Below are 56146 nucleotides of genomic sequence, written 5' to 3'. Positions count from 1 at the left end.
GGGCGGCCTCGCCGCGCTGGTGGCGTCCTCGCGGGAGGCGATGCTGCCGATGGTCGGCCAGCAGCTCGCGCCCGAGGCCTGGCGCGCGCACGTGCTGCACGTGCTCGCGAACGGGCTCGCCCCGCGCGCCGGCCCGCGCGGCTGAGCGTCCGCCGCCCGTCCGCGCGCCCGGCATGCCGTCCCGGCGGGGGCACGCGAGCCTTTCCGGCGCGCCGGGGCGGGCGTAGGCTCGCGCACCATGAAGACGGACGTGGTGGTGGTGGGCGCCGGGCTGCAAGGCGCCTCGGTGGCGCTGCGCCTCGCGCAGGCCGGCAAGCAGGTGGTGGTGCTGGAGCGGGCGGTGCCGGGCGCCGAGGCGTCCTACGCGGCCGGCGGCATCCTCTCGCCCGGCGTGGAGGCGCTCGAGCCGGGCCCGTTCTACGCGCTCTGCGCCGCGTCGCTGGCGCGCTACCCGGGGTTCGCGCGCGAGGTCGAGGCTGCGAGCGGCATGTGGGTCGGCCTCCGCGGCGGCGGGACGCTCGAGATCGCGGTGGACGATCCGGAGGCCCGGCTCCTCGCCGGGCGCGCCGAGAAGCTCCACAAGGCCGGGCTGCCGGTGGAGGTGCTGGACGACGCCGAGGTGCGCCGGCTCGAGCCGGGCGTGTCGCCGGAGACGCGCGGCGCGCTGTACTTCGCCGACGAGGCCTCGGTGGACCCGCGGCTGCTGGGGCGGGCCGTGTACGTGGCGGCGGCGCGCGCCGGGGCCCGCTTCGTCACCGGCAAGGTGGAGCGGATCGTCCACGCGGGCGGGCGGGCGGTGGGCGTGGACCACGACGCCGGGCGCATCGAGGCGGACGCGGTGGTGCTCGCCGCCGGGAGCTGGAGCATGCAGGTGGAGGGGAACGGGCTCCCGCCCGGCGCGGTGCGCCCGGTGCGCGGGCAGATCGCGCTCCTCGACACCCGGCCGCCGCTCCTCTCGCGCGTGGTGTTCTCGGCCAACGGCTACGTGGTGCCGCGCGCCGACGGTCGGATCCTGTGCGGCTCCACCATGGAGGAGGTCGGGCACGAGAAGGCGGTGACCGCGGGCGGGCTGCGGCGCGTCCTCGACATCGCGCTCGAGATCGCGCCCGCGCTGGCGGCCGCGCCGGTGGTCGAGACCTGGTCCAACTTCCGCCCCGCCAGCCCGGACGGCTCGCCCATCCTCGGCGCCGGGACCGTGCCCGGCCTGTACTACGCCACCGGCCACACGCGGAACGGCATCCTGCTCGCGCCGGTCACCGCCGACGCGGTGGCCGCGGCCGTGCTCGGGACGCCGCCGCCGGTGGACCTCGCGCCGTTCTCCCCGGCGCGCCTCGGGGCGGGCCGGCCGCAGGCGGCGGGCCGGAAGTAGGCGCGGGCTCCCCCGGCTTGCCCGCGACCGCGCCGGGCCGCAGGTTTTCACCGGCCCATGCGCGGCGCGCCGGACATCCGGGAGGTGCAGGACCACCTCTTCGACCGGCTCGCGCGGGGCCAGCTCCTCCTGCTGGTGGGCGCGGGCGCCTCGCGCTGGGCCGGGCTGCCGTCCTGGCGCGAGGCCGTCGCGGCGCTGGCGCGCGACCTCGTGCCGGTGCTCCGCGAGCGGCTGCCGGACGCGCCGGCGCGCTTCTCGCCGCCGGGGCCGGACGACCCGGTGGCGCTGGAGACGCTGCTCCGCGTCCCCGAGGCGCACCGCGCGCTCTGCGGCGAGGCGCGGCTGGTGGAGCGGCTCGCGGCGCTGTTCGACACCTCGCGCATCGATCCGGCGGCCCTGCCGCTGCACCGGCTGCTGGTCCGGCTCGCCGCGTTCGTGCCCGCGCTCTACACCACCAACTTCGACGACCTGCTGGAGCGGACCTTCGCCTGGGCGGGCCGCGCCTGCCAGGTGGTGGCGGCGGCGGACGACCTGCAGCGCTGGCGGCTCGACCGCGCCGGCGGCCGCTTCGTCTCGCGGTTCCCCGTCTACAAGCTGCACGGCACGCTCGACCGGCCCGCCACGCTGGTGGTGAGCGAGACCGACTTCCAGCGGCGCGCCAGCCTGGCCGCGAACGCGATCGACCTGCGCTTCTGCTCCGACGCGGTCGGCCGCGAGCTGCTGCTCGTCGGCTACGGCTTCAACGACCCGAACCTGCGCTGGATCTGGACCAAGCTGCGCGACCTGGAGGTGCTCCCGGTGGCCTGGTTCCTGGAGCTCGGGACCTCCACCGACCTCGACCTCGCCACCTTCGAGCTCGACCGCATCGCCCGGGTGGACCTGCGGGCCTCGGACCCGGTCCACCCGCCGGAGCTGCTCGCGTTCCTGGGCGCGCTCGCCGACCGGTGCGAGGCGGCGCTGGGCCCGTTCCCGCGATGAGCGCACGCCCCCATCCCCTCCCGTCGCCGCCGCGGCGGCGGGGATCGGCTCGCGCGCCCTGACGCCCCCCGGAGCGGGGAGCGCGGTGCCCGGCAGGCGCCGCCGGGGCGCCGCCTGCGCCCTCCGCCCGCGGCCGGCCGCACGGGCGCTCGGGCTCGGGGGACCCCGGCTGGCGCGCCCCCGAGGGCTGTGGCAAGCTCGCGGCGATGTCTCTGCCGTTCCGCCGTGCGGCGGTCCTCCTGCTCGCTGCGGCCTGCACCCCCTCCACCGCTCCTGCGCCCGCTCCGGCGGCGCCGCAGGCGAACCATGCCGCGCGCGGGACGATCACCCCGGCCCGCTACGTCCCGCCGCCCGCCCGCGGGTCGCGCGCTCGCCCCGAGGCGTGCCTGCCCGGCGAGCCGTTCGCGGCGCCGAGCGCGCTCGCCGAGGAGGCGGTCGCGGCGCTGGACGCGGGCGCCCGGGAGCGCGCGCTCGCCTGCGCCGACGAGGCGCTGCGGCTCGCGCCGCGGATGGTGCCGGCGCTCACCGCGCGCGGCGCCGCCCTCGCCGCGCTCGACCGGCTCGACGAGGCGCGGCTCGCGTTCGCGCGCGCGCTGGCGGTGGATCCGGACGAGCCCGAGGCGCTGCTCGGCGCGGCCGAGCTGCACGTCCGCCGGCTGGGCGCGGCCCGCGACGCGCTGGAGGCCGGCCTCGAGTACGCGGTGCGCGGCGCGCGCAGCGCCACCCGCCCGCCGCGCAAGGACAAGGACCTCGCCGCGCGGCTCGAGCTGGTGGCCGGGATGGCCGAGAACGACCTGGGGCGCAGCCACCTGGCGCTCGCGCACCTCGAGCGCGCGCTGGCGGCCCGCCCCAGGGACCCGGACGCGCTCTACGAGCGCGGCGTGGCGCTGTTCGAGCTGTGCCGCTTCGGCGAGGCGCGCCGCGCCTTCGAGCGCGCGCTGGCGATCGCGCCGGACGACGCGTGGGCCATCCACCAGCTCGGCCTGGTCGCCGAGCGCAGCGGGGACGGCCGGCGCGCCGCGGCGCTCCTGGCGCGGGCGCGCACGCTCGCGCCGGACGACTTCCGGGACGAGCTGGCGGTGGACGCGGGCGCGTTCCGGGCCGAGGTGGAGGCCGCGGTGGCGGCGCTCCCCGCGGCCGAGCGCGAGGCGCTGAAGCTCGCGCCGGTGGAGATCCAGGACCTGCCCGACACCGAGGACCTCACCGCGGTGGAGCCGCCGCTCTCGCCGTCGATCCTCGGGCTGTACCGCGGTCCGCCCGCCGACGAGGCCTGCACCGAGGCGGACGGGCCCCGCTGCCGGAGCATCGTGTTCTACCGCAAGAACCTGCTCCGCTTCGCGCGCGACCGGGCCGAGCTCACCGAGCAGGTGCGCGTGACGCTCCTGCACGAGCTCGGGCACCTGCACGGCGAGTCGGACGACGAGCTGCGCGACCGCGGCCTCGAGTAGGTCGCGGCGCAGGCCGCGTCAGTGCCGCGTCCGCGGCGCGCCGGGCCCGGCCTCCTCGTCGTCGCCGGCCTCGCCGCCTTCGCCCTCCTCCTCCTCCTCGCCCGCGGCGCCGCGGCGGACGTGCACCGCCCCCACCTCCGGCGGCTCGGGCGGCTCGGGCTCGGACATGTTGGCGAGGTCGTCCTCCGAGCCGGGCAGGTCGCCCCCGGAGTCGGCGCCGAGCGCGGTGGGGGCCGCACCGCCCACGTTGCTCGCGGGCACGAGCTTCTCGTCCTCTTCCTCCAGCAGCTCGCGCGGCAGCCGGTCGGTCGGGCGGGCGGTCGGCTCGGGGTCGTCGTGGGGTGCGGTGGCCATGACCGCACCCTGCGCACCGCGCGGGTCGCGGGGAAGGGGCGGCCGGTCAGGGCGCGAGCGTCCGGTAGAGCGCCTCGTACCTCGCCGCGCTGCGCTCCCAGCTGTTGTCCTCGGCCATGCCGCGCTCCACCAGCCCGCGCCAGGCGCGCCGGTCGCGGAACACGTCCAGCGCGCGGCGCGTGGCGGTGAGGAGCGCCTGCGGCGTGTACTCGGAGAAGCGGAAGCCGGTGCCGCGGGCGACGCCGTCGAAGTCCTCGACCGTGTCGGCGAGGCCGCCCACCGCCCGCACCACCGGGACGGTGCCGTAGCGCAGCGAGTACATCTGGTTCAGGCCGCACGGCTCGAACCGCGAGGGCATGAGGAACAGGTCGGCGCCCGCCTCGATCCGGTGCGCCAGCCCCTCGTCGAACCCGATGCGCGCGGCCACGCGGTCGGGGTGCTCGCGCGCGGCCCGCGCGAACGTCTCCTGGTAGGCCGGGTCGCCGCTCCCCAGCAGCACCACCTGCACGTCGCGGGCGAGCAGCGCCGGCAGGGCCGCCGCCACGAGGTCGATCCCCTTCTGCTCGGCGAGCCGCGTCACCAGCCCCGCCACCGGCACCTCGGGCCGCACCGGCAGGCCCACCTCGCGCTGGAGCGCGGCCTTGCACGCCGCCTTGCCGGCGAGGTCGCCGGCGGTGAAGTGCGCGGGCAGGTGCGGATCGCGGGCCGGGTCCCAGGCGTGCACGTCGATGCCGTTCAGGATGCCGTGCAGGTCCCGCGCGCGGTGCCGGAGGAGCGCGTCGAGGCTGGCCCCGCCCTCCGGCGTGAGGATCTCGCGCGCGTAGGTGGGCGAGACGGTGGTGAGCGCGTCGGCGAACGCCAGCCCGGCCTTCATGAACGAGAGCTGGTCGAAGAACTCCATCGCCTCCCAGCGGAACACCTCCCACGGGAGGCCCAGCGCGGGCAGCACCTGCTTCGGGAACAGCCCCTGGTAGGCGAGGTTGTGGATGGTGAACACCGTCCGGGCGCCGGCGAGCGCCGGGTCGCGCGCGTGCTCGTGGCGCAGCAGCCAGGGCCCGAGGCCGCACTGCCAGTCGTTGAGGTGCAGGATGCGGGGGCGGAGGCCGAGCGCGCCGGGCAGGGCCAGCGCGGCCCGGGTCAGGAACGCGAAGCGCTCGGCGTTGTCGCCGTGGTCGCGCCCGCCCTCGCCGTACAGGCCGCGGCGGTTGCCGAACAGGTGCGGGTGCTCCACGAAGTAGACCGGCGCCGGCCCCCGCTTCACCCAGAGCGACACCGGCTCGCCCCGCACCTGGAGCGCCGTCCGCACCGGCTGGAGCCCGGCCGCGCGCGGGTCGATCGACCCGTGGCGCGGCGTCACCACCGCCACCTCGTTGCCCCGCTCGGCGAGCGCCTGCGGCAACGCGCCGGCCACGTCCCCGAGCCCGCCCGTCTTCGACCAGGGGCCGACCTCCGAGGCGACGAACAGGATCTGCATCGACGTCAGTATGGACCTTCCGGCGCCGCTAGCCGGGCATCTTGCGCAGGAACTCCGCCGCTTCCTCGGGCGGGACCGGGTTGATGTGGAACCCGGAGCCCCACTCGAACCCGGCCACCTGCGTGAGCGCCGGCATCACCTCGATGTGCCAGTGGTAGCTCGGGCTCTGCGCGTCGCGGAGCGGGTTGGAGTGGACCATGAAGTTGTAGGCGGGCTTGCCGAGCGCCCCGCCCAGGCGCCGCAGCGTGCTGCCCAGCGCCTCGGCGCACAGCGCCAGCCGCTCCTTGGGCTCGGCCTCGTAGTTCGACTGGTGGCGCTTCGGCATGATCCAGGTCTCGAACGGGCTCCGCGGGGCCCAGGGGGCGAACACCACGAACTCGTCGTTCTCGAGGACCAGCCGCGCCCGCTCCTTCCGCTCCTGCCCGACGATGTCGCAGAAGATGCAGCGCTCCTTCAGGTCGAAGTGCCGGCGGGCGCCCTCGATCTCCTCGATCACCTGCCGCGGCACCACCGGCAGCGCGATGAGCTGCGAGTGCGCGTGCTCGAGCGAGGCGCCGGCCAGGTGGCCGTGGTTCTTGAACAGCAGGATGTACTTGAAGCGGAGGTCGTTGCGCAGGTCGAGGATGCGCGCCTTGAACGCGAACAGCACCTCGGTGAGCTCGGCCGGGGTGAGGTCCTCCATGGCCCGGTCGTGGTCCGGGGTCTCGACGATCACCTCGTGGGCGCCGATCCCGTTCATCCGGTCGTAGATGCCCTCCGCCTGCCGGTCCAGCTCGCCCTCGATCTTGAGCGCCGGGAACCGGTTCGGCACCACCCGCACCTTCCAGCCCGGCGCGTTGGGCGGCGCGGACGGCGGCCGCCCGGCCACGTACACCTCGCGCGGCGTCATCCCCTCGTTGCCGGGGTCGAACGGGCACAGGCCGCCCTGCGGGGCGGGGGCCGTGCGCTGCATGTCGGAGGGACGGCGGGCGCGCTCGGTGGCGATGATCACCCAGCGGCCGACGATGGGATCGCGGCGGAGATCCGGCATGCGGCGCTACCCCTCCTCGGCCGGCGCGGCGCCCGGCTCGACCGGCTCGTGGCGCGGCGGGCGCCGGAGCGTCGAGCCCACCGCGGCGCCGGCGAGCATGAGCGCCGCGCCCCCGAGGTAGGGCGCCGCGAACCAGAGCTGGCTGTAGGCGTGGGTGGCGGAGATGGGGCCGGCGATGCGCCCGAGCGCGGCGGCGGACTGGCCGATGCCGAGCGTGCCGCCCTGGTCCTCGGCGCGCGCCGAGCGCGAGATGAGCGAGGTGAGGGACGGGGTGGTCAGGCTCGACCCGAACGCGAGCGGCACGGTGGCGACGAGCAGGCCCGCCACCGAGCCGGCGTAGGGCAGCGCCGCGAGCGCGACCGCCTGCAGCAGCAGCCCGGCCACGAGCAGCGCCCGCTCGCCGAAGCGGCGGCTCAGCGGGCCGATGAGGCCGCCCTGGACCACCGTCGCGACCACGCCGATGAGCGCGAACACGTAGCTCACCTGCCGCTGGTCGAGCCCGTAGCGGTGGACCGCGAGCAGCGCGAACGTCGCCTCCATCCCGCTGAACGCGAGGATGGCGATGAAGTAGATGAGGATGAGCCGGCGGATCCCGGGCCGGCTCACGCCCCCGAGCAGCGCCTCGAGGTGCGGCCGGCGCTCGGCCTGCACGTGCGCGGCCGGCTCGGGCAGCACGAAGAACGCCGCCACGCCGTTCGCCGCCGCGAGCGCCGCCGCCGCGTAGCCGGGCGCGGAGAGCGAGATGGCCGAGAGCAGGCCGCCGATGGCCGGCCCGAGCACGAAGCCGAGCCCGAACGCCGCGCCGATGAGCCCCATGCCGCGCGCGCGCCCCTCCGGCGGCGTGACGTCGGCGATGTACGCCTGCGCGATGGCGATGTTGGCGGTGGCGGCGCCGGCGAACAGGCGCGAGACGAGCAGCCACGCGAAGCTCGGGGCGAGCGCGTAGCCGAGGAACCCGACCGCCGTCATCACGATCGAGAGGAGCAGGAGCGGCCGGCGGCCGTGGCGATCCGAGAGCCGGCCCCAGATCGGCGTGAAGACGAACTGCATCGCCGAGTAGCCGGTCATCAGCCACCCGATCTGCGCGTCCGGCGCGCCGAGCCGCTCGGCGTACAGCGCCATCACCGGGATGACCATCCCGAAGCCGAGCAGGTCGATGAAGACGATGACGAAGAGGATCGCGAGGGCGGAGCGGTTCTTCACGCGGGCGCGAGGATAACCCGGCCAGGGACGGGGCGCAGGCTTTCCTGCCGGGCCGAGCGCGCGGCGCCGGGCGCGTTCGGGTGAGGGCGGGGAATCGCGGGGCGGCGCACCCGGGCGCGCCGCCGGCCCATCAGAACTCCACGCGGTCGCGGCCGGCGTGCTTGGCGCGGTAGAGCTGGGCGTCCGCCCGCGCGAACAGGTCGGCGCCCTCGGCGTCCTCGGGCGCGAGCTCGGCGCAGCCGAGCGAGACGGTCACGCGGATCGCCTGCCCGCCCGCCTGCACCGGCTCCTTGCCCACCGCGCAGCGGACGCGCTCGGCCACCTCGGCGGCGGCCGCCACGTCCGCGCCGGGCAGGATGGCGGCGAGCTCCTCGCCGCCGATGCGCGCCAGGAGGTCCCCGGCCCGCAGCGCCGCCGCGGCCCGGCGCGCCACCTCGGCGAGCGCGACGTCGCCCGCCGCGTGGCCGTGCCGGTCGTTCACGTCCTTGAAGCGGTCCACGTCGAGCACCGCCACCGCCAGGCGGTCGCCGCCGCGCCGCGCCCGCGCCACCTCGCGGCGGAGCGACTCCTCGAAGGCGCGGCGGTTGGGTAGGCCGGTGAGCGGATCGCGCAGCGCCAGGTCGGCCAGCGCGGCGAGCTCCGACTCCTCGGCATCGCCGGCCCGCAGGTAGCGCGCCACGAACGCGCCCACCTGCACCCGGTCGCCCGGGGCGAGCCGGTGCACCGCCACCTCGCGGCCGTTCACCCAGGTGCCGTTGGTGGAGCCGAGGTCGAGCACCAGGTGGCCGTCGCCGTCCGGCACCACCCGGGCGTGCCGGCGCGAGACGTCGGACGCGGGCAGCGCCACCGCGCAGGACGGATCGCGCCCGAGCACCACCTCGCCGTCGAGCGGCACGCGCAGGCCGAGCGCGCCGTCCCCGGCCACGAACACGAGGCAGTGGCCGGCCGCGGCGGCGGCGCGCTCCTCCGGGGTCCGGACGCGGGTGGGGTCGTCGCCCATGCGACCGCGAGTCTACACCGGGCCCCCGCGCGCCGGGCGCGCCGCGCGCTACACCCGCCAGTGGATGCGCTCGAAGTCCTGGTCGGGCACGGTGAGCGTGAGGTAGCCGTAGCGCGGGAGCCGCTCCACCTCGACCTCGCCCCGGAGCGCGTGGACGGCGAGGTCGACCCGGTCGCCCGGCGCGAGGCCCAGCGCGGCGAACGGCAGCTCCAGCTCCGCGACCTGCGCGAACGCGAGCCGGCCGAGCGCCTTGCCGCGCCACGCGCCGGGGCGGGGCGCGCCGTCCGGCTCGAGCGGGAAGTCCACCCAGCGCTGCCCGTCCCGGGAGCGCACCGACACGCGCACGTGCGTCGCGACCTCGGCGGCGCGCGCCGCGGACTCGGCCGGATCGAGCCGCAGGTAGAGCGCGGCGAGGTCGAAGCCGAAGCGGAGCACGTGGAACGCCTGCGCGCCGCCGTACATCGAGCCGCGGTGCTGGCCGGGCCGGTACAGCCCGGCGCCCTGCCACTCGAAGTAGGTCGTCTCGCGGCCGTCCAGCGTCGGGGTGAGCAGCATCACCGGCTCGCGGAGCGGCTTCGCCTCGAGCGCGCCCGGGGCCGGCGCGCCGGCGCGCTTGATGGGCGCCTGCGTCTCCGGCGGCGGGTCCACGCCGCAGAGCAGCGCCGCCCGGTTCACGTGCGCGCGGAACAGCGCGTCGAACTCCGCCGCCTGCTCGGTGGTGAAGTCCTCGCCGTACCACCAGTACCAGTCCGACGCCTCGGCGGCGTACAGGTGCTGGCGCGCGAGGGCGAGCCGCTCGGCCGGGACCTCCCCGCGCTCCTCCGCCTGCGCGAGCGCGTCGCGGACCCGGCCCAGCGCCGCCCACGCCTCGCGGTCCTCGCGGTGGCCGATCCAGATCCGGAAGGAGGCCTCGATCCACGAGCCGGTGTGGACGCGCGCGATGGGCGGGCCCTCGGCGGCGGCGGTCGCCTCGGACAGCGTCACCGTCTGCACGCGGTCGGAGCGCTCCAGCGCGTCGTAGAGCCGGTCGAGGAACTCGTGGCCCGAGCTCGGGTAGTGCTCCCAGGCGTTCTCGCCGTCGAGGAACACGCCCAGCGTCGGCGCGCCGGGCTGCCCGTCGCGCGCCCACGCGTCGGCCACCGCCCGCACGTGCGCGGTGAAGTCCGCCACCGCGTCGCGCGCCGGGACCTTCGCGTAGGTGAAGCCGATGACGTCGGAGAGCGCGCGGTCGCGGAACAGCATCCGGACCTCGCGCCCGGCCCCGGCCGCGACGCGCCAGGGCCGGTACACCGAGCGCAGGCGCGGCGCCGCGGCCGGCAGGGACTGCAGCAGCACGCCCTCGTCGCTGGCGGCCCAGCCCACGCCCTCGGAGGCCAGGATCTCGAGCGCCTCCGGCGAGACCGAGCCCTCGGCCGGCCACATGCCGGCGGGCGGCCGCCCGAAGCGGCGCGCGTGCGAGGCGATCGCCTCGCGCACGTGCCAGCGCGCGTCCTCGGGGTGGGCGAAGCGCGGGGGCAGCGGGATGCCGGGCAGCGCGCGGTGCGCGGCGTCGGTGTCGCAGAGCAGCGGGAGGATGGGGTGGTAGTACGGGGTCGTGGAGAGCTCCACCTGCCCGCGGTCCTGCAGCGCGCGCCAGCGCGGCACGACGCCCGCCGCGATGCGCCGCTGCACCTCGAGCAGCGCGTCCACGTCGGCGCGGGTGTAGCCCCGCCCCTTCTCCCGCAGCGCCCGCACCGCCGGCTCGTCGGCCTGCGCCGCGAAGCCCATCCAGGCGAGGTTGAACAGCGCCTGGAGGTCCTGCAGCTCCTGGTCGCCGAACGACTGCGCCAGCCGGGCCAGGTCCACCCCGCGCAGCTCCCGCCCGCGCTTCTGGAGCAGCTCCCAGTAGCGCGGCAACGGCTTCACGTTCGTCTCCCACCCGACCATGAAGAACGAGCGCAGGATCTGCTGGCGGTCCTCGGCGCCGAGGTCGGCGGGCGGGCGCGCGCTCAGCTCGAGCAGGCGGTCCTGCGCGGTCCCCTGCGCGTAGTCCTCGAGCTGCTCGAGCAGCACCGGGGTGAAGTTCACGGTGCAGCGCACGCCCGGATGGCGCTCCAGCATCCAGGCCATGTCGTGGTAGGCGCGGGTGGCGTGCAGCCGGACCCACGGCATGAGGTACGCGCCCGTCTCCGGCTCTCGGTACGGGGGCTGGTGCATGTGCCAGAGGAACGCGAGGCGGACGGGCGTCATCTGGCGGGACGGTAGAACGCGGGCGCGCCGCGCGCAAATTGCGCCGGCGGCTGACCGCGCGCCCCCAGGCGCGCCCGCGGGGACCTCGCGCGCGCCCGCGCAGGCGGGCGCGCGAGGTCACGGGCCCCGCGCAGCAGGAGTGGGGCCCCGACGGCTCCGCCGGCGGGGCGAGGGCGCAGCCCTCGTTGCAACCATCCGCGCGAGGTCACGGGCCCCGACGGCTCGGCCGGCGGGGCGGGGCGGCACGCGCCGTCATGATCGCCTTCCGCGCCGCGCCGGGCCCGCGCCGGCCCGCGCCGGCGCCGGCGGCGCGCCCGACGCGGTGAAGGCGGGGCCGCCCTCGCCGACGGCCTTCCACTCCTCCCACAGGTTCAGGAGCAGGGCCACGTCGGCCACCGGCACGCGGTCGCGCAGGTGCGGGAACTCGCCGGCGAAGGCGCGGTAGAACTCGTGGTAGCGGAGCGGGGTGAAGTAGCGGAGCAGGGTCTCGCGCCCGGCCGCGTCCACGTCGAGGAACTCGACGCCGAAGCCGCCCTCCAGCTCCGGGTGATCGCCCGGGACGGTGTGCGCCACCCGGGCGCGGATCGCGAGCGGCCCGCCCGGCAGCCCCAGCTCCACGAACAGCTCCAGCCCCTCGCGAAGCAGGAAGGACGAGGAGAGGAACACGCCGCCCAGGCCGAGGTTGCGCGAGGTGCAGTGGGCCTCGAACTTGAGGCCGCGCTCGCCCGGCACGTACAGCCGGCAGGGAAGCTCGACGTCGATGCGCTCGTAGCGGCGTGGCTCGGTCACGGTGCGATACCCCTAGCGGAAGATCTTGCCGAAGCCGCGCGCCTTCAGCTCGCCCATCTCCTTGGCGAGCCGGCCCAGCCGCTCGGTCTTGTCGGCCACCTCGCGCTGCAGCCGCGCGATCTTCTGGTCGCGCTCGGCGACCTGCGCGGCGATCGCGTCCTTCTCCTGCGCGACGCGCTTCAGCGCCTCGCCCGCCGCGACCGCCGGGATGGGCGCCGGCGCGGCCCGGGCCGCCTCGGCGGCGGCCTCCGCGTCCGCGGCGCGGCGGAGCGCCTCCGCCAGGCGCTCCTCCAGCTCTGCGGCGTGGGCGGCGGCCCGGCGGACCGCCTCGGCCTCCTCGGCGGGCGCGGGCGCGGCGAGCGGGCGTGCCGTCAGCTCGGCCACCTGCGCCTCGAGGCGCTGGATCTCCTTGCGCAGCAGCGCGCCGTCGCCCGCGCGCGCGGCGAGCTCGTCCCGCAGCCGGCTCACCTCGCCGGCGCCGCCCAGCGCGCCCGAGGCGGTGAGCGACTGCAGCCGCTGCTCGATCTCGTCCTTCTCCCACCGCACCGCCTGCAGCTCGGCCTCGAGCTCCGCCGCCTGCGCGCCGGCCACGTCGGCGGCGCTGCGCGCCGCGGCGAGCTCGGCCTCCAGCCCCGCGTCCGGCGCCGGCGCCGCCGGCCGCGCCTCGGCCGCGGCGGCGCGGGCCTCCGCCTCGCGCGCGGCCGCCTCCGCCGCCTCGGCGCGCGCGGTGACCGCCCGGACCGCCGCGGCCTGCTCGGCCTCGCGCGCCGCGCCGGCCTCCTCCAGGCTCTCGAGGCGCGCCAGCGCCTCGGCCGCGCGCGCCTCCACCAGGCGGGCGCGCTCCGCCTCGCTCTCCAGGCGTGCCTCCAGCTCGGCCACGCGGGCCTCGAGCGCCTCGCGCAGCGCGGCGGCCTCCCCGGCCGCGGCCGACGCCCCGGCCAGCTCGGCGGTGAGCTTCTCCACCTCGCCGGCGCGCGCGGCGAGCGCCTCGGCCCGCGCCTCGGCCGCCTCGCGCTGCTCGGCGTCGCGGGCGGCGTCGGCGCCCTCGAGCTCGGCCGCCCGGGCCCGCGCGGCCTCCGCCTCGCCGGCGAGCCGCTCGGCGCGCGCGCGGGCCGCGTCGGCCTCGGCGCGCAGCGTCTCCGCCTCCGCGGCGACCTGGGCGCGGGCGGCATCCAGCGTGCGGAGCTCGGCGGCCCGCCGGGCCGCCTCCTCGCGCGCCGCCTCGGCGTCCACCAGCGCCCGGTCGGCCTCGGCCCGGGCCGAGCCGGCGTCGAGGCGCGCCACCTCCTCCGCCGCGCGGGCCTCGGCCAGCGTCTCGCGCCCGCGCTCCGCCTCGGCCTCCAGCGCCGCGATCCGGTCGCGCGCCTCGCGCAGCGCCGCCTGCGCCTCCGCCGCCTCGTGCGCGCGCGCCTCGACCGCCTCCTCCAGCTCCGGCAGCCGGGCCTCGCCCACCGAGGCGCGCTCCAGCGCCGCCTCCAGCGCGGCCTTGGCCGCCTGCGCCTCCGAGCGCGCCGCCTGCAGCGCGGCCACCGCCTCGGCGGCCGCCTCGCGCCGCTCGGCCAGCGCGGCGTCGGCGCGCGCGCGGGCCTCGTCCGCCTGCGCCACCGCCGCGGCCTGCGTCGCGAGCGCGGCCCGCGCCTCGGCGAGCTCGTGGGTGCGCTCCGCGATCACCACCTCCGCCCGCTCCAGCTCGGCCCGCGCGTCCGCCGCGCCGCCGCGCTCGGCGTCGAGCGTCGCCTCCAGCTCCCGCGCCCGCGCGGCCGAGAGCTCGGCCCCGGCGCGGAGGCGATCCACCTCGGCCTCCACCGCCTGGCGCGAGCGGCGCAGGTCGTCCACGCCGGCCCGGAGCGCCTCCAGCTCGCGCGCCAGCCCGTCGCGCGCGGCGAGCGCCTCGTCCCGGGCCTCGGCGGCGGCCGCGGCCGCCTGCTCGGCGCACGCGGCGCGGTCGCGATCGGCGGCGGCGTCGGCGAGCACGCGGTCGCGGGCGCGCGCGGCGTCGAGCGCGTCCGCCGCGGCCGCGTCCCGCTCGGCGCGGAACTGCTCCCGCGCCTCGGCGGCCGCGTCCCGCTCGCCCAGCGCGAGGTCGCGCGCCGCGAGCGCCTCGGCCCGCTCGCGCAGCGCGTCCGCGGCGAGCCCCCGGGCCGCGGCCGACGCCGCGCCGGCCGCGCCCTCCTCGAGCAGCGGCCCCGCCGGCAGCGCCACCAGCGTGAAGCCCGACAGGCCGCACGGCGCGTCGCCGCACACCGCCACGTACGCGGCGGTCTCGGCGGTCCCGGCGAGCGAGCCGTCCATCGCCAGCTCCGGCTCGGCGTCGCCTCCGCCGCCCATGCCGAACACCCAGCCCAGCGTGGCCGACTGCGCCGCCACCTCCACCTGCGGGAAGCGGCCCAGCAGCGCGCCCACGAACGCCTCGTACGCCGGCGGCGCCGCCCGGCGCGGCTCGCCGGCGAGCTCGGCCAGGCCCGGCCCGCCCGCGTCCACCGCGGTGACGAGCCGGCCGCCCGGCGCGAGCAGGCGCGCCAGGGCCGCCGCGCGCGCCGGTTCGGCGGCGAGCGCCGCGCCGTCGGCGAGCAGCACCACGTCGAACGCGCCGGCGGGCAGGTCCTCGGGGCGCGCGGCGCGGAACTGCACGTACGGCTCGTGCGGGCCGCGCACCGCGGCGGCGAGCGCGGCCCCGTCCTCCTCGATCGACAGGACCTCCGCCGCGCCGCGCTCGGCCAGGAACGCGGCGGTCGCGCCCTCGGTGGCGGCCGCCGCGCCGATCTCCAGGATCCGTCGCCCCTCGAGGAGGGGCTCGACGAACGCGTAGCGCGCGAGGAGCTCGCCGGTGCCGTTCCGGGCGTGAAAGGAGGCCATGGCGCCGGATGGTACACCGGCGGAGGGCCGGTCCGCGCGCGGCGCCCGGGCCCTGCCCGCCGACGCGGCGCCGGAGGTGCGCGGCCGCCCTACCGCCCGTCGCCGGGCGGGGGCGGCTGCCCGGCCGGTGCGGCGGGCGCGGCGGACGGCTGCGCGGCCGGCGCCTGGCCCGGTTCCGGGGCGGCGGCGGGGGCCGGCTCGCCCGCGGCGGGCGGGGGCCCGGCGCCCTTCTCCGCGGCGGCCGGCTCGGACCGGGCGGCGGTGCGGATCGCGCCGAGCGTGGCGTCCACCGCCGGCTCGAGCTGCTTCAGGAGCAGCTGCGCGTCCATGGCCCGGGACGATCGGGAGCCGGCGGTCACCCGCAGCTTCTCGGCGGCGTCGCGCAGCTCGGCGGCGGCGCGCTCCAGCAGCCGCCGCGCCTCGTGGTAGCCGGACTCGGCGCGGATGGCGCCGAGCTCGTCGCGCTGCGCGGACGAGATCCCGGCCAGCCGCTCGGCGCGCCCGAGGTAGCCGAGGCCGCGCTCGAGCCGGGCGGGATCGCCGGTGGCGACCTCCTCGCGCGCCCAGCCGGCGAGCAGGTCGAACAGCCCCTGGTCGAGCAGGCTGCGCTCCTCGAAGGCGCGCTCGGCCGGGAGCGGCTTGCCCGGCGGCGGCACGAGCGGCGCGTAGGCCGCGGCGAGCGCCGGGTCGTCGGTCGAGAAGGCCTGCCGCCCCATGGGCAGCATGAGCCCCTTCATCACCACCAGGCGCCCCTCGTCCGGCACCAGGTACCAGGTGCGCGCGTTCCGCTCGGAGGCGAGCCACGCCACCACGCCGGCGAGGCCCAGGATGGCCACCCAGGCGAGCAGCGCCTTCGCGCCGGATCCGGCGCGCGCGCGCGTGGTCTCGTCCGCCATGTCGAATGTCCTCCGGTCGCAGGGAGAGAGGGGCTGCGCGTCGGCGCGACGGCGCCGCGCCCGCGGCTCAGGTCCGCGGCACCCCGATGAACGGCAGGTTCCGCATCTTGCCGTCCCAGTCGAGCCCGTAGCCGACCACGAACTCGTCGCCGATGACGAAGCCGCGGTAGTCGATGGGGATCTTCACCTGCGCGCGCGCGGGCTTCTCGAGCAGCGCGGCGATGCGCACGCTGGCCGGCTTGCGGGTCGAGAGGTTCTCGAGCAGGTACCGCATGGTGAGGCCGGTGTCGATGATGTCCTCGACGAGCAGCACGTCCTTGCCGTCGATGGGCCGGGTGAGGTCGCTCGTGATCTGGACCACGCCGGTGGTGCGGGTGCCCTGGTACGAGCTGATGCCGATGAAGTCCACCGACAGCGGCAGGTCGACCGCGCGCACCAGGTCGGCGAGGAAGATGAAGCTGCCCTTCAGCACCCCGATGACGACGAGGTTCTTCCCCGCGTAGTCGCGGGTGATGTCGGCGCCCATCTGCGCGACGCGGGCCCGGAGGTCCGCCTCGGAGATGAGCACGTCGAGGCCGGCGCGGCTGCTAGACATAGGCGTTGTTCATGATCTCCCCGAAGCCGCCGCCCCCGGGGACGATGTACTGGTGGTCGTCGAGCCCGCGCTCCTCGTCCCAGCGCGTGCCGGGGACGGTGGCGAGGACGTCGGGCGGGGAGAGGCCGCGGTCGAGCCGGATCGCGTAGATCCGCACGTCGGGGTGGGCCTTCGTCATGTTGCGCAGGTACTCGGGGGTGACGATGAGGTGGATGTTCACGATCCGCCGCGCCTTCCCCGGCACCTTCTTCTTGTAGGTCTCGATGGCGGTCGCGAGCGAGGAGCCGGTCGCGCCCATCGGGTCCGGGAAGAGCAGGAACGCGTCGTCCACGTCCCCGCCGATCTTCATCCCGCCGATGCCGGCGCCGACGACCTCCTCGTTCTCGCCCAGCATCCGGCTCATGATGATGTGGTCCTGGCGGACCAGCGACGGCTCGAGCGTCTCGTTGAGCAGGTCGTAGACGAGCTGCGACGGGACCGCGCCGGCGCGGGCGATGTTCACCGTCACCGCGCGCACCTGCCGATCGACCACCTCGCCCTCGAAGATCGCCTGCGGCGAGCTGTCGATCATGCGGGTGGGGACCGCCACCCGGCGCCGCGGGAACTCGTGGTTCATCACGGTGCGGATGAGGTCCTCGTACAGCAGCCGGACCAGCCGGTTGATGGCCGGCTGGCGGGTCTCCTTCGAGCACAGCGTGGCGAGCGCGCCCAGCAGGAAGGGGTTCGCGACGATGTGGACGTTCTCGCCGTACCGGTGCTCGATCTCGCTCATCCGGTAGGGGACGTGGTCGTAGCTCAGGTCTCGCACGGGCCGGGAGCATAATGCGGCTCGGCCCGGAAGCCTCCTGCCAAATTTGCGCGCGCCCCGGGCGCGGGGAGCCGGCGGGGGACGCGCGCCGCTCACCTCACGTCGATGACGCCCTGGAACATCTTCATGCCGCAGGAGAAGCGGAGCTCGCCCGTCTTCTGCGGCACGACCCGCACCATCACCGTCTCGTTGAGCGGCAGCGGGACGTTCATCCCGAGGTCCGGGATCACGATCTCGGTGGCGCAGGTCTGGTCGGTGACGCGGGTCATGACGAGCGTGAGCGGCCGGCCCGCCTTGGCCTCGATGCGCCAGGGCTCGTAGCCGTTCTTCGTCACGGTGATCTTCACCACCTGCTCCTTCGCGTCGTCGCCCTTGCAGGCAGGGGCGAGCGCGAGGACGGCGGCGAGGGCGGCGAGCGGCAGGATCGCGGTGCGGGACATGGCGGGGCGCCTCCGGGCGTCGCGCCGCGGCGGAGGCCGCGGGGCGCAGGCATCCTAGCGCGGCCCGGCCCCTCCCGCCGCGGAGCGCGCGGGGCCCGGAACGTCGCGGGCGCGGAGGCGAGGCCGCCCCCGCGCCCGTGGCGCTCGGGTCGCTCCCGTCGCTACGGCGCGGCCGCGCCGGTCGGCGCCGACGCCGGCGCGCTGGCCGCGGCGGTGGCGGAGACCGCCGCCTGCGGCACGTAGCCGGACTTGCCGTCGGCGGTGCGCACGCGCAGGAAGCCGCGGATGGGCTTGTCGGACGCGGTCACCGTCGTGCCGGCCGCGACGGTCCCGAGCACCTTGGCGAGCCCGTCCGGACCGGAGCGGAGCTCGGCGGCCTGGACGACGGTGGCGGGGTGCTCGGCGGCGGGCGCCGAGGAGAGCTTGAGCACGGGCTCGGGAGCGAAGGCGCTGCGGCAACCGGCCGCGGCGAGCAGCGCGGCACAGGCGGCCGCGCGGACGAACGTCGGGTTCATTTCGGTGTTCCTCCGAGAAGAGGCGCGCCGGCCGCGCATGGCGGTCCGAGCCCTCGGGGACAAGGAGTAAGCGCGCGCACCTCCGTGACACGTGCATCCGCGCGCAGGCCCGGCGCACCGGCGCGCGCGACCGTGGTAGAGGCCTCTCCGTGCGCCTCGTCACGCTCGCCCCGGCCAAGGTGAACCTCGTGCTGCGCGTGGGCCCTGTCCGCGCGGACGGGTACCACGACCTCCGCACGCTGATGGTCCCGCTCGACCTCGGCGATCGCGTGGACGTCCGCGTCTCCGCGCGCCCCGGGCCGGTCCGCTGCACGGTGCCGGGCCGGCCGGAGCTGGACGGCCCGGAGAACCTGGCGGCGCGCGCCGCCGAGGCGTTCCGCCGGCGCTTCGGCGTCGATCGCGCGGTGTCGATCCGGATCGAGAAGCGCACGCCGGTGACCGCCGGGCTGGGCGGGGGCTCCTCCGACGCGGCGGCGGTGCTCCGCTGCCTCGCCCGCGCGCTGCGGGTGCGCGACGGCGCGGCGCTCGCCGCGCTCGCGCTCGAGATCGGCTCGGACGTTCCGTTCTTCCTCGGCCCCGGGCCGGCGTGGGCGGCGGGGCGCGGCGAGCGGCTCTCCCGCGCCGAGGTGCCGCCGCTCGACCTCGTGCTCGTGTATCCGGCCGATCCTTCGCTCGCGATCCGGGCCGGCGACGCCTACCGCTGGCTGGACGAGGCGCGCGCCAGCGGGTCGCAGGCCCCCCGGCGTCTGGGCCGTCCGGGGCGGTGGCGTCCGACCCTGCTGGGGAACGATCTCCAGGCGCCCTGCGTCGCGCGAAAGCCCGCGCTCCAGGCGCTGCTTGGGCTGCTTGTGGGGGCGGGGGCGACGGCCGCTATAATGTCCGGCAGCGGGCCGACCGTCTTCGGAATCTTCCCGGGCCGAGGCGCGGCGCGCGGGGCGGCGTTAGCGATCCAGGGCAGGGCGAAGGGGGGCGCGGCTGGCGTGCAGGTCCTCCTTGCGCGGACGGTGCGACGGCATCCGAGGGTATCGCCATGGAGATCACCGAGGTCCGCGTCTTCCCGGTCAACGAGGAGAAGCTCAAGGCCTACGTGACGATCACGCTGGATCATTGCTTCGTGATCCGCGACCTGAAGGTGATCCACGGCAACACCGGCCTGTTCATCGCGATGCCGGCCAAGCGCCGCAAGGACGGCACGTTCAAGGACATCGCCCACCCGCTCAACTCGGACACGCGCGAGAAGATGGAGCGCACCATCCTCGCCGAGTACGACCGCGAGCTGAAGAAGGGCGGGGCGGCGCCGGCCCGCGCCACGGGCACGGATCCCCACGAGGACTGACCGCGGTTGCGGTTCACGCAGCGCCCGGTCGACGGCGTGGGACCCATCCGGTATAAGGGCGCCCTTTCGACGACCCGACGTCCGGCGAGAGCCTCCGGGCGTGCGCGTCGCCTTCCATCTTCGCGGGATTGAAGGGAGCACGGCGCCATGGCGAGCAACGGTCACTATCCGGACTACCGGGTCTTCTGCGGCAACGCGAACCGGCCGCTGGCCGAGGCGATCGCGAAGGAGCTCGGGCGCCCGCTGGCGCGCGCCACCGTGGGACGCTTCTCCGACGGCGAGATCCAGGTCGAGATCGGCGAGAACGTCCGCGGCCTCGACACGTTCATCATCCAGTCCACCTCGCCGGACGCGAACACCAACCTGATGGAGCTGCTCATCATGATCGACGCGCTGAAGCGCGCGTCGGCCGGCTCGATCAACGCGGTGCTGCCCTACTACGGCTACGCGCGCCAGGACCGGAAGGTCGCGCCGCGCGTGCCCATCACCGCGAAGCTGATCGCCGACCTCATCGAGGCCGCCGGGGCGACGCGCGTGGTCTCGATGGACATGCACGCCGGGCAGATCCAGGGCTTCTTCAACGTGCCCTTCGACCACCTCTACGCCGCGCCGGTGCTGCTCGAGCACATGCGCAAGCGCTTCGACGGCAGCGCGCACGACCTCGTCATCGTCTCGCCGGACGCGGGCGGCGTCGAGCGGGCGCGCGCCTACTCGAAGCGGCTCGGCGCCGGCCTCGGCATCGTGGACAAGCGGCGCACCAAGCCGAACGTCGCCGAGATCATGAACGTGATCGGCGACGTGAACGGCAAGGTGGCGGTGCTGCTCGACGACATGATCGACACCGCCGGCACGCTCACCCAGGCGGCGAACGCGCTCGTGGACAAGGGCGCGACGCGGGTGTTCGCGTACGCGACGCACGCGGTGCTGTCCGGCCCGGCGGTGGACCGGATCATGAAGAGCCCGATCGAGGAGGTGGTGGTGACCGACTCGATCCAGCTCGCCCCGCCCGCCGCGGCCTGCCCGAAGATCCGCACGCTCTCGGTCGCCGGCCTGCTCGCCGAGGCCATCCGGCGGATCCACTCGGCCGATTCGCTGTCGTCGCTGTTCGTCTGAACGAGGGCTGCGCGCTCGCCCCGCCGAGCGGAGCTCGTCGGGGCCCCTCCCTGCGGCCGATCGCGACCGGCGCCGCGGGGATCGCGCCGGGCGCGATCCAGAACCCTTGACCTCGCGGGGGTTTTCGGCTAATTCCCCGCGTTCCCGACGGCCCCTCGACGAGCGAGTGGCCTCCGACAACCACCCAGGGCCCATGCGCTTTTCCGCGACGGCCCCCCGCGCGCTCCGGAGCGAGGCGCGAGCCCATTGGGAGGAAGAGATGGCAGAGAACGTCCTCAGCGCCCAGAAGCGCACCGAGCAGGGCAAAGGTCCCGCCCGCCGGCTTCGCCAGCAGGGCCTCATCCCCGCGGTCGTCTACGGCGGCAAGCGGGAGCCCACCCACGTCGCGCTCGACCCGGCCACGCTGCTGAAGGCCATCGAGACGCCCCACAAGTTCAACACGCTGCTCGAGCTCCAGGTGGACGGCGCCTCGAAGCACGTGCTGTTCAAGGACTACACGGTCGATCCGGTCACCCGGAAGCTGCTGCACGCGGACTTCCTCGAGGTGAGCCTCGACCAGCCGGTGCGCGTCGAGGTGCCGGTCGCCACCGTGGGCCGCGCCGCCGGCGTCGCCGAGGGCGGCATCCTCTCGGTCGCCACCCACGAGGTGGTGGTCGAGGCGCTGCCGAACAAGATCCCGGTGCGGATCGAGGTGGACGTCACCGAGCTGAAGATCGGCCGGTCGCTCCACGTCTCGGAGCTGAAGCCGCCCGAGGGCTGCAAGTTCAAGTTCCAGACGGACTACGTGGTCGTGTTCGTCGCGGTGCCCGAGAAGGAGGAGGTCGCGGCGCCGGTCGCTGCGGCGGTCCCGGGCGCGGCTCCCGCCGAGGGCGCGGCTCCGGCCGCGGGCGCTGCGGCTCCGGCCGGCGGCGCGGCCCCGGCCGCGGGCGCTGCCCCTGCCAAGGGCGGCGAGGCCAAGGGCGGCGACAAGGCCAAGAAGTAAGGGCGTCGCTTGAAGCTCGTGGTCGGCCTCGGCAACCCCGGCGAGGAATACGCCCGCACCCGCCACAACGTCGGCTTCGTGGTGGCGGATCGGCTGGCGCAGCTCGCGGGGGCGAGCTTCTCCGCGAAGAAGTTCGCGGCGGAGCTCGCCGAGGCCCGCCTCGGGCCGGAGCGGGTCTGGATCATGAAGCCCCAGACCTACATGAACCACTCCGGCGAGGCGGTCGGCGCGGCCCTGCGGTTCTGGAAGCTGGGGCTCGACGACCTCGTGGTGGTGCACGACGACCTGGAGCTGGATCCGTATCGCGTCCAGCTCAAGGTCGGCGGCGGCCACGGCGGGCACAACGGCGTGAAGAGCGTGAACGCCCACGTGGGCAGCCCCGAGTACGCGCGCGTGCGCGTGGGCGTGGGCCGCCCGCCGCCGCGGATGGACCCGGCCGACTACGTGCTGGGGAAGTTCGCGAAGGGCGAGGATGCCGAGCTCGACCTGTGCGTCGAGCAGGCGGTCGAGGCGACGCGGCTCGCGGTCGAGCTGGGCGCCGCCAGGGCGATGAACCAGGTGAACCGCCGCTCCCGCGCGGCGGAGTGAAGCACGGCAGCACCGGACGCGCCGGCATGGGGCCGGCGGGCCGGGATTGGCGGGAACGACTCCTCGCGGCGGGCGAACCGCCGCTACCGAACCCGAGGGGAGCGACATGGCAGAGACGAAGCAGCTCGTGCGCGAGTACGAGACCATCTACCTGCTCAAGGCCGAGACGCCGGACGAGCAGGTGGACGAGATCAAGGAGCGCCTGCGCGGGGTGGTGAGCCGCCAGGGCGGGAAGGTGATCCGGTTCACCAACCAGGGCAAGCGCAAGACCGCCTTCCCGGTCGCGAAGAACGCGAAGGCCCTGTACATGCACTGCCTGTACGTCGGCAAGCCCGGGCTCGTGACCGAGCTCGAGCGCAACCTCAAGATGATCGACGTGGTCACGAAGTTCCAGTCGGTGAAGCTGGCCGACGGCGTGGACTTCGACGCCCGCCAGGTCGAGGCCGACGTGAAGGTCCAGGCCGTCGAGGACGAGCAGAAGCCTCGCGAGGAGCGCCCCGAGGGCGGCGAGGAGCCGTTCGAGGCCGAGGCGCCGGAAGGGCAGGAGGAGTAGCCATGGCGCGTCCTGACATGGGTGGTCCGAAGACGGGTGGTTTCGGCGGTCCTCGCAGCGGCGGCTTCGGCGGCGGCGGCGGCGGCGGTGGCGGCTTCGGCGGTGGCGGGTTCGGCGGCGGCCGCGGCGGTGATCGCGGCGACCGCGGGGACCGCGACGACCGCGGCGGCGACGAGGGCGGCGGGCGGCGCGGCTTCGGCCGGCGCAAGGTCTGCCGCTTCTGCGCCGACAAGGCGCTGAAGGTCGACTACAAGGACCAGGGCCAGATGAAGTACTTCCTCACCGAGCGCGGCAAGATCATCCCCCGCCGCATCAGCGGGAACTGCGCGAAGCACCAGCGCGAGGTGGCCACCGCCATCAAGCGCGGCCGCATGCTCGCGATCCTGCCCTACACCGTGGGGCAGATGTAAAGGAGCGCCGCCATGAAGCTCATCCTCCGTGAAGACGTCGAGAATCTCGGAAAGGGCGGCGATCTGGTGGACGTGAAGCCCGGCTACGGGCGGAACTTCCTCCTGCCGCGCGGGCTCGCGGTCACCGCGAACCCGAAGAACGTGAAGGAGCTCGAGCACCAGAAGGCGGTCGCCGCCGCCAAGGCCGCGAAGCTGAAGGCCTCGGCCCAGGCGGTCGCCAAGCGGCTCAGCGAGACCCCGGTCACGCTGAAGCGCAAGGTGGGCGAGCAGGACAAGCTCTACGGGTCGGTCACCGCGCTGGACGTGGCCGAGGCGCTCGCCGCGCGCGGCGTGCAGCTCGACCGCCGCTCCATCGTCCTCGACGAGCCCATCAAGACCGTGGGCGAGTTCGAGGTGCCGGTGAAGCTGCACTCCGAGGTGGCCGGCAAGGTCAAGGTCACCGTGGAGGCCGAGGCGGAGTAGCCGCCCGGCGCCATCCCGAAGCTCCGAAGGGCCGGCTCCTGCCGGCCCTTCTCATTTCCGGGGCTCGTCGCCCTCGCCCGCGGCGCCGCCCGGCGCGAGCGGGGCGAGCTCCACCTCGAGCGCGTACGGCGCCTCCGGCCGCGCCGCCGGCGCGGCGCCCGCCGCGTGCCGCTCGCGCACCGAGAGCCAGTACGTGCCCGGGTCCACCTCGGCCGAGAGCGCCTCGGCCGCGCCCGGGCCGCCCTCGCCCGCCGCGGCCACCAGCGGCGCGCGCTCGGCGCCGGCCGGCGCCCGGTTGAGCGAGAGCGTCACCGCGAGCCCCGCGATGCCCTGGTCCGGCGCCGCACCGGCGGCGTGCCAGCGCGCCCGCAGCACGCGGCGGCCCGCGCCGTCCGGCACCACCAGCCGGTAGACGTCGAGGTCGCCCTCGTCCGGCCGGCGCGGCGCGCCGATGGCGCCGCGGACCTCCCCGGCGGGCACGCCGTCCGCCCGGGGGAGCAGCGGGAGCGGCGTCGCCTCCCCCGCGCCGTCGTTCGGCTCGCGCTCCACCCAGGCGGCCGCGTCCGGGCGGAGCGCCGCCGGCACCTGCGCCGCGATCGCGGGCGCGGCGGCCGCGAGCGCCGCGTACAGGTCGTCCCAGCGCCAGGCCGCGCCGGCGGCGAGCGCGGCGGCGATGGCCAGCGCGGCGCGGGCCGGGGTGACGAGCCGCGGCGGCCGCAGCACGCCCACCTGCCGCTCCAGCGCGCCCTGCTCGAGGCCGTCGCGGAAGTCCTCCCGGCTCGCCAGCTCCAGCTCGCCCGCGGCCGGGGCCGGCGCAGGGCGGCGGGCCGGCCGCGCGGGACGGCCCGGGCCGGAGAGCGCCGCGCGCATCGCGTCCGCGCTCGGGAACCGCTCGGCGGGATCCTTGCGGAGCGCGCGGTGGACCACCTCGGCGAGCCGGCGCGAGACGCCCGGCGCCACCTGCTGGAGCGGGGGCGGCGGGTCGTGGAGGTGCGCGGTGATCACCGCCACCGGGCTCGCCGCGGTGAACGGCGGCCGCCCGGAGACGAGCTCGTAGAGCAGGCAGCCCATGGCGTAGAGGTCGGCGCGCGCGTCCACCGGGCCGCCGCGGGCCTGCTCCGGCGCGAGGCAGCTCGGCGTGCCCACCACCGCGCCCGCGCCGGTGGTGGCGCCGCCGCCGGCCTCGTCGCGCAGCTTGGCGATGCCGAAGTCGAGCACCTTCGCGAAGTCCTCGCCGGGCCGCGCCTGCATCAGCATCACGTTGGCGGGCTTCATGTCCCGGTGGACCACCCCCGCCTCGTGCGCCTCGGCGAGCGAGCCGAGCACCTGCTGGGCGATGCCGACGGCGCGGGCCTCGGAGAAGGCGCCGCCGTCGCGCAGCGCCCGCGCCAGGTCCTGCCCCGGCACGTACTCCATGGCGAGGTAGAAGCCGCGCTCCGGCAGCTCGCCGAAGTCGAACACCGCGATGGTGTGCGGGTGCGAGAGCCGCGAGACGATGCGCGCCTCGGCGCGGAAGCGCTCGCCGGCGGACGGGTCGCGGGCGAAGTCGCCGCGCAGCACCTTCACGGCGAGCGCCTTGCCCATCTGCACGTGCTCGGCCCGGTACACCGCGCCCATCCCGCCCTCGCCGAGCAGGGAGACGAGCCGGTAGCGATCCGCGATCACGCGGCCGACCAGCGGGTCCGGCGGCGGCGCGCGGCGCGCGGTGGCCCGGAGGTCGAGGCCGCAGCGCGGGCAGAAGTTGGCCGGCCCCGCGCCGCCCGGCTCGGCGAGGTGTCCGCAGCCCGGGCACGGGGCGCGGAGGTCGGGGATCGCCAGGGGGCCGGGCATGCGCTCGCGCGAGAGTATCCCGGCGTCGCCGGACCCGGAAAGTCCCGGCGGGCGCGGGATCGCGCGCGGGCCCGACGTGGTAGAAAGTCCGCCCCATGCTCACCGCCGCGCTCGTCGCGCTCGCCCTCGCATCGGTCCCCCGCCCCTTCACCGTCGACGACCTGCTCGCGCTCGAGCGCGCGGGCGACGCGAGCCTCTCGCCGGACGGCGCCAGCGTCGCGTACACGGTCGCCACCTCGTCGCCGGGCGGCGAGAAGCTGGTGTCGGCGCTGCACCTCGTGCCCGCCGCCGGCGGCGCCGCGCGCCGGCTCACCTTCGCGGAGGAGCGGGTGACCGCCCCGGCGTTCTCGCCGGACGGGCGCCGGCTCGCGTTCCTCTCCAACCGCAAGGGCGGCACGCAGGCCTGGGTGCTCGACCTCCAGGGCGGCGAGGCGCGGCGGGTGACCGACCTCCCCGGCGGCGTCTCCGAGCTCCGCTTCACGCCGGACGGCGCCGCGCTGCTCGTCGCGAGCGACGTGGACCCGGCCTGCGGCGCCGACGCCGCCTGCAACCGGAAGGCGGACGCGGCCGCCGAGGTCCGCCCGCACCTCGCCGACCGGCTCCTGTTCCGGCACTGGAACGAGTGGCGCGAGCGCGTGCGCACGCACCTGCTCCGGGTGCCGCTCGACGGCGGCCCGGCGGTGGACCTCACCCCGGGCGACCGCGACGCTCCGCCGGTGCAGCGCGGCTCGGGCGACGACCTGGCCTTCTCGCCGGACGGGAAGACGCTCTACTACGTGGCGGTCTCGGATCCGGTGGAGGCCACCTCGACGAACGGGGACGTGTACGCGGTCCCGCTCGCCGGCGGGACGCCCCGCCGCGTCACCACCGCGCCGGGCTGGGACGGCTCGCCCCGCCCGTCGCCGGACGGCAAGCGGCTGGCGTGGCTGGCGCAGCCGCGCGCGGGCTACGAGGCCGACCGCTTCCACGTGATGGTGGCGGCGGCGGACGGGTCGGGCGCGCGCGACCTCACCGCCGGCTTCGATCGCTCCGCGGCCGATCTCGAGTGGGCCCGCGGCGGCAAGGCGCTCCGCTTCACCGCCGAGAGCGAGGGCGTCCACGCGGTCTACGAGGTGGACCTCGCCGGCAAGGTGACCGAGCTGTACCGCGGCCGGAACCTCGCCCGCGTGAGCTGGTCGCGCGACGGCGCGCGGCTCGCCGCGCTGGTGGACGGGCTGGCGGCGCCGCCGGAGGTGGCGGTGCTCGAGCCGGGCGCGCGCGGGGCGCAGCCGCGCCTGCTCACCGGCTTCGGCGCGAAGGGGCTCGCCGGGGTCGCGCTCGGCGAGGTCCGCCCCCTCGCCGCCACCGGCAAGGACGGGCAGGCGCTGCACGGGTGGATGGTGCTGCCGCCGGGCCACCGCGACGGCGAGCGGCACCCCGCGGTGGTGCTCGTCCACGGCGGCCCGCAGGGCGCCTGGAACGACGCCTGGAGCTTCCGCTGGAACCCCATGCTGTACGCCGCCCGGGGCTGGACGGTGGTGCTGCCCAACCCGCGCGGCTCGACCGGCTTCGGCCAGGCCTACACCGACGCCGTCCGGGGGAACTGGGGCGGCACCCCGTACGACGACATCATGCGGCTCACCGACGCGGCCGTCGCCACCGGCGCCGCCGACGGGGGCCGGATGTGCGCCGCCGGCGCGAGCTACGGCGGGTACATGGTGAACTGGATCAACGGCCAGACCGACCGGTTCCGCTGCCTGGTGGCGCACGCGGGCAACTTCGACCTGCGCATGGCGTACTACGACACCGAGGAGCTCTGGTTCCCCGAATGGGAGCTGGGGCGCCCGTGGGAGGCGCCGGAGGCGTTCGAGCGCTGGTCGCCGAGCGCGTTCGTGGAGCGGTGGCGGACGCCGACGCTGATCTCGCACGGCGAGAAGGACTTCCGCGTCACCGTGACGCAGGGCTTCGCCGCGTTCACCGCGCTCCAGCGGCGCGGGGTGCCCTCGCGGCTGATGGTGTTCCCGGACGAGGGGCACTGGGTGCTGAAGCCGCGCAACGCGAAGGTGTTCCACGACGAGGTGCTCGGCTGGATCGGCCGGTGGCTGGAATCGCCTGCCCCGCAGGCGAGCGCGCCGCGGTGAAGGCCGGGACCTTGTCGCCCCCGAACCCCCTGCTATAGTCCGGACCCGCCGTGCTCGACTGGCTTCACAACATGATGTCCCGCGATCTCGCGATCGACCTCGGGACCGCCAACACCCTCATCTACATCCGCGGCATGGGCATCGTGTCGAACGAGCCCAGCGTGGTGGCGGTCCAGCAGGAGTCGCGGAGCGGCCGCAAGGTGCTCGCGGTCGGCAAGGAGGCGAAGGAGATGCTCGGGCGCACGCCCGGGAACATCGTCGCCATCCGGCCGATGAAGGACGGCGTCATCGCCGACTTCGAGGTCACCGCGGCGATGCTGAAGTACTTCATCCAGGCGGCGCACAACCGGAAGAGCTTCGTGAAGCCCCGGATCATCATCGGGATCCCGTCGGGCATCACCGAGGTCGAGAAGCGCGCCGTCCGCGAGGCCGCCGAGTCCGCCGGCGCCCGCGAGGTCTACCTCATCGAGCAGCCCATGGCCGCCGCCATCGGCGCCGGGCTCCCCATCACCGAGCCCTCCGGCAACATGATCGTGGACATCGGCGGCGGCACCTCCGACGTCGCGGTCATCTCCCTCGGCGGCATCGTCTACTCGCGCTCGGTCCGCGTCGCCGGCGACAAGATGGACGAGGCGATCATCCAGCACGTCAAGCGCAAGTACAACCTCCTCATCGGCGAGCGCACCGCCGAGCTCATCAAGATGGGCATCGGCACCGCCTATCCCACCGAGGAGGAGCTGACGATGGACATCAAGGGCCGCGACCTCGTGGCCGGTGTCCCCCGCACCCTCACCGTCACCTCCTCCGAGATCCGCGAGGCGCTCGCCGAGCCCATCAACGGCGTCGTCGAGGCGGTGAAGGTCACCCTCGAGCGCACGCCCCCCGAGCTCGCCGGCGACATCGCCGACCGCGGCATCGTCCTCGCCGGCGGCGGCGCCCTCCTCAAGAACCTCGACGTCCTCCTCCGCGAGGAGACCGGCCTCCCCGTCTTCCTCGCCGAGGACCCCCTCTCCGCCGTCGTCATCGGCGCGGGCAAGGCGCTCGAGGAGCTCGACATCCTCCGCCAGGTCACCGCCCAGGGCTGATCTCCTCCGACCGGGCGGGCGCCTTCACGTCCGGTGAGGCGTTTCCCGCGATCGGGGGTGGGCGAATCCGCGATCCGCGCGCAACTCGCAGAAAGGGTTTGGCCGCGGACCGTGTTGTAGTAGGCAACCACCGTGCTGAACTTCGTCCACAACATCCTGTCGCGCGATCTCGCGATCGATCTCGGGACCGCCAACACCCTCATCTACATCCGCGGCATGGGCATCGTGTCGAACGAGCCCAGCGTCGTGGCCGTCCAGGCGGACGGCCGCGGCAGCCGCCGCGTGCTCGCCGTCGGGAAGGAGGCGAAGGAGATGCTCGGGCGCACGCCCGGGAACATCGTCGCCATCCGGCCGATGAAGGACGGCGTCATCGCCGACTTCGAGGTCACCGCGGCGATGCTGAAGCACTTCATCCAGACGGCGCACAACCGGAAGAGCTTCGTGAAGCCCCGGATCATCATCGGGATCCCGTCGGGCATCACCGAGGTCGAGAAGCGCGCCGTCCGCGAGGCCGCCGAGTCCGCCGGCGCCCGCGAGGTCTACCTCATCGAGCAGCCCATGGCCGCCGCCATCGGCGCCGGGCTCCCCATCACCGAGCCCTCCGGCAACATGATCGTCGACATCGGCGGCGGCACCTCCGACGTCGCGGTCATCTCCCTCGGTGGCATCGTCTACTCGCGCTCGGTCCGCGTCGCCGGCGACAAGATGGACGAGGCGATCATCCAGCACGTCAAGCGCAAGTACAACCTCCTCATCGGCGAGCGCACCGCCGAGCTCATCAAGATGGGCATCGGCACCGCCTATCCCACCGAGGAGGAGCTGACGATGGACATCAAGGGCCGCGACCTCGTGGCCGGCGTCCCCCGCACCCTCACCGTCACCTCCTCCGAGATCCGCGAGGCGCTCGCCGAGCCCATCAACGGCGTCGTCGAGGCGGTGAAGGTCACCCTCGAGCGCACGCCCCCCGAGCTCGCCGGCGACATCGCCGACCGCGGCATCGTCCTCGCCGGCGGCGGCGCCCTCCTCAAGAACCTCGACGTCCTCCTCCGCGAGGAGACCGGCCTCCCCGTCTTCCTCGCCGAGGACCCCCTCTCCGCCGTCGTCATCGGCGCGGGCAAGGCGCTCGAGGAGCTCGACATCCTCCGCCAGGTCACTGCGCAGGGCTGAGCGCCGTGACGGCGCAGGGCCGGGCGCCGTCCCCGGCGCCCCATCACGCGAGGTGGATCGCGGGCCGGTGGGGCGCTTAGGATCTGCGCCCACCATGCTCGCGCCCATCCTCGCCCCGCTCCTCGCGCTGCAGCTCTCCGCCGGCCCCGACCTCACCACCACCGCCGAGAGGACCGGCTTCCGGGAGACCGGCCGCTACGACGAGGCGGTCCGGCTCTGCCGCGGGCTGGCCGCCGCGTACCCGGCGCGCGCCCGCTGCCTCACCTTCGGCGAGACGCCGGAGGGCCGGCCGCTGGTGGCGCTCGTGGCGAGCGCGGGCGGGGGGCTCGACGCCCGCGCGGCGCGGGCGGCGCGGCGTCCGGTGGTGCTCCTGCAGGGCGGCATCCACGCCGCCGAGATCGACGGGAAGGACGCCGGGTTCCTGGTGCTCCGCGAGCTGCTCGCCTCGCGGGACGGCGGCCCGCTCGCGAAGGTCACCGCGGTGTTCGTGCCGGTGCTGAACGCGGACGGGCACGAGCGCTTCGGGCCGAACCACCGGCCCAACCAGCGCGGGCCGGAGGCCTCCGGCTGGCGCACGACGGCGCAGAACCTGAACCTGAACCGCGACTACGTCGCGGCGCAGGCGCCGGAGACGCAGGCGGTGCTCCGGCTCATGGACGCCTGGGACCCCATCGCCCTCGGCGATCTCCACGTCACCGACGGCGCGCAGTTCCAGCACGACCTCGCGGTGATGGTCGAGCCGCGCCAGGGCTACTCGCCGGCCATGCGCGAGGAGGGCGCGGCGCTCTCGGCCGCGCTGGTCGAGCGGCTCGCCGCGGCCGGCCACCTGCCGCTCGACTTCTACCCGTCGCTCCGCGAGTACGGCGATCCCGCCTCCGGCTTCGCCCCCTACCCCGCGCCCATCCGCTTCGGCCACGGCTACTGGGCCGCGCGGAACCGCTTCGGCATCCTGCTCGAGACCCATTCCTGGCGGCCGTATCCGCACCGGGTGAAGGCGACCGCCCACTTCGTGCGCGCGCTGCTCGACCTCGCCGCCGAGCGGGGCGGCCGCTGGCGCGCCGCCGCCGACCGCGCGGACCGCGAGGGCGCGGCGGCGCGGGGGCGGGAGGTGGAGCTCGGCTGGGCGCCCGGATCGCGCACGCGGCCGCTCGCGTTCCAGGGCTACGCCTACGTCCGCGAGGACTCGCCGGTGCTCGGGAAGAAGGTCCCGCGTTACGACGAGACGCGGCCGGAGGTGTGGAACGTCCCGGTGGTGGACGAGCGGGTGGTCACCGCGCGGGCGCGCGTCCCGATGGGCGGCTGGATCGTCCCGGCCGCGCACGCGGGGTGGGTGGCCGGGAAGCTCCGGCTGCACGGCATCGCCTTCGAGCGGATGGCGTCCCGCCGAGCCGCCGCCCAGGTGGAGGCGTTCCGCGCCACCGCCGTCGAGGTGAAGGCGCAGTCGTTCGAGGGCCGGCACCAGACCGCGCTCACCGGCGCCTGGGCGCCGGAGGCGCGCGACCTCGCCGCCGGGTGGCTGTGGATCCCCTCGGCGCAGCCGCTCGCGCCGCTCGCCGCCATGCTGCTCGATCCGGCCGGGCCCGACGCGTTCGTGGCCTGGGGCGCGTTCGCCACCGCGTTCGAGAAGAAGGAGTACATCGAGGACTACGTGCTCGAGCCCTGGGCGCGCGCGCTGCTGGCGCGGGATCCCGCGGTGAAGGCGGAGTTCGAGCGCCGGCTCGCCGATCCGGCGTTCGCGAAGGACCCGGCCGCGCGGCTCGACTTCTTCTGGCGGCGCCACCCGGCCCACGACGAGGCCTACCGGCTCTACCCGGTGCTGCGCGCCGACCGCCGGCCCTGAGAGCACGTGAAACCATCCCCTCCCGTCGCCGCCCGCGCCGGTCCACGTCCCGCGGGCCCGGCAGCGGGTCGGGACTTCCCGACACGGTCGCGGCCAACCCCGCGAGATCGCGTGGCGCGCGGTTGGCCGCGCTCCTGCAAATGCGGAGAGGCGACGGCGGCGCGCCACGGTGGCGGCCCCGAGACCTCGAACCCGCAGCGACTCCAGGAGAACGCCATGGCCCAGAACAAGCTCCCCTCCCTCATCGGCGCCGGCATCGGCCTCGCGCTGTTCCTCGCCGTCGCGCTCCTCCCGGCGCTGCTCTATGGCGGCTACGCCGGCCTGCTGCTCGCCGGCGGCATCGTCGGCACGCCGGTGCAGCCCACCCTGATCGTCCGCGGCCTGATCGTCTTCGGCATGGGCCTCGGCGTGGTGGGCGTCGCCTCGCTGTTCGCGGTCGCCGGCGCGGCGGCGGGCGCGGCGGTGGGCGCCATCCTCTCGATCGCCGGGCGCCGGCCGGTCGCCGAGGAGCAGGCGAGCCGCTGATCTTCCGCGGGCGGGGACCCGGGGCCCGGCCGCGAGGCCGGGCCCGCCTCGTTCCCCTGCACAGGGGAATCCCGTCGTGTGCGGACGGGCGCGCGCGCCAACGCGCAGATCCGTTCCGCCGCACCCCCGCACCGCGCAAACCCTGCGTCATTCCGTCCCTTGACCTCACGCAAACCAGAGTCGTTTCCGCTGGTTGAGTCTTCGACCCGGCACAGGACCGGGGCACATCGGTTGCACACGCGGACCACGCCTATGCGAGCCACCCTCCTTGCGATTGCGCTTCTCCTCTCGACCGCTGCCCGCGCCGAGGAGGCGAAGCCCGCCCCGGCGCTGCCGGCCGACGCCGAGTCCTGCCTCATGTGCCACGACAAGGGCGGCGGCGCGCCCGAGGTCGACTTCAAGGCCTTCCCCGGCTCGGTCCACGGCCAGAACGAGGTGGGCTGCACCGACTGCCACGCCGGCTACAAGGAGGGCCCGCACGAGGGCGAGCTGCCCGCGCTCTCCGCCGCCGAGCAGGCGACCGTGGCGCGCCTGGCGAAGGGCGCCTGGGGCGAGGGCGAGGCGAAGCACGGCGTGACCGCGCCGCGCGCCTACCTCGCCTGCCAGAACTGCCACACCACCGAGGCCGAGGCGTTCGCGAAGTCGGTCCACGGCAAGTGGCTCGCCGGGGACACGAAGGCGCCGGGCGCGACCTGCGCCTCCTGCCACGGCTCGCCGCACGCCATCCCGGCGAAGCTCGCCGAGTACGCGCCGAAGGACGGCAAGCGCGTGCCGGTGCCGGCCGACCGCCGCGAGATGACGAAGCGCTGCGAGGCCTGCCACGGGAACGAGGCGTTCGCCGAGGCCGCCGGGCTCGACCCCGAGGCGGTGATCACCTACCACGACTCGATCCACGGCCGCCTGACGCGGGTCGGCAACGCGGCCGCGCCGACGTGCGTGAGCTGCCACGCGGCCGCGAAGGACGCGGGCGGCACGCACGCGATCCTGGCGAAGACCGACCCGGCCTCGACGGTGAGCGCGGCGAACAAGAAGCAGGCGTGCGCGCGCTGCCACGCCGGCGCGACCGACACGTTCGCCGGCCTGGTGGCCCACAAGCCGCTGCACGAGACCGGCGGGAGCGTCATCCCGCACATCGTCCACGTGGCGTTCTCCTGGCTCACCACGCTCACGCTGCTGTTCTTCGCGTTCCACGTGCTGGTGGACTTCATCTACGAGCTGCGCAGCCGGCTCGCGAAGAAGGCCGGCCACGGCCCGAGCGCGGACGCGGTCCGCTCGGTGATCCGCTTCGACCTCCACCAGCGCATCCAGCACTGGTTCATGCTCTCGGGCGTCATCCTGCTCGGGATCACCGGCTGGCCGCTGCGCGGCGCCGGCGACGCGGAGGCGGCCACCTACTCGCGCGCGTTCATGAAGGTGTTCGGCGGCGCCGAGGGCGCGGCCACCTGGCACCGGGTGGGCGCGGTCCTCATCATCATCTCGGCCGCCTACCACCTGTTCTACCTGACGTTCCTCGCCTCCAAGAAGCGGCTCCCGCTGTCGATGCTCCCCGTCCCGAAGGACGCGCTCGACATGCGCGACAACATCCTCTTCATGATGGGCGTGAAGAAGGAGCGGCCGAAGTTCGACCGGTACATGTACCTGGAGAAGTTCGACTACTGGGCCGTGTTCTGGGGCATCGTGATGATGGTCGGCACCGGGTTCATCTTCTGGTTCCCGGTCTGGTTCGCGAGCTGGGCGCCGGGCTGGCTCATCACCGCCGCGCAGATCATCCACGGCGAGGAGGCGACGCTCGCCATCCTGTTCCTCTTCACGGTCCACTTCTACAACGTGCACCTGAAGCCCTCGATCTTCCCGATGAACTGGGCCTGGCTGAACGGGCGCATCTCGATCGAGGCGATGAAGCACGAGCATCCGCTGGAGTACGACCGGCTCAAGGACGAGCAGAACGGCTAGCCGGCCGCTCGCCGGCTCGAGCTGACGGGGGGGCCGCACGGGATGCCGTGCGGCCCCTTCCGTTTCCGGCGCCAGGCTCCGGGAAACGGCGGAACGGGCTAGAATCGCGGGATCGCATGCGCCTCTCGAGGAACGCGAAGACGATCCTGGCAGGGCTCGCCGCGCTGGCGCTCGTCGGGCTCGTGGCGGGGTTCCTCCGCTTCAAGGAGTTCGTGGACGAGGACCCGCGCCTGTGCGCCACCTGCCACCGCGCCAGCCCCGAGTTCGCGCTGTGGATGGGCGGGACGCACCGGAGCGTCTCCTGCCAGCGCTGCCACCACTCCACCCCGGAGCAGGGCCTCGCCATGCTGCGCGCGTTCCTCGCCGGCCAGAAGCCGAAGGGGAAGCACGCCGAGGTGGAGGTGGGCGCCTGCGCCCAGTGCCACTTCTCCCATGACCCGCGCTGGCCTCAGGTGGGCAACTCGCGCGGCCACCGCATCCACTACCAGGAGCGCGGCATCGCCTGCGTGCGCTGCCACGCCGCCTCGATGCACGGCTTCGAGCCGGTGGCGAAGAAGTGCGAGGAGTGCCACCCGAAGCACGCGGTGGGGGTGGAGAAGATGGCCGCCCTGCACTGCTTCGCCTGCCACGAGTTCCTGGGCAGCGAGCAGGGCCTGCGCCCCACCCGCCGCGACTGCATGCGCTGCCACACGGCCCAGGGCATCCACGCGCCCATGAACGAGCACGGGGCGCCGCACGGCGCGCCCATGGAGATGAGCTGCAGCGCCTGCCACCGGCCGCACCGGCCCGCGGGCCAGACGCTGGCGGCGTGCGCCGAGTGCCACGGCTCCGACGCGATGGCGCGCGGCGGCCTGCACGCGAACCGGGGCCACCGCACCTGCCTCGAGTGCCACAAGCCGCACACCTGGACCGCCGAGCAGGCCGACTGCCTGCGCTGCCACCCGTCCGGCAAGGCCCACGCCGAGGGCACCGCCTGCACCACCTGCCACGCGTTCGTGGGCGCCCCGCTGCCCACCTTCCCGACCGAGGAGGGGGGCGCGCGATGACGCTGCGGCTGAAGCTGTTCGTGCTCATCGCCGGCGTCATCATCTTCGCCATGTCCGGCGTGACCGCGGTGGCGCTCTGGCGCGAGCTGGTGCGCGGCCAGGAGCTCCTGCTCCGCGAGGGCGTGGCGCTCGCCTCCACCACCGCCACCGGCGCCTCGCACTGGGTGCGCGAGGGCGGGCTCGACCCGGGCGGCCCGGAGGCGCTGCCGGCGCTGCTCGAGCGGCTGGTCTCCTCGGCCCCGCTCGACCGCGCCTGGATCGTGGACTCCGCCGGCAAGGTGCTGGCGTGCGTGTCGCGGACCGGCGAGCCCTGCCCCGAGGGCGTGCCGCCGAGCGAGTTCCAGGCGCCGGACTGGCCGCTCCAGACGCTCTCGCGCCTGGTGCGGCCGGAGGGGATCGTCGCGTCCGCGCCCATCGTGCGCGCCGGCGCGGTGGTGGGCGCGGTGCGGGTGGACTTCACGCACGAGGAGGTGGTGGGCGCCGCCCGCGACCTCGCCTGGGGCGCCGCCGCGGTGGCGGCGTTCTGGATCGTGCTCGGGCACCTGCTCGCCGCCATCTTCATCCGCCAGGTGACCCAGCCGCTCGTCTCGCTCGCCAGCGCGGCCGAGTCGCTCGCCGAGGAGCGCGGGGTGCGGCTGGAGGAGCCGGAGGACCGCGAGCTCGTCGACCTGGTCCGGGCCTTCAACCACATGTCCGCCCGGCTCGACGAGCGGCGCGCCGAGAACCAGCGGCTCATCGCCGAGCTGGAGGAGCGCGTGGCGCAGAAGACCCGCGAGGTGCTGCGCGCCGACCGCCTGGCCACGCTGGGCGGCATCGCGGCCGGGTTCGCGCACGAGCTCGGCAACTCGCTCAACGTCATCCGCGGCTACGCCGCCGTCACCTCGCGCGAGCTGCCCGACGACTCTCCGCATCGCTCCGACGTGGAGGCGATCCGGCGCGAGGTGACCCGGGCCGCCGCGCTCATCGAGCGCTTCCTGGTGTTCGCGCGGGCGCGCACGGTCCACCCGCTGGTGCAGCCGGTCGAGCCCATCCTGCGCGAGGCGGTGGAGGTGCTCGGCCCGGCCGCGGCACACGCGAAGGTGGAGCGCGCGGTGGAGGTGCAGCCCGACCTGCCCGAGCTGCTCGCCGACGCGGAGCTGCTGCGCCAGGCGTTCCTCAACCTGGGCGTCAACGCGGTGCAGGCCATGCAGGACCGCGGCGGCGGGAAGCTCACCGTCCGGGCGCTGCGCGAGCCGGGCGGCCTGGTGGTCGAGTTCCAGGACACCGGCCCGGGCATCGACGCCGAGGCGGCCGCGCACGTCTTCGAGCCGTTCTTCACCACCAAGGCGACCGGGACGGGCCTCGGCCTCGCCATCGTGCGCCAGGCCGCCGAGGCGCACGGCGGCACGGTGGAGGTGGCCGGCGTGCCCGGCGCCGGCGCCACCTTCCGGGTCCACCTGCCGGCCGCCGAGGCCGGCGCCGCCGCGGACGCCGCGGCGGGAGGCGCGGGGTAGCCATGGCGAGCGCGAAGAAGCCGAGCCTGATGGTCATCGACGACCTGGACAGCGCGCGCCAGATGATGAAGCGCACGCTGGCCCGCTCCTACGACGTCTACGACTTCGCCTCGGTCGCCGACGCCGTGCCGGCGGTGGAGCGCGCCGACTTCGACTGCATCGTCACCGACCTGCGCATGCCCGGCATCGACGGCATCGAGGGGCTGCGCCGCTTCCAGGCGAAGGTGCCGGAGATCCCGGTCATCCTCGTCACCGCGTTCGCCACCGTGGAGACCGCGGTGGAGGCGATGAAGGCGGGCGCGTTCGACTACCTGAAGAAGCCGTTCGAGCCGGAGGAGCTCGAGCTGGTGGTGGCGCGCGCGGTGGAGCACGCGCGGGTCAAGAAGGAGAACGCCCGGCTCCGCTCGGCGCTCGCCGGCCAGTTCAGCGTGCACGGCATCGTCGGCAAGTCGCAGGCCATGAAGGACCTGGTCTCGATGCTGGAGCGCATCGCGCCCTCCGACGTGCCCATCCTCATCGAGGGCGAGTCCGGCACCGGCAAGGACCTGCTCGCCCGCGCCGCCCACGCGCTCTCCTCGCGCGCGCAGGGGCCGTACGTGGCGCTCAACATGAGCGCCATCCCGGAGAACCTGGCCGAGTCGGAGCTGTTCGGCCACGAGAAGGGCGCGTTCACCGGCGCCGACCAGCCGCGGGCCGGGTTCTTCGCCGAGGCGGAGGGCGGCACGCTGTTCCTGGACGAGCTCGGCCTGCTGCCCCCGGCGCTCCAGCCGAAGCTGCTGCGCGTGCTGCAGGACGGCGAGTTCATCCCGGTCGGCAGCCGCAAGCCGCGCAAGGCGAACGTGCGGGTGGTGGCGGCCACCAACGAGGACCTGCAGCGGCGCGTGAAGGAGGGGAAGTTCCGCGAGGACCTCTGGTTCCGGCTCCGGGTGGTGCCGCTCCGCCTGCCGCCGCTCCGGGAGCGGCGCGAGGACATCCCGCTGCTCGTCGAGCACCTGGTGCAGAAGCACGCGCTGCGGCTCTCGCGCCCGCCGCTCCAGCCGGACGCGGAGGCCATGCGGGCGCTGCTCGACCACCCCTGGCCCGGCAACATCCGCGAGCTGGAGCACGCGATCGAGCGCGGGCTCCTGCTCGCGCGCGGCGACGCCATCACGCTCGCCGACCTGCCGCCGGAGCTCACGCCGCCCGCCGAGGCGGCCGGCGGCGCCGACGAGGGGCGCTACCGGCGCGCCCGCGACGCCTGGGAGCGGCGCTTCCTCGAGGACGTGCTCCGCGAGGCGGGCGGGCAGGTGGCGCGCGCCGCCGAGCTGTCCGGGCTGCACCGGTCCACCTTCTACGAGAAGCTCGCGCGCCACGGGCTCGCCGACAAGGACGCGAAGCCCTGATGCGCGGCCGCCGCCCCGGCGCGTTCCGGGTCCGCGCGGCGCGGGGCGCCGACGCCGCCGCGGTCGCGCGGGTGATGCGCGCCGCGGTGCGCGGGGTCGCCGCCGGCGCGCTGGCGCCCTCGCTGCGCGCGGCCTGGGCCTCGCTCCCGCCGCTCTATCACCTGTGGGCCATGAGCGCGGGCGGCGAGCGGTACCTCGTGGCCGAGCGCGGCGGCCGGCTGGCCGGGTACGCCGCCTGGCGCGGGGCGGAGCTGACCGCGGTGTTCGTCCGGCCCTCCGCGGGGGGCCGCGGGGTGGGCGCGGCGCTCGTCGCCGCGGTGGAGCGGCAAGCCGGGAAGGCCGGCGTCCGGTCGCTGCGCGTGCTCGCGGCCGCGCCCGCGATCGGCTTCTACGCCCGGCTCGGCTTCCGCCCCGGCCGCGCCGCGCGCGCGCCGCTCCCGGGCGGCCTCGCCCTGCCCGCCCGCTGGATGCGCAAGCCCGTCGCGCGCGGCTAGAGCCGCCCGCAGGGACGGCGGAACGGGCAGCGGCGGCAGGCGACCCGGTCGTCGGGCCGGGGGAACGCGTCCTCCACCGCCACGTTCCGGGCCGGGTCGGCGAGCGCCGCGCGCATCGAGGCGATCGAGCCGCGCATCGCGTCCTGGCAGGCCGAGAGCGCGGCCGGGTCCACCGCCACCGACACGCGCCCGGCGCCGCCGTCCTCGGGCGCGGCCAGGTAGACGAGCCCGCCCACCACCGCGTCCGGCGCGGCGCCCCACTTCCGCTGCGCGTAGAGCGAGTAGATGCCGAGCTGGGTGTGGTCCACCGTCCGCTCGCGGCCGGTCTTCCAGTCGAGGATCTGCACCCGGCCCTCGGCGTCGCGGTAGGCGAAGTCCACCGCCACCCAGATCTTCGTGCCCTCGAAGTCCCAGGCGTCGAGCTCGTCCACCGAGAGCCAGCGGTCGCGCGGCGTGGCGCGGATCGCCTCGAACGCCTCGCTCGCGTAGAAGCCGCGCAGCCCGCCGTCCACCACCTGGTCGAACAGCCGCTTCCAGTCCGCGTCCGACACCGGCTCGCCGTACTCGTGCTCGACCAGGCCGGTGATGCGCGAGGCCTCGCGCCAGTACGACTTGTCGCGCGACGAGGCCCACTCCGCGCGCGCCTTGCGGCGGGTGCGGTCGAGCAGCTTCTCCGCCGGCCAGAACGTCCCGCTCACCCGCGCCGCCGAGAGCATCTGCTTCAGCGCGCCGTGCACCACCGACCCCGCCCACTGCCAGCGGGAGGAGAGCTTCTTCAGGACGTAGAGCTCGCGCACCGGGGTGCCGTGCGCGGCCTCCCAGCCGCCCCAGCTCCCGTAGTAGGCGTAGAAGTACGCGCGCCGGCACTCGGCGAACTTCTCGTGGCGCGACTTCGACCAGGAGAACTCGTTCTGCAGATCGGCCATGGGCAGGGCCCGGCGGTCGGGGGGACCGCCGGGCGCCCGAGTGTAGCCGAGGGGGCCGACAGGCGGGCGACTAGGGCGCCGGCGAGGAGGCGCGCGGCCGCTGCGTGCGCACCCGCGGGCTCCGCGGCGGCGCGCGGACCGGCGCGGCGCCGGGCACCGGGCGGACCTCGACCTTGCCGATGGCGAGCCCCTCGAGCTGCGGCCGCACCGCGGCCGGCGTGCCCACCAGCACGAGCGTGGCGCGCGCCGGGTCGAGGTAGCGCTCGGCGATGCGCTGCACGTCCGCCGGCGCGACGTGGCGGACCGCGTCGGCGTAGCCGTTCCAGTAGTCGTCGGGGAGGCCGTGGATCACCAGCTCGGCCACGCGCCCGGCGATGCCGCCCACGGTGGCGAAGTCGGCCGGCAGCGAGCGGACGAGCGCGTTCCGCGCGTCGGCCAGCTCCGCGTCGCCGACCGGCTGCTCGCGCAGCTTGCGGATCTCGCCGAGCAGGTCGCCCAGCGCGGCGCCGGTCACCTCCGCCTTCACGTTGCCGTGCACGATGCTGACGCCGCCGAGGCGGCGCGCGTCGGCGCCGGCGCCCATGCCGTAGGTGTAGCCCTTCTCCTCGCGGAGCGTCCGGAACAGCCGCGAGGACATCCCGCCGCCCAGCACCTGGAACGCCACCGTGGCCGCGACGTAGTCCGGCGACGCGCGCGCCAGCCCGGGCATGCCCAGCATCACGAGGGTCTGCGGCGCGTCCGGCTTGTCGAGCAGGAGCGTGACGTGCGGCGCCGCGGGCGCGGGGGCCCGGGGCGCGGCGGCGGCGGTGCCGGCCGGCCACTTCCCCAGCGTCCGCTCGAGGAGCGGGCGCAGCTCGCCCTCCGAGACGTCGCCCACCACCACCAGCTCGGCGTTGGCGGGCCGCCAGAAGCGCGCGTGGAACGCGGCCAGGTCGGCCGGGCGCGTGGCCGCCACCGACGCCTCGTCGCCGAGCACGTAGTGGCCGTAGGGGTGACCCTCGCCCCAGTAGGCCTTCAGGAACGCCTTGCCCGCGATCGTGGCCGGCTGGTCGCGCTGCTGGAGCAGCGTCACCTTGCGCTGGTCCTGCACGCGCGCGAAGTCCTTCGCCCGGAAGGCCGGGTTCATGGCCACGTCGGCGAACAGGTCGAGCAGCTTCGGCAGGTGGCGCGAGAGCGAGGAGCCGGAGAGCGAGGCCGCGTCCTGGCCGGCGCCGGCGCCGAGCGAGGCGCCCAGGAAGCCGACCTCGTCGGAGAGCCGGGTGGCGGTGCGGGTGCGGGTGCCGCCCTCGGTGAGCATGCTGGCGGTGAAGCTGGCCAGGCCGGGGAGGCCCGCGGGGTCGTTCACCGCGCCGGCGCGCACCACCAGGTTGAGCGCCACGATGGGCAGGCGCCGGTGCTCGACGAGGCGCACCCGCAGGCCGTTCGCGAGCGCGAAGTGCTGCTGGCGAGGCAGGTGCAGCTCGGGCGCCTCGCCCGCGGCCGGGACCTGCGTGCGATCCGCGCCGGCGGGCGCGGCGGCGGCCTGCGGCTGCGGCGCCGCGGCGGGCGCCGCCGGCGCCGGGGCCGGCCGGGAACCGGCGCAGCCGAGCGCGGCGGCGAGGAGGACGGCGAGGAGGCGGAGGCTGCGGGTCATCGGGCGCTCCCGGCGGCGGCGCCGGCGGCCGCCGGCCTGGGGTGGACGGTGAGGACCACGCGCGCGTCCTTGCGCAGGAAGCGGCGGGCGGCCTCGGAGACGTCGGCGGGCGTCACCGCGCGGTAGCGGGCCAGGTCCTTCGCCAGGTACCCCGGATCGCCGGTCCGCACGTAGTAGCCGGCCAGCGAGGCGGCGCGCCCGCCGAAGCCGCCCACCGGCTCGAGGCCGAACACCGCGCCGGCCTCGATCTTGTTCTTGGCGCGCTGCACCTCCTCGGCCGAGGGCGGCTCGCGCGCGATGCGCGCCAGCTCCTCGTCGATCTCGCGCTCCAGCCGCTCCAGCGGGATGCCCGGCTTCGGCGTCGCGACCACGAGGTACATGCTCGCGAGCGCCTGGCTCATCTGCCCGGCCGAGACGCCCTGCGCGATCTGCTCGTCCATCACCAGCCGCTTCACCAGGCGCGCGCTCTTGCCGTCGGAGAGCACGCTCGAGAGCACGTCCAGCGCCGCGTCGCCCGGCGCGAACACGCGCGGCGTCTGCCAGGCGAGGTACAGCCGGGGGAGCTGCACGCGGTCGTCCATCGAGACGCGCTGCTCCGCCCCGAGCGGCTTCGGCGCCGGCGCCTGGTGCGCCGGCCGGGCCTTGCCGGGGATGGGCCCGAACCACTTCTCCACCAGCGCGCGCGTCCGCGCCGGGTCGATGTCGCCGGCGATGGCGAGCACCGCGTTCTCCGGCCCGTACCAGCGCTCGAAGAACTGCTTCACGTCGGCGAGGGTGGCGGCCTCCAGGTCCTCGTGCGTGCCGATGGTCTGCCAGTGGTAGGGGAACTCGGGGTCCCACAGGTTCGCGAGGAGCTTCTCGAACACGAGGCCGTACGGCTGCATCTCGTAGGACTGCCGCCGCTCGTTCCGCACCACGTCGCGCTGGTTGTCGAGCTTCTCCTGCGTGAGCGTGGGGAACATCCAGCCCATCCGGTCGGCCTCGATGAACAGCATCTGCTCGAGCGCGCCGGAGGGCACCTGCTCCCAGTACACGGTGCTGTCCGGGCTGGTCCCGCCGTTCGCCTCGCCGCCGGCCGCGTCCACCAGCCGGTCGGCCTCGCCCTTGGGCAGGTGCGCGCTGCCCTGGAACATGAGGTGCTCGAACAGGTGCGCGAAGCCGGTGCGGCCGGGGCGCTCGTCCTTCGAGCCCACGTCGTACTGGACGTGGACGCCGACGAGGGGGGCGGTGTGATCCTCGTGCAGGATCACGGTGAGGCCGTTCCCCAGCGTGAACATGGTGTACGGGATCTCGGGCGCGTCGCCGGGCGGCGGGGCGGCGGCCGCGGGCGCTGCGGTGAGGAGCGCTGCGACGAGGAGCGGGCTCGCGATCATGGCGCCTCGCGTTATATGCCGCGACCGTCCGCCCGTCACGGCCCGCCGGTGGCCAACCTGCCGGACATGCCCCCGCCCGCACGAGGCACGACGGGGCGGTCGTTGCGCCGGCCGGCGGCGGAGGTATCCTCCCCCCGGATGGCCCCCGAACCCTCCCCGCTGCGCATCCTGGTCGCCGAGGACGATCCCGCCGTGGCCCGGCTCTACACCGCGTACGCGCAGAGCCGCGGGCACACCGTCCTCGTCGCGCACGACGGCGCCGAGGCGTTCAGCGCGGCGGCCGACCAGGGGCCCGACCTCATCCTCCTCGACGTGGCCATGCCGAAGGTGGACGGGCGCGACGCGCTCCGCCGCCTGAAGTCCGACCCGCGGACCCAGGGCATCCCCGTCCTCGTGATCAGCGCGCACGGCTCCGACCAGAACCTCCGCGAGCTCATGCTGCAGCTCGGCGCCTGGGACGTGATGGAGAAGCCGGTCGATCTCCAGATCGCGTTCAACAAGGCCGAGCGGCTGGCGCGCCGGTAGCCGAGCCCCCGCTCCCCCCGAGCGCAGGTCGCCGCAGGCGGCCGGAGCCGAGGGGCGCTACCGCCCCGCCTCGATCCGCATGCCCTTCGGGATGATCACGATCCCGCTCTCGGTCACGTGGAAGTGCTTGCGGTCCTTCTCGTGGTCGTAGCCGATGGTGGTGTGGGCGGGGATGTCCACGTGCTTGTCGATGATGGCGCGGCGGATCCGGCAGTGGCGGCCGATGTTCACGTTCTCGAACACGATCGACTCGTCCACCGTGGCGTAGCTGTTCACCCGCACCTTGGGTGACAGGATGGAGTGGTGCACGTGGGAGCCGGAGATGATGCAGCCCTCCGACACCAGCGAGTCGGTGGCGCGCCCGACGCGGTGGTCGTGCTCGTTGTTGAACACGAACTTGGCCGGCGGGTAGTTGTACTGGACCGTGAAGATGGGCCACTCGTCGTTGTAGAGCGAGAACACCGGGTCCACCGCCACCAGGTCCATGTTCGCCTGGAAGTAGGCGTCGATGGAGCCCACGTCGCGCCAGTAGCCGCGCTCGCGCTCGGTCTGCCCCGGCACCACGTTCCGCGCGAAGTCGTACACGTACACGCGCTTGCGCTGGTACATCGAGGCGACGATGGACTTGCCGAAGTCGTGCGCGCTCGACGGGTCGCCCGCGTCGCGCACGATCTCCTGCACCAGCGCGTCGGTGGAGAACAGGTAGTTGCCCATCGAGGCGAGGCAGCGGGTCGGGTCGCCGGGGATGGTCTTGGGGGCCGACTGCGGCTTCTCCACGAAGCCGATCATCCGGCCGTCGGCGTCCACCTCGATGATGCCGAACTCGCTCGCCTCCTGGACCGGGATGGGCACCGCCGCCACGGTCAGCTCGGCCTTGCGGTCGAGGTGGAACTCCAGCATCTGCCGGGCGTCCATGCGGTAGACGTGGTCGGCGCCGAACACGAACGTGAAGTCGGGCTCCTCGTCGGTGATGATGTTCAGGTTCTGGTAGATGGCGTCGGCCGAGCCCTCGAACCACTTCGGGCCGACCCGCATCTGCGCCGGCACCAGCTCCACGTACTGGTTGAGCAGCGAGGTGAGGCGCCAGGCGCGCTGCACGTGCGTGTTGAGCGACTCCGACTTGTACTGCACCACCACCTTCATCTTGAGGATGCCGGAGTTCGCCATGTTCGACAGGACGAAGTCCACGATCCGGTAGCGGCCGCCGAACGGCACCGCCGGCTTCGCGCGATCGCGCGTGAGCGGGTCCAGCCGGCGCCCCTCTCCGCCGGCGAGGATCATCGCGAGCAGCTTCGCCATCCGTGACTCCGGTCCAGGGTGAGGAACACCTCCGATGCTACGCACCGGCTCGGGGCAGGGCAAGGAAGCGGGCGCGCGGGCGGCGGCGCGTTCCCGGCCCGCGCTGCGCCCCCGGGCGCGCCTCGTCGGGGGGACGGCGCGGCGAGGTCACGCCGGCCGGAGCGCCGGGCCGTGCGCCGCCTCGTGCGCGAGCAGCCAGCGCTTCACCTCCACGCCACCGCCGTAGCCGCCCAGCCGCCCGCGGGCCTGCACCACCCGGTGGCACGGGACCAGGATCGCGACCGGGTTCTCGTGGTTCGCGCCGCCCACCGCCCGGGCGCCGCCCGCCGCGCCGAGCGCCTCGGCCACCTCGCCGTAGGTGCGGGTGTCGCCCCACGGGATGGCGAGCAGCGCGTCCCAGACGCGCTGCTGGAACGGGCTCCCCTGGAGGACGAGCGGCGGGAGCGAGGGCGGCCGGCCCGCGAAGTAGTCGTCGAGCGCCCGCGCCGCCGCCTCGAGGTGGGCGCGCGCCCGCGCCGACGGGCCGGGGCGCGACGGCCCGCGATCGCCGAAGGAGAGGCCGAACACGCCCTCGTCGCTCGCCTCGACCGTGAGGATCCCCACCGGCGAGCGGTAGCGCAGGCGCGCGGTCACGGCGTCCCCGCCCCGACCGCCGCGCGGGCCGCGCCGTCGCCCGCGGCCGGCGCCGGCGCGCCGTGGCGCGCGAGCACCTGCGCGATCTCCAGGTTCACCCGCCGGAGCAGCTCCTGCTTGTCGCGGAACGGCAGGAACGCGCTCTTGAAGCCCTGCACCAGCACGGTGCAGAGGTCCTCCAGCGTGAAGCCCATCTCGCGGTGCGCCACCAGCAGCTCCTTCGTGACGGTGGTGTCGGTGATGAGGCGGTTGTCGGTGTTCACCGAGACCCGCAGGCCGAAGTCGAAGTAGAACTTGAGCGGGTGGCTCGCGAAGCCCTGCACCGAGCCGGTCTGCACGTTCGACGACGGGCACATCTCGAGCGGGATGCGGTGGTCGTTCAGGTAGTTCAGCAGGTCGCCGTTCTCGCGCAGCCGCACGCCGTGGCCGATGCGGTGGGCGCCGCACCAGTGCACCGCCTGCGCGATGGACTCCGGTCCGAACGCCTCCCCGGCGTGGATGGTCACGTTCACGTTGTTGTCGAGGATGAGCTGGACCGCGTCGCGGTGGCGCCGCGCCGGGTGGCCCTCCTCCGCGCCGGCGAGGTCGAAGCCCACCACGCCCTTGCCCTTGTACGCGACCGCCAGCTCGGCGAGGCGCACCGAGGTCATGGGATCGATGTGGCGGATCCCGCAGATGATGACGTTCGACTCGATCCCGGTCTCGCGCCGCGCCGCCCGCAGCCCGGCCAGCACCGCGTCCACGATGGAGGTGGGCTTCAGGCCCTTCCTGGTGTGCAGGACCGGCGAGTAGCGGACCTCGAGGTAGCGGACGTTCTCGGCGGCCGCGTCGAGCGCGAGCTCGTAGGCGGTCCGGTACAGCGCGTCCTCGGTCTGGAGCACCGCCAGCGTGACGTCGAACGCGGTGAGGTAGTCCTCGAGCGAGGCGCACACCTCGCCCATGTGGATGGCCTTCGCGAGCCCCTCGGGCGTCTCGGCGGGGAGGCGCACCCCCTGCTGGTCGGCGAGGTCCAGCACGGTGGCGAGCCGGACCGAGCCGTCGAGGTGGCAGTGCAGGTCGGTCTTGGGGAGGTCGCGGACGAGCGCCTCCGTCACCTGCGGGAGCGTCGTCGCGGCGGCCTGGGCCATGCCCGGATCATACGCCGCCGCCGCCTCGGAGGGAGGGGCGGGTGGGGGCGCCCGCCGGCGAGGTGGGGGCCGCGCCCGGGCGAACGGGGCAGGCGCGCTAGAAGGCTCTCCGGAGGAACCGCGCCAGGACGCGCTTGTCGCCGGCCGAGGCGAACCGCACGGTGGCCTTCGCGTCCGCGCCGCCCGCGTCGCAGGCGAGCACCACGCCCTCGCCGAGCGAGGCGTGCGCCACCCGCTCGCCCCGCGAGAAGGCGGCCGCGCCGGCGTCGCCGCGCTGGTCGAACGAATAGTCCACCGTGGGCTCGCCCCGCGGCGCCGCCGCGCGGGCGCGCGGCGCGGGCGCGGGCGGCTGCGGGAGGTCGTCGCCGTCGAGCTCGATGTGCGGCTCGCCCTCGAGGGCGCCGGGGAGGCGCCGGATGGTGGGCGGGCGCGCCACCGGCGCCGCCTGGGCCGCCTCGCGCGCGCGCACCTCGCGCGCCACCGCGTCGCCGAACAGCTCCGGCGGCAGGTCGCGCAGGAAGCGCGAGGGCTCCATGTTGCGGTAGGAGGGGCCGTTCTCGCCGTAGCCGATGCGCCGGCGCGCCAGGGAGATGGTGAGGCGCCGCTTGGCGCGGGTCATGCCGACGTAGCAGAGGCGCCGCTCCTCGTCGAGCGACTCGTCCCGCTCCGACGAGGTCTGGTCGGCCCAGGGGCGCTCGTAGGGCAGCGTCCCGTCCTCCATGCCGGCCAGGAACACCGCCTCGAACTCGAGCCCCTTCGCCGCGTGCAGCGTCATGAGCGCGACGCGCCCCTCCGGCGTGGCGGCGTCGGCCTCGCCGAGCAGCGCGATCTGCTCGAGGAAGCGGGCCAGCGGCGGCGGGCGCACCTCCTCCGGATCGCCGGGCGGCGGCTCGCCGGCGATCGACTCGTCGAACTCGCGCGCGGCGGCCACCAGCTCGGCCAGGTTCTCGGCGCGCTCCACCGCCTCGTCGGTGTGCTCCTCCTCGAGGCGCGAGAGCATCCCGGAGCGCTTCAGCACCTCCTGCACCGCCACGCCGGCGTCGAGCGCCGGGACGTCGGCGGCGAGGCCGGTGACGAGCGCGTGGAACTCGGCCAGCGCCCGGCGCGCGGCCGGCTTCAGCTCGGCCACCGCGTCGCGCTCCGCCACCGCCTCGACGAGCGGCAGGCCCCGGGCCGCGGCGTGGGCCCGCAGGCGCTCCACCGTCTTGCCGCCGATGCCGCGCGGCGGCCGGTTCACCACCCGCTCGAGGTCGAGGTCGGACGCGGGCGAGAGCGCGAGGCGCAGGTAGGCCGCGGCGTCCCGCACCTCGGCGCGCTCGTAGAAGCTGGTGCCGCGGACGATGACGTACGGGATGCGCGCCGCGCGCATGGCGGCCTCGAGCGGGCGCGACTGCGCGTTCGTCCGGTACAGCACCGCGATCTCGTCGCCGGAGGTGCCGCGGCCGCGCTCCGCCGCGACCGCCCGCGCGATCCGCTCGGCCTCGGCGTGCTCGTCCTCGCCCACCAGCAGCGCCAGCGGCGCGCCCGCCCCGGACTCGGTCCAGAGCCGCTTCTCGCGCCGGCGCCGGGCCCGCGAGATCACCGCGTGCGCGGCGTCGAGGATGGTGCGGGTGGAGCGGTAGTTCTGCTCCAGCTTCACCACCTTCGTGCCCGGGAAGTCGCCGTCGAAGCCGAGGATGTTGGAGACGTCGGCGCCGCGCCAGCGGTAGATGGCCTGGTCGTCGTCGCCCACCACGCAGACGTTCCGGCGCGGGCCGGTGAGGAGCTGCAAGAGCCGGTACTGGACCGGGTTCGTGTCCTGGAACTCGTCCACCAGCAGGTACCGGAAGCGGCCGGCCCACCGGGCGCGCAGCGCCGCGTCCTCCTCCAGCAGCCGCACCGGCCGGAGCAGCAGGTCGCCGAAGTCCACCGCGCCCGCGCGCGCCAGCGCCTGCTCGTAGCGGTGGTAGACCTCCTTCGCGCGCGCGGTCTCCGGATCGAGCCCCGCGACCTTCACCTCGGCGGCGCGGAGCGCCTGGTTCTTCCAGCGGTCGATCTGCGACAGGACCTGGCGCGGGGTGAGCCCCTCGCCCTCGTCGAGGCCCAGCTCGGAGAGGAGCCCCTTCACCAGCCGGAGCTGGTCGTCGTCGTCGTAGATCGCGAACGAGGGCGAGAGGCCGGCCCGGGCGGCCTCGCGGCGCAGGAACCGGGCGCCGAACGCGTGGAAGGTCTGGACCCACAGCTCGCGCGCCAGGGGGCCGAGCAGGCGCTCGAGCCGCTCGCGCATCTCGCCGGCGGCCTTGTTCGTGAACGTGACCGCGAGCACGTGCCAGGGCACCACCCCGCGATCGCGCACCAGCCGGGCGATGCGGTGCACGATGACGCGGGTCTTGCCGCTGCCCGCGCCGGCGAGCACCAGCAGCGGACCGTCGTCGTGCAGCACCGCCTCGCGCTGGGCGTCGTTGAGATCCTGGAGCAGGTCCTCGGCCACGGGGGCCGGAAGATAGCCCAACGCGACGGCGTCCGCAGGGGGTGTCTACGCCGGCGGCAGCAGCACCGGCACCGGCGCCGGGACCGGGGCGGGCTCGAGCGGCGTGCCCGGGACGCGGCGGCGGCGATGGGCGGGCGGGGCGGCCGGCGCCTTCCCCGGATAGCGGTAGTCGTACTCGACCCGGTCCACGTGCTCGAGCGCGGGCGCGCCGTCGTCCCCCGTCGCGAGCCGCACCGCGCGCGTCCAGGCCACCCGCCGCGGCACCAGCGTGGCCGGATCGGTCACCAGCACCAGCGTGCCCTCGGCCTGCAGCTCGCCGCCGTCGCGGCCGTGGGCCGCCGGGACCGCCACCGGCCCCTCGGCGCCCTCGGCGAGCCGCGCCCGGAGCGCGGCCGCGTGGCGGGCGAGCGCCGCCGGCTCCGGGGTGGCGTGGAGCACGATCTCGACGCAGCGGGCAGCCCTCTCGGCGGCGGCGCAGGGCACCCGGCGGCGCACCGCGAACTCGACCGAGGCCGGGCCGCGCACGCCGGGGAGGAGCGGCAGCTCGGTCTCCGAGGGCATCACGTACTCCTGCCCCAGCACCAGGTCGGCGTCGATCCAGAACCCCACCGACAGGTTCCAGAGCTCCTCGGCCTCGCCGCGGGCGGCGGCCTCGGCGCGCGCCACGGCGCGCTCCGCCTGCGCGCCCTGCACGCCCGCGCCGTCCACCAGGCTGCGCAGCGCCGGGCGCAGCGCCTCGGCGCCCTCCAGCGCCGCGAACGCGCCGTCCGGCCCGATGCGCTGCACCAGCTGCTCGGAGGCGTGCAGCGCCTGGCGCGCCACCGGCGGCGCCCAGGGGACGTCGCCCTCCCAGGTGGTGCCGCGGGTGGAGATGGCCAGCCCGGGCTCGCCGGCGCCGGCGAGGGCGGCGCGCTGCCGGTAACGCGCGGTGAACACCGAGGGCGGCGCGCCGGTGCGGACGCGGGTCCGGCGGCAGGTCACCTGCGCCTCGAGCGGCGCGGGCCAGGCCCAGCGGAGGCGCACGAGCTCGGGGCCGGCGGCCCGCGGCTCGGCCTCGGCGGCCGGCGCGGACGGGGCCGGCGTCGCGCCGCGGGCCGGCCCGTCGGCGCCGGGCGCCGCCGGCAGGGCGGCGAGCGCGAACGCGAGCGGGAGCGCGAGGATGCGGCGTGCGGCGACCACGGGGCGGGCAGGCTACCACGGTCGCCGGGGGGCCGCAGCCCGGAGGGCCGGCGCGCGCGCGCTGCGTCCGGGCGCGACCGGCGGTAGATTGGGCCCGTGGCGGCGCCGGTGCGGATCGTGCCCCTGGGCGGGCTCGGGGAGATCGGGATGAACTGCATGGCCGTCGAGTGCGACGGCCGGATCGCCGTGGTGGACTGCGGCGTGCTCTTCCCGAACGAGAGCCTGGGCGTGGACCTGATCGCGCCGGACCTCTCCTGGCTGCGCGAGCGTCGCGAGCAGGTGGGCGCGGTGTTCCTCACGCACGGCCACGAGGATCACCTGGGAGCGCTGCCGTTCCTGCTCCGGGAGGTCCCGGTGCCGGTCTATGGCACGCGCTTCACGCTCGCGCTGCTCCGGCCGCGGCTCGACGAGGCGGGCGTGCGCGCCGATCTGCGCGAGGTCCGGCCCGGCGACGTCCGGCCCGCCGGCGACGCCTCGCCCATCGCGGCCGAGTTCCTGGCGGTCACCCACTCCATCCCCGACGCCTGCGGCCTGGCGCTCTCCACGCCCCAGGGGACGCTGCTCCACTCCGGCGACTTCAAGATCGACCCGGCGCCGGTGCGCGGCCCCGGCATGGACCTCGACCGCATCGAGGCGCTCGGTCGCAAGGGCGTGCGGCTGCTGCTCTCCGACTCCACCAACGCCGAGCGCGAGGGCACCTCGCTCTCCGAGTCTCAGGTGGGCCCGGCGCTGGAGCAGGCGTTCGAGCTGGCGCGCGGCCGGGTGTTCGTGGCCTGCTTCGCCTCCAACGTCCACCGGCTGCAGCAGATCGTGAACGCGGCGCGCGCCTTCGGGCGGCGGGTCGCGTTCCTGGGCCGCTCGATGGAGGCGAACGCGCGGCTCGCGCAGGAGCTCGGGTATCTCGAGCTGCCGGCCTGGATGCCGGTGTCGCCCGAGGAGGCGAGGACGCTGCCGCCGCGCGAGCTGTGCGTCCTCACCACCGGCACCCAGGGCGAGCCGCGCAGCGCGCTCGCGCGCCTCGCCCGCGGCGAGCACCCGGACCTCGCCGTGTCGCCGGGCGACCTGGTGGTGCTGTCGTCGCGCTTCATCCCCGGGAACGAAATCGCCATCGGCCAGGTGGTGAACGAGCTGTGCCGGCGCGGCGCCGAGGTCGCGTACGAGGGCCTCGCCCCGCTCCACGTGTCCGGCCACGCGCAGGCGGACGAGCAGCGCCGCCTGATCCGGCTCGCCCGCCCGGCCCACTTCGTGCCCATCCACGGCGAGTACCGGCACCTCTCCCGGCACGCCGCCCACGCCGCGGCCGAGGGCGTGGCCGGGCGCGACGTGCTGGTGGACGGGCAGGTGCTGGAGCTCGCCGACGCCGGCGTGCGGGTGCTGGACGAGCCGGTGGCGACCGGCCGCGTGTACACCGACCGCGACGCGCTGCTCGGCGCCGACATCGGCGCGCTGGTGGTGCGCGACCGGCGCCTGCTCGCCGAGACCGGCCTGTGCATCGCGGTGCTGGCCATCGAGCGGACCACCGGCGCGGTGGTGCGCGGCCCGGAGCTGTTCGCGCGCGGGGTGGCCGGGTTCGAGGGGGCGGAGGAGGAGCTCCGCGCCGAGATCCTGGCCGGCCTGGGCGACCTCTCGCCGAAGGCGCGCACCGATCCCGCCGAGGTGCAGGAGGCGGTGCGCCTCGCGGTGCGCCGCTTCTTCCGCCGGACCACCGGCAAGAAGCCGCCCGTGCTACCGGTGGTCCTGGAGCTGTGAACCGGGCGGCCCCCGCGCCGCCGAGAGCCTGGAGGCAGCCGTGCCGAGCTTCGACGTCGTGTCCGAGGTGGACCTGATGGAGGTCGAGAACGCGTTCAACCAGGCGCGCAAGGAGATCGCGCAGCGTTTCGACTTCAAGGGCACGCACACCGAGCTCGAGCGCGACAAGGAGCAGAACGTGCTGATCCGGGCCGGCTCGGAGGGGCGGGCCGAGGCGGCGCTGCAGGTGCTGATGGAGAAGCTGGCGAAGCGCGGCGTGGCGCTCGAGTCGCTCGACCCGCAGAAGCTCGAGCCCGCCTCCGGCGGCCACGTGCGCCAGCTCGTGAAGCTGAAGCGCGGGCTGAAGATCGAGGACGCCCGGAAGATCGTGGCGAAGGTGAAGGAGAGCGGCATCAAGGTGCAGGCGGCCATCCAGGGCGACGCGGTGCGGGTGACCGGCAAGAAGCGCGACGACCTGCAGGCCGCCATCCACGCCATCCGCGCGGCCGCGTTCCCCATCCCGCTGCAGTTCCAGAACTTCCGGGACTGACCCGGCGCCGCGCCGCCCCTCCCCCGGCCTGGGGAGGGGGCTGGATTGCCCCGGGCCCCCCGGTCTGTTAGATCGCGCGTCCCCATGGCCACCCGCGTCTACATGCACACCCTCGGCTGCCCGAAGAACCGGGTCGACAGCGAGGTGATGCTCGGCACGCTCGCCGAGGCCGGCTACCGGCTGGTGCAGGACCCGGCGCAGGCCGAGGTCATCGTCGTCAACACCTGCGGCTTCATCGAGAGCGCGAAGGAGGAGTCGGTCGAGGCCATCGTCGAGCTCGCCGACCAGAAGCGCGAGGGGCGGTGCCGCAAGCTGGTCGTGACCGGCTGCCTGGTGCAGCGGCACGCCGAGGAGCTCGCCCGCGAGCTGCCCGAGGTGGACCACTTCCTCGGCACCGGCGCGTACCAGGACGTGGCCCGGATCGTCTCCGACGCGCAGGCGAAGCGGCTGGTCGTCCCCGACCCCGACTTCGTGCACTCGTCCGCGACGCCGCGGGTGAACTCGCTGCCCTCGCACACCGCCTACCTCAAGATCGCGGAGGGCTGCGACAACGCCTGCGCGTTCTGCATCATCCCCAAGCTCCGCGGCGGCCAGCGCTCGCGCCCCATCGACGACCTGGTGGCCGAGGCCGCCGCGCTCGCCGCGCAGGGGACGGTGGAGCTGTCGCTCGTCGCGCAGGACCTCACCGCGTACGGGCAGGACCTGCCCGGCAAGGTGCGCCTGCACCACCTGCTGCCCGAGCTCGCGAAGGTGGACGGCATCCGCTGGATCCGGCTGCACTACGCCTACCCCCGCGACGTGCCCGACGCGCTCGTGGCCGCGATCGCCGACGAGCCCAGGATCGTGAAGTACCTGGACATGCCGCTCCAGCACAGCTCGGACCGGCTGCTCCGGGCCATGAAGCGCGGCCGCGACTCGGTGTTCCTGCGCGACCTGCTCGCGCGGCTCCGCTCCCGGATCCCCGGCCTCGCGCTGCGCACCGCGCTGATCGTCGGCCTGCCCGGCGAGACCGAGGCCGACTTCGAGGACCTGCTCCGCTTCGTGGAGGAGCAGCGCTTCGAGCGGCTCGGCGTCTTCGAGTACTCCGCGGAGGAGGGCACCCCCGCCGCCGAGATGGCGGACCAGGTGCCCGACGCCGTGAAGCGCGAGCGGCGCGACCGGATCATGGCCGTGCAGCAGGCGATCTCGCGCGCCCACCAGCAGGCCATGATCGGCCGCCGCGTCGAGGTGCTGGTGGAGGGGCGCGCCGAGGAGACCGAGCACCTGCTCGCCGGCCGCCACGCCCAGCAGGCCCCCGAGATCGACGGGCTCACGTACATCAACGACGGCGTGGCGTACCCCGGCGAGATCGTGACCGTCGAGATCACCGACGCCGCCGAGTACGACCTCGTCGGCCGCGTGGTCGCCCGCGATCCCTCGCGCGCCGCCCGCCCCCTGCCCGCCGCCCCCCGCGCCGCCCCCGCCCGCAAGGGCGGCCTCAACGTGCTGCGCTAGGCGCCGCCGCCGCTGACGCTGTCGCCGGCCCCGGCCGCGGCCGCGGAGGCTCCAGCGCGCCCCCGCGTCGCCGTCCCGCGCACGCGTCGGCGCGGTCCCACATCGGCCGCGCCGCCGGGCGTCGCCAGCGCGACCGCCCACCCACCAGACGACGCTACCCCTCCCCCTTCCACCCCTCGTCCAGGAGGTCCTCCGCCCGCACGTGATCCGCGAGCTGCCGGTCGGTGAGCAGCACGTGCTGCCGCAGCCAGTCGCACAGGATCCCCGCCAGCTTCACCGCGTGGTGCGACTCCGGCCCCTCCGCCGCGATGCGCGCGGCGAGCTCCTCCACCTGCGCCCGGAAGTGCGCGTGCTCGGCCGAGTGGAACGCGCGCCCCGGGTAGCGGGTGCGCGCCATGAGCCGCGCCTCCGCCTCGAAGTGGACGTCCACGTACGCGCGCAGGAACGCCACCACCTCGGCGAGCTCCTCGCGGCCGCGGCGCTCGCCCATGGCGGCCACGAGCCCGTTCACCCGGCGGAACAGCTCCCGGTGCTGTGCGTCGATGTCGTCGATGCCGACCGCGAGGCGCGCGGTCCATTCCATGCCCATGTGCAGAGACCCCTCCGGCCAGAGGTCCGTGCAAGCAGCCGGCCCATTCCACGCACCGTGTGCCCCGGGCGACCACGGCCGCGGAATCCCTCGATCGCGCACCCGCCACCCGGGCCGCGGGCCGCGCAAGACGTGCCGGCGGGCGCGACCTCTGGGTCACGCCGTGCGTCCCGGGCGACTCGCCCGACCGGGGGATCGGGCGCCATCGAGCGGCGCCGCGGGTCGCGCGGGCCGTCACCCTTCGTGAACCGCTAGTGCTCGCCGTACCGCTTCTCGCCGGCCTCGATCCGGACCGGGAGCACGTTCTCCGGCGTGGGGAGCGGGCAGGTGGCGAACGCGGAGAACGCGCACGGCGGGTTCACGGCGCGGTTGAAGTCGAGCACCACCTTCCCGTCGCGCGGCGCCCCGGCGGAGAGGAAGCGGCCGGCCCCGTAGGTCGCGTCGCGCGAGGTCGCGTCCTTGAACACGAAGAACAGCCCGCCGTCCTCCTCCGCGGTCGGCTCGAGCGTGAGCTCCCGCCCCTCCACGGTGAAGTGGGCGCGCCCGGGCGCCAGCTCGCGGGTGGCGACGCCGATGACGCTCGGCACCTCCACCTCGCGCGGCGCGGGATACGCCTCCCAGCGCGCCTCGATCCGCCAGCGCGGTTCGGGCGGGAAGGCGTCGATGCCCCGGAACCCGGTGCGCGCCGGGGCCGCCGCGTCCCACACCCGCACCGCGAACCGGCCCGAGCGCTCGATCACGGCCAGCGTCACGGAGCCGACCTGGACCCGGTCCGGCTCGCCGGCGCTGTCCGGTGCCAGCGCCCGCCGCTCCACCGGCGCGCCGCCCAGGACGTACCCGTCGGACCGGGCCGCGGCGAGCGTCACCCGGCCGGCCTCCAGCGTGAACGTCCCCGGCAGGCCGGGGATGCGGTTCTCGCCCGGCTCGAGCCAGTGCAGGCCGGTGAGCGCGAGCCAGCCGGTGGGCGTCCGCAGCCGCTCCTCGCGGCGGTCGTGCCACGCCTTCCACTCCGCCGCGAACGCCGGGTCGGCGGGCGGGCGGCGGTTGCACGCGGCGAGCACGAGCGGGAGGAGGACCAGCGAGAGCGGCGCGAGGTTCCCGGGCATGGCCGGGTGTTAGCCCGGCCGGCGCTCCGGCGCCAGCGCGGCCGCGCGCGGCGCCGCCTCCCCGCCGGCCTGCGGCGGCGCGAGGCGCGCCTCGAAGCTGACGGTCCAGCCCGGCGTGTCCACCAGCGCCACCCCGCCGCCGTGCGCCTCCGCCACCAGCCGGCACAGGTACAGCCCCAGGCCGGCGCTGGTCCACTCGCGCGCCTCGCCCGGCGCGAACTTCTCGAACAGGTGCGCGCGGATGGCGGCCGGCACCGGCGGCCCGGAGTTCCGGACCGCGAGCCGCACCCCCTCCCCGTCCGCCTCGCCCGCCAGCTCGACCCGGTCCCCGGTCCGGCAGTGCCGGAGCGCGTTCGAGACCAGGTTCTCGAGCAGGCGGCGCGACAGGTCGCGGTCGATCCGGACCACCAGGTCCTCCCCGCCGCGCACCGAGAGCGTCACCCCGCGCTCCCGCGCGTGCGGCGCGCAGCTCCGCGCCACCGCCTGCAGCAGGTCCCCGATCGACACCGGATCCGCGGCCAGGCGGACCGGCCCCGTCTCCAGGCGCGAGATCGCGAGCAGGTCGCCGATCATCTCGGAGAGCCGCTGCCCCTCGCCCTCCGCCTGCGCCAGGTCCTCGCGCACCGGCCCCGCCCCCGGCTGGCCGCGCAGCTCGACCTCGGCGAGGCGCAGGTACTGCAGCAGCGCGGCGAGCGGGTTCTTGAGGTCGTGCACCATCAGGCGCACCAGGTCGCGGGCCTGGCGGTGCGCGGCCACCACCTCGTCGCGCTGCGCCACCGCCTGCGCGCTCGCCCGCGCCAGCGCCTCCCCGTGCGCGCGGCAGAGCGAGGCGGTGTAGGTCTCGGCCGCGAGCCGCGCCGCCAGCGCCGTCGCGCGCATGGTGTTGCGGATCGCGACGAACGCGGCCGCGGACAGCATCAGGCCGACCACCAGCACCAGCCGCCAGGACACGGCGGAGTGCGCCGCGAGCGCCATCTGGTTCGCGACCGCCACCGCCGAGATCGCCGCGGCCGGGGCCGCCGGCAGCGCCAGCGCGGCGAACAGGATCACCATCAGCATCATGCCGTTGCCCGCGCCGGCCGCGACCGCGAGCGCCAGGTTGCCGCCCGCCAGCGCGACCACGCGCCAGCTGCCCACCGCGACCACCGCGA

The 56146-nt window shown here is 75.6% G+C and carries 51 protein-coding genes (2 of these 51 only partly in view); 26 read left to right on the top strand and 25 right to left on the bottom strand.

Annotation, left to right across the window (positions count from 1 at the left end):
* From ANAEK_RS00735 to ANAEK_RS00720, 4 genes are all read left to right on the top strand, one after another.
* Window positions 1–145, top strand: the 3' end of a protein-coding gene (locus ANAEK_RS00735; RefSeq protein WP_232288331.1) for a TetR/AcrR family transcriptional regulator. It extends 467 nt beyond the left edge of the window; only the last 145 of its 612 coding nucleotides appear in the window; its start codon lies beyond the left edge, outside the window; its stop codon occupies window positions 143–145.
* 93 nt (window positions 146–238) lie between these two features.
* Complete coding sequence (gene thiO, locus ANAEK_RS00730; protein ID WP_012524225.1) at window positions 239–1369, top strand: glycine oxidase ThiO; 1131 nt, start codon at window positions 239–241, stop codon at window positions 1367–1369.
* Window positions 1370–1426: 57 nt separating this feature from the next.
* Entirely contained in the window at window positions 1427–2347 is a 921-nt protein-coding gene (locus ANAEK_RS00725; RefSeq protein WP_012524224.1) for an SIR2 family protein, read from the top strand.
* A gap of 206 nt (window positions 2348–2553) precedes the next feature.
* Entirely contained in the window at window positions 2554–3795 is a 1242-nt protein-coding gene (locus ANAEK_RS00720; RefSeq protein ID WP_012524223.1) for a metallopeptidase family protein, read from the top strand.
* Window positions 3796–3813: 18 nt separating this feature from the next.
* Here the strand turns inward: ANAEK_RS00720 and ANAEK_RS00715 are convergent, their stop codons facing one another.
* The 13 genes from ANAEK_RS00715 to ANAEK_RS00655 form a co-directional block, all read right to left on the bottom strand.
* The gene (locus ANAEK_RS00715; protein ID WP_012524222.1) at window positions 3814–4149 is read right to left on the bottom strand and encodes a hypothetical protein; all 336 of its coding nucleotides are present in this window, start codon (window positions 4147–4149) and stop codon (window positions 3814–3816) included.
* 46 nt (window positions 4150–4195) lie between these two features.
* Window positions 4196–5623, bottom strand: a complete 1428-nt coding sequence (gene glgA / locus ANAEK_RS00710; RefSeq protein WP_012524221.1) for a glycogen synthase GlgA — start codon at window positions 5621–5623, stop codon at window positions 4196–4198.
* Between the two features lie 28 nt (window positions 5624–5651).
* Window positions 5652–6653, bottom strand: coding sequence for a DUF4931 domain-containing protein (locus tag ANAEK_RS00705; protein ID WP_012524220.1), 1002 nt, complete (start codon window positions 6651–6653; stop codon window positions 5652–5654).
* A 6-nt stretch (window positions 6654–6659) separates the two neighbouring features.
* Window positions 6660–7856: a tetracycline resistance MFS efflux pump gene (locus ANAEK_RS00700; RefSeq protein WP_012524219.1), complete on the bottom strand. Its 1197-nt coding sequence runs from the start codon at window positions 7854–7856 to the stop codon at window positions 6660–6662.
* A 130-nt stretch (window positions 7857–7986) separates the two neighbouring features.
* Window positions 7987–8856 (bottom strand): GGDEF domain-containing protein, encoded by an 870-nt coding sequence (locus ANAEK_RS00695; RefSeq protein WP_012524218.1) that lies wholly within the window; start codon window positions 8854–8856, stop codon window positions 7987–7989.
* A gap of 48 nt (window positions 8857–8904) precedes the next feature.
* Window positions 8905–11085, bottom strand: a complete 2181-nt coding sequence (locus ANAEK_RS00690) for a glycoside hydrolase family 57 protein (RefSeq protein ID WP_012524217.1) — start codon at window positions 11083–11085, stop codon at window positions 8905–8907.
* A gap of 252 nt (window positions 11086–11337) precedes the next feature.
* On the bottom strand, window positions 11338–11874 hold the full coding sequence (locus tag ANAEK_RS00685; protein WP_012524216.1) for a PilZ domain-containing protein: 537 nt from the start codon (window positions 11872–11874) through the stop codon (window positions 11338–11340).
* 12 nt (window positions 11875–11886) lie between these two features.
* A complete protein-coding gene (locus ANAEK_RS00680; protein WP_012524215.1) occupies window positions 11887–14730 on the bottom strand; it encodes a methyltransferase domain-containing protein in 2844 nt (947 codons plus the stop codon).
* Between the two features lie 89 nt (window positions 14731–14819).
* Window positions 14820–15626: a hypothetical protein gene (locus ANAEK_RS00675; protein ID WP_012524214.1), complete on the bottom strand. Its 807-nt coding sequence runs from the start codon at window positions 15624–15626 to the stop codon at window positions 14820–14822.
* A 67-nt stretch (window positions 15627–15693) separates the two neighbouring features.
* Entirely contained in the window at window positions 15694–16221 is a 528-nt protein-coding gene (hpt, locus tag ANAEK_RS00670; RefSeq protein ID WP_012524213.1) for a hypoxanthine phosphoribosyltransferase, read from the bottom strand.
* A complete protein-coding gene (locus tag ANAEK_RS00665; RefSeq protein ID WP_012524212.1) occupies window positions 16214–17029 on the bottom strand; it encodes a uracil phosphoribosyltransferase in 816 nt (271 codons plus the stop codon). Before ANAEK_RS00665 ends, hpt begins: the two co-directional genes overlap by 8 nt.
* Before the next feature lie 92 nt (window positions 17030–17121).
* Window positions 17122–17469, bottom strand: coding sequence for a cupredoxin domain-containing protein (locus ANAEK_RS00660; protein WP_012524211.1), 348 nt, complete (start codon window positions 17467–17469; stop codon window positions 17122–17124).
* 161 nt (window positions 17470–17630) lie between these two features.
* On the bottom strand, window positions 17631–17984 hold the full coding sequence (locus ANAEK_RS00655) for an SH3 domain-containing protein (protein WP_012524210.1): 354 nt from the start codon (window positions 17982–17984) through the stop codon (window positions 17631–17633).
* A 149-nt stretch (window positions 17985–18133) separates the two neighbouring features.
* Here ANAEK_RS00655 and ispE point away from each other — a divergent pair, with 149 nt between their 5' ends.
* The 8 genes from ispE to rplI all read left to right on the top strand — a co-directional run bounded on the left by ispE (window position 18134) and on the right by rplI (window position 23428).
* Window positions 18134–19075 (top strand): 4-(cytidine 5'-diphospho)-2-C-methyl-D-erythritol kinase, encoded by a 942-nt coding sequence (ispE, locus tag ANAEK_RS00650; protein ID WP_012524209.1) that lies wholly within the window; start codon window positions 18134–18136, stop codon window positions 19073–19075.
* Window positions 19015–19320, top strand: coding sequence for a septation regulator SpoVG (gene spoVG / locus ANAEK_RS00645; protein ID WP_012524208.1), 306 nt, complete (start codon window positions 19015–19017; stop codon window positions 19318–19320). The genes ispE and spoVG overlap by 61 nt, the downstream gene beginning before the upstream one ends.
* Window positions 19321–19467: 147 nt before the next feature.
* Window positions 19468–20433, top strand: a complete 966-nt coding sequence (locus tag ANAEK_RS00640; RefSeq protein ID WP_012524207.1) for a ribose-phosphate pyrophosphokinase — start codon at window positions 19468–19470, stop codon at window positions 20431–20433.
* Window positions 20434–20692: 259 nt separating this feature from the next.
* Window positions 20693–21415, top strand: coding sequence for a 50S ribosomal protein L25/general stress protein Ctc (locus tag ANAEK_RS00635; protein WP_012524206.1), 723 nt, complete (start codon window positions 20693–20695; stop codon window positions 21413–21415).
* Between the two features lie 9 nt (window positions 21416–21424).
* Complete coding sequence (pth, locus tag ANAEK_RS00630) at window positions 21425–22003, top strand: aminoacyl-tRNA hydrolase (protein WP_012524205.1); 579 nt, start codon at window positions 21425–21427, stop codon at window positions 22001–22003.
* A gap of 106 nt (window positions 22004–22109) precedes the next feature.
* Entirely contained in the window at window positions 22110–22556 is a 447-nt protein-coding gene (gene rpsF / locus ANAEK_RS00625) for a 30S ribosomal protein S6 (RefSeq protein ID WP_012524204.1), read from the top strand.
* Between the two features lie 2 nt (window positions 22557–22558).
* On the top strand, window positions 22559–22966 hold the full coding sequence (rpsR, locus tag ANAEK_RS00620) for a 30S ribosomal protein S18 (RefSeq protein ID WP_012524203.1): 408 nt from the start codon (window positions 22559–22561) through the stop codon (window positions 22964–22966).
* 12 nt (window positions 22967–22978) lie between these two features.
* A complete protein-coding gene (rplI, locus tag ANAEK_RS00615) occupies window positions 22979–23428 on the top strand; it encodes a 50S ribosomal protein L9 (protein ID WP_012524202.1) in 450 nt (149 codons plus the stop codon).
* Window positions 23429–23479: 51 nt separating this feature from the next.
* Here rplI and ANAEK_RS22580 read toward each other — a convergent pair whose 3' ends face one another.
* Window positions 23480–25258, bottom strand: coding sequence for a serine/threonine-protein kinase (locus tag ANAEK_RS22580; protein WP_012524201.1), 1779 nt, complete (start codon window positions 25256–25258; stop codon window positions 23480–23482).
* 95 nt (window positions 25259–25353) lie between these two features.
* On the opposite strand from ANAEK_RS22580, the gene ANAEK_RS00605 reads away from it, so the two are divergent.
* The 10 genes from ANAEK_RS00605 (at window position 25354) to ANAEK_RS00560 (ending at window position 38363) form a co-directional block, all read left to right on the top strand.
* The gene (locus ANAEK_RS00605; RefSeq protein ID WP_012524200.1) at window positions 25354–27378 is read left to right on the top strand and encodes a S9 family peptidase; all 2025 of its coding nucleotides are present in this window, start codon (window positions 25354–25356) and stop codon (window positions 27376–27378) included.
* Between the two features lie 50 nt (window positions 27379–27428).
* Window positions 27429–28463: a rod shape-determining protein gene (locus tag ANAEK_RS00600; protein ID WP_012524199.1), complete on the top strand. Its 1035-nt coding sequence runs from the start codon at window positions 27429–27431 to the stop codon at window positions 28461–28463.
* Between the two features lie 132 nt (window positions 28464–28595).
* The gene (locus ANAEK_RS00595; protein ID WP_012524198.1) at window positions 28596–29630 is read left to right on the top strand and encodes a rod shape-determining protein; all 1035 of its coding nucleotides are present in this window, start codon (window positions 28596–28598) and stop codon (window positions 29628–29630) included.
* 94 nt (window positions 29631–29724) lie between these two features.
* Window positions 29725–31470, top strand: a complete 1746-nt coding sequence (locus ANAEK_RS00590) for a M14 family zinc carboxypeptidase (RefSeq protein WP_012524197.1) — start codon at window positions 29725–29727, stop codon at window positions 31468–31470.
* A 216-nt stretch (window positions 31471–31686) separates the two neighbouring features.
* On the top strand, window positions 31687–31995 hold the full coding sequence (locus ANAEK_RS00585; protein ID WP_012524196.1) for a hypothetical protein: 309 nt from the start codon (window positions 31687–31689) through the stop codon (window positions 31993–31995).
* A 252-nt stretch (window positions 31996–32247) separates the two neighbouring features.
* A complete protein-coding gene (locus ANAEK_RS00580; RefSeq protein ID WP_012524195.1) occupies window positions 32248–33948 on the top strand; it encodes a cytochrome b/b6 domain-containing protein in 1701 nt (566 codons plus the stop codon).
* A gap of 116 nt (window positions 33949–34064) precedes the next feature.
* A complete protein-coding gene (locus ANAEK_RS00575; protein ID WP_012524194.1) occupies window positions 34065–34994 on the top strand; it encodes a cytochrome c3 family protein in 930 nt (309 codons plus the stop codon).
* Window positions 34991–36487 (top strand): ATP-binding protein, encoded by a 1497-nt coding sequence (locus ANAEK_RS00570; protein WP_012524193.1) that lies wholly within the window; start codon window positions 34991–34993, stop codon window positions 36485–36487. Before ANAEK_RS00575 ends, ANAEK_RS00570 begins: the two co-directional genes overlap by 4 nt.
* Window positions 36488–36489: 2 nt before the next feature.
* Window positions 36490–37869: a sigma-54 dependent transcriptional regulator gene (locus tag ANAEK_RS00565; RefSeq protein WP_012524192.1), complete on the top strand. Its 1380-nt coding sequence runs from the start codon at window positions 36490–36492 to the stop codon at window positions 37867–37869.
* Entirely contained in the window at window positions 37869–38363 is a 495-nt protein-coding gene (locus ANAEK_RS00560) for a GNAT family N-acetyltransferase (RefSeq protein ID WP_012524191.1), read from the top strand. The genes ANAEK_RS00565 and ANAEK_RS00560 overlap by 1 nt, the downstream gene beginning before the upstream one ends.
* On the opposite strand, the gene ANAEK_RS00555 is transcribed toward ANAEK_RS00560, so the two are convergent.
* From ANAEK_RS00555 to ANAEK_RS00545, 3 genes are all read right to left on the bottom strand, one after another.
* Complete coding sequence (locus ANAEK_RS00555) at window positions 38360–39289, bottom strand: PD-(D/E)XK nuclease family protein (RefSeq protein WP_012524190.1); 930 nt, start codon at window positions 39287–39289, stop codon at window positions 38360–38362. The genes ANAEK_RS00560 and ANAEK_RS00555 overlap by 4 nt on opposite strands.
* A 70-nt stretch (window positions 39290–39359) precedes the next feature.
* On the bottom strand, window positions 39360–40922 hold the full coding sequence (locus ANAEK_RS00550) for a pitrilysin family protein (RefSeq protein ID WP_012524189.1): 1563 nt from the start codon (window positions 40920–40922) through the stop codon (window positions 39360–39362).
* Window positions 40919–42295, bottom strand: coding sequence for a pitrilysin family protein (locus ANAEK_RS00545; RefSeq protein ID WP_012524188.1), 1377 nt, complete (start codon window positions 42293–42295; stop codon window positions 40919–40921). The genes ANAEK_RS00550 and ANAEK_RS00545 overlap by 4 nt, the downstream gene beginning before the upstream one ends.
* Before the next feature lie 138 nt (window positions 42296–42433).
* Between ANAEK_RS00545 and ANAEK_RS00540 the strand changes: the two genes are divergently transcribed.
* Complete coding sequence (locus ANAEK_RS00540; RefSeq protein WP_012524187.1) at window positions 42434–42820, top strand: response regulator transcription factor; 387 nt, start codon at window positions 42434–42436, stop codon at window positions 42818–42820.
* 57 nt (window positions 42821–42877) lie between these two features.
* Here the strand turns inward: ANAEK_RS00540 and glgC are convergent, their stop codons facing one another.
* From glgC to ANAEK_RS00515, 5 genes are all read right to left on the bottom strand, one after another.
* Window positions 42878–44119, bottom strand: a complete 1242-nt coding sequence (glgC, locus tag ANAEK_RS00535) for a glucose-1-phosphate adenylyltransferase (protein WP_012524186.1) — start codon at window positions 44117–44119, stop codon at window positions 42878–42880.
* A 147-nt stretch (window positions 44120–44266) separates the two neighbouring features.
* Window positions 44267–44752 carry a methylated-DNA--[protein]-cysteine S-methyltransferase gene (locus ANAEK_RS00530; RefSeq protein ID WP_012524185.1) on the bottom strand — a complete coding sequence of 162 codons (486 nt, stop codon included), beginning with the start codon at window positions 44750–44752 and terminating at the stop codon, window positions 44267–44269.
* A complete protein-coding gene (gene add / locus ANAEK_RS00525; protein WP_012524184.1) occupies window positions 44749–45879 on the bottom strand; it encodes an adenosine deaminase in 1131 nt (376 codons plus the stop codon). Before add ends, ANAEK_RS00530 begins: the two co-directional genes overlap by 4 nt.
* A gap of 97 nt (window positions 45880–45976) precedes the next feature.
* Window positions 45977–48370: an ATP-dependent helicase gene (locus ANAEK_RS00520; protein ID WP_012524183.1), complete on the bottom strand. Its 2394-nt coding sequence runs from the start codon at window positions 48368–48370 to the stop codon at window positions 45977–45979.
* 24 nt (window positions 48371–48394) lie between these two features.
* Window positions 48395–49528, bottom strand: a complete 1134-nt coding sequence (locus tag ANAEK_RS00515; RefSeq protein ID WP_012524182.1) for a hypothetical protein — start codon at window positions 49526–49528, stop codon at window positions 48395–48397.
* Window positions 49529–49624: 96 nt separating this feature from the next.
* On the opposite strand from ANAEK_RS00515, the gene ANAEK_RS00510 reads away from it, so the two are divergent.
* The 3 genes from ANAEK_RS00510 (at window position 49625) to rimO (ending at window position 53300) form a co-directional block, all read left to right on the top strand.
* Entirely contained in the window at window positions 49625–51277 is a 1653-nt protein-coding gene (locus tag ANAEK_RS00510; protein ID WP_232288330.1) for a ribonuclease J, read from the top strand.
* Window positions 51278–51317: 40 nt separating this feature from the next.
* On the top strand, window positions 51318–51806 hold the full coding sequence (locus tag ANAEK_RS00505) for a YajQ family cyclic di-GMP-binding protein (RefSeq protein WP_012524180.1): 489 nt from the start codon (window positions 51318–51320) through the stop codon (window positions 51804–51806).
* 84 nt (window positions 51807–51890) lie between these two features.
* The gene (gene rimO / locus ANAEK_RS00500; RefSeq protein WP_012524179.1) at window positions 51891–53300 is read left to right on the top strand and encodes a 30S ribosomal protein S12 methylthiotransferase RimO; all 1410 of its coding nucleotides are present in this window, start codon (window positions 51891–51893) and stop codon (window positions 53298–53300) included.
* Between the two features lie 154 nt (window positions 53301–53454).
* Here rimO and ANAEK_RS00495 read toward each other — a convergent pair whose 3' ends face one another.
* From ANAEK_RS00495 to ANAEK_RS00485, 3 genes are all read right to left on the bottom strand, one after another.
* Window positions 53455–53883: a bacteriohemerythrin gene (locus tag ANAEK_RS00495; RefSeq protein WP_232288329.1), complete on the bottom strand. Its 429-nt coding sequence runs from the start codon at window positions 53881–53883 to the stop codon at window positions 53455–53457.
* A gap of 257 nt (window positions 53884–54140) precedes the next feature.
* Window positions 54141–54995: a DUF1684 domain-containing protein gene (locus ANAEK_RS00490; RefSeq protein WP_012524177.1), complete on the bottom strand. Its 855-nt coding sequence runs from the start codon at window positions 54993–54995 to the stop codon at window positions 54141–54143.
* A gap of 9 nt (window positions 54996–55004) precedes the next feature.
* Window positions 55005–56146, bottom strand: partial view of a sensor histidine kinase KdpD gene (locus tag ANAEK_RS00485; RefSeq protein WP_012524176.1) — the 3' portion only. Its footprint extends 277 nt past the window's final position; only the last 1142 of its 1419 coding nucleotides appear in the window; its start codon lies off the right edge, out of view; its stop codon occupies window positions 55005–55007.

Origin of the sequence: Anaeromyxobacter sp. K, from assembly GCF_000020805.1 — a bacterium.
GTDB classification, from domain to species: Bacteria; Myxococcota; Myxococcia; order Myxococcales; family Anaeromyxobacteraceae; genus Anaeromyxobacter; species Anaeromyxobacter dehalogenans.
The sequence above is the reverse complement of the archived record's forward strand: the minus strand, read 5'-3'. Positions and strand labels throughout refer to the sequence as shown.

Excerpts from the sequence above, each read along its gene's own strand:
- ANAEK_RS00555 (WP_012524190.1), bottom strand. The coding sequence starts at position 39,289 with ATGGCCGATCTGCAGAACGAGTTCTCCTGGTCGAAGTCGCGCCACGAG.
- ANAEK_RS00570 (WP_012524193.1), top strand. The coding sequence starts at position 34,991 with ATGACGCTGCGGCTGAAGCTGTTCGTGCTCATCGCCGGCGTCATCATC.
- ANAEK_RS00565 (WP_012524192.1), top strand. The coding sequence starts at position 36,490 with ATGGCGAGCGCGAAGAAGCCGAGCCTGATGGTCATCGACGACCTGGAC.
- ANAEK_RS00490 (WP_012524177.1), bottom strand. The coding sequence starts at position 54,995 with ATGCCCGGGAACCTCGCGCCGCTCTCGCTGGTCCTCCTCCCGCTCGTG.
- ANAEK_RS00635 (WP_012524206.1), top strand. The coding sequence starts at position 20,693 with ATGGCAGAGAACGTCCTCAGCGCCCAGAAGCGCACCGAGCAGGGCAAA.
- ANAEK_RS00690 (WP_012524217.1), bottom strand. The coding sequence starts at position 11,085 with ATGACGCCCGTCCGCCTCGCGTTCCTCTGGCACATGCACCAGCCCCCG.
- add (WP_012524184.1), bottom strand. The coding sequence starts at position 45,879 with ATGGCCCAGGCCGCCGCGACGACGCTCCCGCAGGTGACGGAGGCGCTC.
- thiO (WP_012524225.1), top strand. The coding sequence starts at position 239 with ATGAAGACGGACGTGGTGGTGGTGGGCGCCGGGCTGCAAGGCGCCTCG.
- rimO (WP_012524179.1), top strand. The coding sequence starts at position 51,891 with ATGGCCACCCGCGTCTACATGCACACCCTCGGCTGCCCGAAGAACCGG.
- ANAEK_RS00695 (WP_012524218.1), bottom strand. The coding sequence starts at position 8,856 with ATGGGCGACGACCCCACCCGCGTCCGGACCCCGGAGGAGCGCGCCGCC.
- ANAEK_RS00560 (WP_012524191.1), top strand. The coding sequence starts at position 37,869 with ATGCGCGGCCGCCGCCCCGGCGCGTTCCGGGTCCGCGCGGCGCGGGGC.
- ANAEK_RS22580 (WP_012524201.1), bottom strand. The coding sequence starts at position 25,258 with ATGCCCGGCCCCCTGGCGATCCCCGACCTCCGCGCCCCGTGCCCGGGC.
- ANAEK_RS00550 (WP_012524189.1), bottom strand. The coding sequence starts at position 40,922 with ATGACCCGCAGCCTCCGCCTCCTCGCCGTCCTCCTCGCCGCCGCGCTC.
- spoVG (WP_012524208.1), top strand. The coding sequence starts at position 19,015 with ATGGAGATCACCGAGGTCCGCGTCTTCCCGGTCAACGAGGAGAAGCTC.
- ANAEK_RS00715 (WP_012524222.1), bottom strand. The coding sequence starts at position 4,149 with ATGGCCACCGCACCCCACGACGACCCCGAGCCGACCGCCCGCCCGACC.
- glgC (WP_012524186.1), bottom strand. The coding sequence starts at position 44,119 with ATGGCGAAGCTGCTCGCGATGATCCTCGCCGGCGGAGAGGGGCGCCGG.
- ANAEK_RS00585 (WP_012524196.1), top strand. The coding sequence starts at position 31,687 with ATGGCCCAGAACAAGCTCCCCTCCCTCATCGGCGCCGGCATCGGCCTC.
- rplI (WP_012524202.1), top strand. The coding sequence starts at position 22,979 with ATGAAGCTCATCCTCCGTGAAGACGTCGAGAATCTCGGAAAGGGCGGC.
- glgA (WP_012524221.1), bottom strand. The coding sequence starts at position 5,623 with ATGCAGATCCTGTTCGTCGCCTCGGAGGTCGGCCCCTGGTCGAAGACG.
- rpsF (WP_012524204.1), top strand. The coding sequence starts at position 22,110 with ATGGCAGAGACGAAGCAGCTCGTGCGCGAGTACGAGACCATCTACCTG.
- hpt (WP_012524213.1), bottom strand. The coding sequence starts at position 16,221 with ATGTCTAGCAGCCGCGCCGGCCTCGACGTGCTCATCTCCGAGGCGGAC.
- ANAEK_RS00660 (WP_012524211.1), bottom strand. The coding sequence starts at position 17,469 with ATGTCCCGCACCGCGATCCTGCCGCTCGCCGCCCTCGCCGCCGTCCTC.
- ANAEK_RS00495 (WP_232288329.1), bottom strand. The coding sequence starts at position 53,883 with ATGGAATGGACCGCGCGCCTCGCGGTCGGCATCGACGACATCGACGCA.
- ANAEK_RS00720 (WP_012524223.1), top strand. The coding sequence starts at position 2,554 with ATGTCTCTGCCGTTCCGCCGTGCGGCGGTCCTCCTGCTCGCTGCGGCC.
- ANAEK_RS00590 (WP_012524197.1), top strand. The coding sequence starts at position 29,725 with ATGCTCGCGCCCATCCTCGCCCCGCTCCTCGCGCTGCAGCTCTCCGCC.
- rpsR (WP_012524203.1), top strand. The coding sequence starts at position 22,559 with ATGGCGCGTCCTGACATGGGTGGTCCGAAGACGGGTGGTTTCGGCGGT.
- ANAEK_RS00605 (WP_012524200.1), top strand. The coding sequence starts at position 25,354 with ATGCTCACCGCCGCGCTCGTCGCGCTCGCCCTCGCATCGGTCCCCCGC.
- ANAEK_RS00540 (WP_012524187.1), top strand. The coding sequence starts at position 42,434 with ATGGCCCCCGAACCCTCCCCGCTGCGCATCCTGGTCGCCGAGGACGAT.
- ANAEK_RS00575 (WP_012524194.1), top strand. The coding sequence starts at position 34,065 with ATGCGCCTCTCGAGGAACGCGAAGACGATCCTGGCAGGGCTCGCCGCG.
- ANAEK_RS00655 (WP_012524210.1), bottom strand. The coding sequence starts at position 17,984 with ATGAACCCGACGTTCGTCCGCGCGGCCGCCTGTGCCGCGCTGCTCGCC.
- ANAEK_RS00640 (WP_012524207.1), top strand. The coding sequence starts at position 19,468 with ATGGCGAGCAACGGTCACTATCCGGACTACCGGGTCTTCTGCGGCAAC.
- ANAEK_RS00675 (WP_012524214.1), bottom strand. The coding sequence starts at position 15,626 with ATGGCGGACGAGACCACGCGCGCGCGCGCCGGATCCGGCGCGAAGGCG.
- ANAEK_RS00705 (WP_012524220.1), bottom strand. The coding sequence starts at position 6,653 with ATGCCGGATCTCCGCCGCGATCCCATCGTCGGCCGCTGGGTGATCATC.
- ANAEK_RS00545 (WP_012524188.1), bottom strand. The coding sequence starts at position 42,295 with ATGATCGCGAGCCCGCTCCTCGTCGCAGCGCTCCTCACCGCAGCGCCC.
- ANAEK_RS00725 (WP_012524224.1), top strand. The coding sequence starts at position 1,427 with ATGCGCGGCGCGCCGGACATCCGGGAGGTGCAGGACCACCTCTTCGAC.
- ANAEK_RS00680 (WP_012524215.1), bottom strand. The coding sequence starts at position 14,730 with ATGGCCTCCTTTCACGCCCGGAACGGCACCGGCGAGCTCCTCGCGCGC.
- ANAEK_RS00580 (WP_012524195.1), top strand. The coding sequence starts at position 32,248 with ATGCGAGCCACCCTCCTTGCGATTGCGCTTCTCCTCTCGACCGCTGCC.